The sequence below is a fragment of the Curtobacterium sp. MCSS17_011 genome (genome assembly GCF_003224275.1).
GTDB lineage: Bacteria > Actinomycetota > Actinomycetes > Actinomycetales > Microbacteriaceae > Curtobacterium.
Genome location: NZ_QKLE01000019.1, coordinates 1 through 55,608, shown reverse-complemented (window position 1 = coordinate 55,608; position 55,608 = coordinate 1). Strand labels below are relative to the sequence as shown.

At 71.9% G+C, this 55,608-nt stretch carries 54 protein-coding genes and 1 other RNA gene (1 of these 55 only partly in view); 21 read left to right on the top strand and 34 right to left on the bottom strand.

Annotation, left to right across the window (positions count from 1 at the left end; translation table 11 throughout):
• Positions 1-119, top strand: part of the annotated coding region (gene sucB / locus DEJ17_RS12845) for a 2-oxoglutarate dehydrogenase, E2 component, dihydrolipoamide succinyltransferase (RefSeq protein ID WP_110894452.1) (this coding region is incomplete at its 5' end). The annotated region extends 995 nt beyond the left edge of the window; 119 of its 1,114 annotated nt are in view.
• An 84-nt stretch (positions 120-203) separates the two neighbouring features.
• Here sucB and DEJ17_RS12840 read toward each other — a convergent pair.
• The gene (locus DEJ17_RS12840; RefSeq protein ID WP_146239715.1) at positions 204-1,040 is read right to left on the bottom strand and encodes a hypothetical protein; all 837 of its coding nucleotides are present in this window, start codon (positions 1,038-1,040) and stop codon (positions 204-206) included.
• A 128-nt stretch (positions 1,041-1,168) separates the two neighbouring features.
• On the opposite strand from DEJ17_RS12840, the gene DEJ17_RS12835 reads away from it, so the two are divergent.
• The gene (locus tag DEJ17_RS12835; protein ID WP_110894444.1) at positions 1,169-1,885 is read left to right on the top strand and encodes a DUF4191 domain-containing protein; all 717 of its coding nucleotides are present in this window, start codon (positions 1,169-1,171) and stop codon (positions 1,883-1,885) included.
• A gap of 102 nt (positions 1,886-1,987) precedes the next feature.
• Here DEJ17_RS12835 and DEJ17_RS12830 read toward each other — a convergent pair whose 3' ends face one another.
• A complete protein-coding gene (locus tag DEJ17_RS12830; protein ID WP_110894442.1) occupies positions 1,988-2,443 on the bottom strand; it encodes an RDD family protein in 456 nt (151 codons plus the stop codon).
• 141 nt (positions 2,444-2,584) lie between these two features.
• On the opposite strand from DEJ17_RS12830, the gene glnA (DEJ17_RS12825) reads away from it, so the two are divergent.
• Positions 2,585-4,009: a type I glutamate--ammonia ligase gene (glnA, locus tag DEJ17_RS12825; protein ID WP_017886082.1), complete on the top strand. Its 1,425-nt coding sequence runs from the start codon at positions 2,585-2,587 to the stop codon at positions 4,007-4,009.
• Between the two features lie 406 nt (positions 4,010-4,415).
• Here glnA (DEJ17_RS12825) and DEJ17_RS12820 read toward each other — a convergent pair whose 3' ends face one another.
• The 6 genes from DEJ17_RS12820 to DEJ17_RS12795 form a co-directional block, all read right to left on the bottom strand.
• Positions 4,416-5,843 (bottom strand): UDP-glucose/GDP-mannose dehydrogenase family protein, encoded by a 1,428-nt coding sequence (locus DEJ17_RS12820; protein WP_110894429.1) that lies wholly within the window; start codon positions 5,841-5,843, stop codon positions 4,416-4,418.
• The gene (locus DEJ17_RS12815) at positions 5,840-7,420 is read right to left on the bottom strand and encodes a glycosyl hydrolase (protein WP_110894427.1); all 1,581 of its coding nucleotides are present in this window, start codon (positions 7,418-7,420) and stop codon (positions 5,840-5,842) included. The genes DEJ17_RS12820 and DEJ17_RS12815 overlap by 4 nt, the downstream gene beginning before the upstream one ends.
• Positions 7,413-9,059, bottom strand: coding sequence for a glycosyltransferase family 2 protein (locus tag DEJ17_RS12810; RefSeq protein WP_110894425.1), 1,647 nt, complete (start codon positions 9,057-9,059; stop codon positions 7,413-7,415). The genes DEJ17_RS12815 and DEJ17_RS12810 overlap by 8 nt, the downstream gene beginning before the upstream one ends.
• A gap of 503 nt (positions 9,060-9,562) precedes the next feature.
• A complete protein-coding gene (locus DEJ17_RS12805) occupies positions 9,563-12,514 on the bottom strand; it encodes a bifunctional [glutamine synthetase] adenylyltransferase/[glutamine synthetase]-adenylyl-L-tyrosine phosphorylase (protein WP_110894423.1) in 2,952 nt (983 codons plus the stop codon).
• Between the two features lie 36 nt (positions 12,515-12,550).
• Complete coding sequence (gene glnA, locus DEJ17_RS12800; RefSeq protein ID WP_110894421.1) at positions 12,551-13,888, bottom strand: type I glutamate--ammonia ligase; 1,338 nt, start codon at positions 13,886-13,888, stop codon at positions 12,551-12,553.
• A gap of 136 nt (positions 13,889-14,024) precedes the next feature.
• A complete protein-coding gene (locus tag DEJ17_RS12795; RefSeq protein WP_027465448.1) occupies positions 14,025-14,204 on the bottom strand; it encodes an SPOR domain-containing protein in 180 nt (59 codons plus the stop codon).
• A gap of 256 nt (positions 14,205-14,460) precedes the next feature.
• On the opposite strand from DEJ17_RS12795, the gene map reads away from it, so the two are divergent.
• From map to rnpB, 3 genes are all read left to right on the top strand, one after another.
• Positions 14,461-15,324, top strand: coding sequence for a type I methionyl aminopeptidase (gene map / locus DEJ17_RS12790; RefSeq protein WP_110894450.1), 864 nt, complete (start codon positions 14,461-14,463; stop codon positions 15,322-15,324).
• A 41-nt stretch (positions 15,325-15,365) separates the two neighbouring features.
• Entirely contained in the window at positions 15,366-16,115 is a 750-nt protein-coding gene (gene ppgK / locus DEJ17_RS12785) for a polyphosphate--glucose phosphotransferase (protein WP_110894419.1), read from the top strand.
• A 142-nt stretch (positions 16,116-16,257) separates the two neighbouring features.
• An RNA gene (rnpB, locus tag DEJ17_RS12780) (RNase P RNA component class A) lies at positions 16,258-16,618 on the top strand.
• Between the two features lie 567 nt (positions 16,619-17,185).
• On the opposite strand, the gene DEJ17_RS12775 is transcribed toward rnpB, so the two are convergent.
• The 10 genes from DEJ17_RS12775 to DEJ17_RS12730 all read right to left on the bottom strand — a co-directional run bounded on the left by DEJ17_RS12775 (position 17,186) and on the right by DEJ17_RS12730 (position 27,733).
• A complete protein-coding gene (locus DEJ17_RS12775) occupies positions 17,186-17,920 on the bottom strand; it encodes a zinc ribbon domain-containing protein (protein ID WP_110894417.1) in 735 nt (244 codons plus the stop codon).
• Between the two features lie 2 nt (positions 17,921-17,922).
• Positions 17,923-18,768 (bottom strand): Nif3-like dinuclear metal center hexameric protein, encoded by an 846-nt coding sequence (locus DEJ17_RS12770; RefSeq protein ID WP_110894415.1) that lies wholly within the window; start codon positions 18,766-18,768, stop codon positions 17,923-17,925.
• Positions 18,769-18,857: 89 nt separating this feature from the next.
• The gene (locus tag DEJ17_RS12765; protein WP_110894413.1) at positions 18,858-19,925 is read right to left on the bottom strand and encodes a hypothetical protein; all 1,068 of its coding nucleotides are present in this window, start codon (positions 19,923-19,925) and stop codon (positions 18,858-18,860) included.
• A 107-nt stretch (positions 19,926-20,032) separates the two neighbouring features.
• Positions 20,033-20,650 (bottom strand): alpha/beta hydrolase, encoded by a 618-nt coding sequence (locus DEJ17_RS12760; protein ID WP_110894411.1) that lies wholly within the window; start codon positions 20,648-20,650, stop codon positions 20,033-20,035.
• Positions 20,651-20,700: 50 nt separating this feature from the next.
• Positions 20,701-21,684 (bottom strand): AraC family transcriptional regulator, encoded by a 984-nt coding sequence (locus DEJ17_RS12755; RefSeq protein ID WP_181421174.1) that lies wholly within the window; start codon positions 21,682-21,684, stop codon positions 20,701-20,703.
• Between the two features lie 157 nt (positions 21,685-21,841).
• The gene (locus DEJ17_RS12750) at positions 21,842-22,255 is read right to left on the bottom strand and encodes an ATP-binding protein (RefSeq protein ID WP_110862231.1); all 414 of its coding nucleotides are present in this window, start codon (positions 22,253-22,255) and stop codon (positions 21,842-21,844) included.
• Complete coding sequence (locus tag DEJ17_RS12745; protein ID WP_017886068.1) at positions 22,255-22,590, bottom strand: STAS domain-containing protein; 336 nt, start codon at positions 22,588-22,590, stop codon at positions 22,255-22,257. The genes DEJ17_RS12750 and DEJ17_RS12745 overlap by 1 nt, the downstream gene beginning before the upstream one ends.
• Before the next feature lie 59 nt (positions 22,591-22,649).
• Positions 22,650-23,858: a multidrug effflux MFS transporter gene (locus DEJ17_RS12740; protein WP_258366802.1), complete on the bottom strand. Its 1,209-nt coding sequence runs from the start codon at positions 23,856-23,858 to the stop codon at positions 22,650-22,652.
• Between the two features lie 345 nt (positions 23,859-24,203).
• Positions 24,204-26,861 carry a phosphoenolpyruvate carboxylase gene (locus DEJ17_RS12735; RefSeq protein ID WP_110894405.1) on the bottom strand — a complete coding sequence of 886 codons (2,658 nt, stop codon included), beginning with the start codon at positions 26,859-26,861 and terminating at the stop codon, positions 24,204-24,206.
• A gap of 176 nt (positions 26,862-27,037) precedes the next feature.
• On the bottom strand, positions 27,038-27,733 hold the full coding sequence (locus DEJ17_RS12730) for a heme oxygenase (biliverdin-producing) (RefSeq protein WP_110894403.1): 696 nt from the start codon (positions 27,731-27,733) through the stop codon (positions 27,038-27,040).
• Positions 27,734-27,817: 84 nt separating this feature from the next.
• On the opposite strand from DEJ17_RS12730, the gene DEJ17_RS12725 reads away from it, so the two are divergent.
• Positions 27,818-28,663, top strand: a complete 846-nt coding sequence (locus DEJ17_RS12725) for a siderophore-interacting protein (protein ID WP_110894401.1) — start codon at positions 27,818-27,820, stop codon at positions 28,661-28,663.
• Positions 28,664-29,170: 507 nt separating this feature from the next.
• Positions 29,171-29,737: a GIY-YIG nuclease family protein gene (locus DEJ17_RS12720; RefSeq protein WP_181421171.1), complete on the top strand. Its 567-nt coding sequence runs from the start codon at positions 29,171-29,173 to the stop codon at positions 29,735-29,737.
• Between the two features lie 49 nt (positions 29,738-29,786).
• On the opposite strand, the gene DEJ17_RS12715 is transcribed toward DEJ17_RS12720, so the two are convergent.
• The 4 genes from DEJ17_RS12715 to DEJ17_RS12700 all read right to left on the bottom strand — a co-directional run bounded on the left by DEJ17_RS12715 (position 29,787) and on the right by DEJ17_RS12700 (position 34,137).
• Complete coding sequence (locus tag DEJ17_RS12715; RefSeq protein WP_110894399.1) at positions 29,787-31,337, bottom strand: GMC family oxidoreductase; 1,551 nt, start codon at positions 31,335-31,337, stop codon at positions 29,787-29,789.
• Entirely contained in the window at positions 31,334-32,719 is a 1,386-nt protein-coding gene (locus DEJ17_RS12710) for an alpha/beta fold hydrolase (protein ID WP_181421169.1), read from the bottom strand. The genes DEJ17_RS12715 and DEJ17_RS12710 overlap by 4 nt, the downstream gene beginning before the upstream one ends.
• A gap of 82 nt (positions 32,720-32,801) precedes the next feature.
• Positions 32,802-33,791, bottom strand: coding sequence for a zinc-ribbon domain-containing protein (locus DEJ17_RS12705; RefSeq protein WP_110894395.1), 990 nt, complete (start codon positions 33,789-33,791; stop codon positions 32,802-32,804).
• Between the two features lie 94 nt (positions 33,792-33,885).
• Positions 33,886-34,137 (bottom strand): DUF4287 domain-containing protein, encoded by a 252-nt coding sequence (locus DEJ17_RS12700; RefSeq protein WP_110894393.1) that lies wholly within the window; start codon positions 34,135-34,137, stop codon positions 33,886-33,888.
• A 154-nt stretch (positions 34,138-34,291) separates the two neighbouring features.
• Here DEJ17_RS12700 and DEJ17_RS12695 point away from each other — a divergent pair, with 154 nt between their 5' ends.
• From DEJ17_RS12695 to DEJ17_RS12685, 3 genes are read left to right on the top strand one after another with little or no spacing between them, the layout of a single operon-like run.
• A complete protein-coding gene (locus DEJ17_RS12695) occupies positions 34,292-35,404 on the top strand; it encodes an amino acid ABC transporter permease (RefSeq protein WP_110894391.1) in 1,113 nt (370 codons plus the stop codon).
• Complete coding sequence (locus DEJ17_RS12690; protein WP_181421167.1) at positions 35,404-36,177, top strand: amino acid ABC transporter ATP-binding protein; 774 nt, start codon at positions 35,404-35,406, stop codon at positions 36,175-36,177. The genes DEJ17_RS12695 and DEJ17_RS12690 overlap by 1 nt, the downstream gene beginning before the upstream one ends.
• Positions 36,178-36,228: 51 nt before the next feature.
• Positions 36,229-37,245: a transporter substrate-binding domain-containing protein gene (locus DEJ17_RS12685; protein WP_110894387.1), complete on the top strand. Its 1,017-nt coding sequence runs from the start codon at positions 36,229-36,231 to the stop codon at positions 37,243-37,245.
• 140 nt (positions 37,246-37,385) lie between these two features.
• Here DEJ17_RS12685 and DEJ17_RS12680 read toward each other — a convergent pair whose 3' ends face one another.
• Genes DEJ17_RS12680 through DEJ17_RS12670 form a run of 3 tightly spaced genes read right to left on the bottom strand, consistent with a single transcriptional unit; the run spans position 37,386 to position 41,208 of the window.
• Entirely contained in the window at positions 37,386-38,528 is a 1,143-nt protein-coding gene (locus DEJ17_RS12680; protein WP_110894385.1) for an LLM class flavin-dependent oxidoreductase, read from the bottom strand.
• Positions 38,525-39,925: an NtaA/DmoA family FMN-dependent monooxygenase gene (locus DEJ17_RS12675; RefSeq protein ID WP_110894383.1), complete on the bottom strand. Its 1,401-nt coding sequence runs from the start codon at positions 39,923-39,925 to the stop codon at positions 38,525-38,527. Before DEJ17_RS12675 ends, DEJ17_RS12680 begins: the two co-directional genes overlap by 4 nt.
• Entirely contained in the window at positions 39,922-41,208 is a 1,287-nt protein-coding gene (locus DEJ17_RS12670) for an LLM class flavin-dependent oxidoreductase (protein ID WP_110894381.1), read from the bottom strand. The genes DEJ17_RS12675 and DEJ17_RS12670 overlap by 4 nt, the downstream gene beginning before the upstream one ends.
• A gap of 127 nt (positions 41,209-41,335) precedes the next feature.
• Between DEJ17_RS12670 and DEJ17_RS12665 the strand changes: the two genes are divergently transcribed.
• Positions 41,336-41,896 carry a histidine phosphatase family protein gene (locus DEJ17_RS12665; protein ID WP_110894379.1) on the top strand — a complete coding sequence of 187 codons (561 nt, stop codon included), beginning with the start codon at positions 41,336-41,338 and terminating at the stop codon, positions 41,894-41,896.
• Positions 41,897-41,965: 69 nt separating this feature from the next.
• On the opposite strand, the gene DEJ17_RS12660 is transcribed toward DEJ17_RS12665, so the two are convergent.
• Both DEJ17_RS12660 and DEJ17_RS12655 read right to left on the bottom strand, forming a co-directional pair.
• On the bottom strand, positions 41,966-42,988 hold the full coding sequence (locus tag DEJ17_RS12660; protein ID WP_110894377.1) for a transporter: 1,023 nt from the start codon (positions 42,986-42,988) through the stop codon (positions 41,966-41,968).
• Positions 42,989-43,056: 68 nt separating this feature from the next.
• The gene (locus DEJ17_RS12655; protein ID WP_110894375.1) at positions 43,057-43,893 is read right to left on the bottom strand and encodes a DUF1684 domain-containing protein; all 837 of its coding nucleotides are present in this window, start codon (positions 43,891-43,893) and stop codon (positions 43,057-43,059) included.
• Positions 43,894-44,044: 151 nt separating this feature from the next.
• On the opposite strand from DEJ17_RS12655, the gene DEJ17_RS12650 reads away from it, so the two are divergent.
• Entirely contained in the window at positions 44,045-45,271 is a 1,227-nt protein-coding gene (locus tag DEJ17_RS12650; protein ID WP_110894373.1) for a cobalamin-independent methionine synthase II family protein, read from the top strand.
• A gap of 218 nt (positions 45,272-45,489) precedes the next feature.
• Here DEJ17_RS12650 and DEJ17_RS12645 read toward each other — a convergent pair whose 3' ends face one another.
• Entirely contained in the window at positions 45,490-46,449 is a 960-nt protein-coding gene (locus DEJ17_RS12645; protein WP_181421166.1) for an SDR family oxidoreductase, read from the bottom strand.
• 75 nt (positions 46,450-46,524) lie between these two features.
• Between DEJ17_RS12645 and DEJ17_RS12640 the strand changes: the two genes are divergently transcribed.
• Both DEJ17_RS12640 and DEJ17_RS12635 read left to right on the top strand, forming a co-directional pair.
• Positions 46,525-46,785, top strand: a complete 261-nt coding sequence (locus tag DEJ17_RS12640; RefSeq protein WP_110894369.1) for a hypothetical protein — start codon at positions 46,525-46,527, stop codon at positions 46,783-46,785.
• A gap of 125 nt (positions 46,786-46,910) precedes the next feature.
• The gene (locus DEJ17_RS12635; RefSeq protein WP_110894367.1) at positions 46,911-47,768 is read left to right on the top strand and encodes a family 16 glycosylhydrolase; all 858 of its coding nucleotides are present in this window, start codon (positions 46,911-46,913) and stop codon (positions 47,766-47,768) included.
• Positions 47,769-47,823: 55 nt separating this feature from the next.
• On the opposite strand, the gene DEJ17_RS12630 is transcribed toward DEJ17_RS12635, so the two are convergent.
• Both DEJ17_RS12630 and DEJ17_RS12625 read right to left on the bottom strand, forming a co-directional pair.
• Complete coding sequence (locus DEJ17_RS12630) at positions 47,824-48,039, bottom strand: hypothetical protein (protein WP_139179681.1); 216 nt, start codon at positions 48,037-48,039, stop codon at positions 47,824-47,826.
• Positions 48,040-48,062: 23 nt separating this feature from the next.
• Positions 48,063-48,401 (bottom strand): DUF3140 domain-containing protein, encoded by a 339-nt coding sequence (locus DEJ17_RS12625; RefSeq protein WP_110894365.1) that lies wholly within the window; start codon positions 48,399-48,401, stop codon positions 48,063-48,065.
• Between the two features lie 123 nt (positions 48,402-48,524).
• On the opposite strand from DEJ17_RS12625, the gene DEJ17_RS12620 reads away from it, so the two are divergent.
• The 3 genes from DEJ17_RS12620 (at position 48,525) to DEJ17_RS12610 (ending at position 50,998) form a co-directional block, all read left to right on the top strand.
• Positions 48,525-49,745, top strand: a complete 1,221-nt coding sequence (locus DEJ17_RS12620) for an alcohol dehydrogenase catalytic domain-containing protein (protein WP_110894363.1) — start codon at positions 48,525-48,527, stop codon at positions 49,743-49,745.
• Between the two features lie 95 nt (positions 49,746-49,840).
• Positions 49,841-49,987 carry a hypothetical protein gene (locus DEJ17_RS17825; protein WP_181420139.1) on the top strand — a complete coding sequence of 49 codons (147 nt, stop codon included), beginning with the start codon at positions 49,841-49,843 and terminating at the stop codon, positions 49,985-49,987.
• Between the two features lie 63 nt (positions 49,988-50,050).
• Entirely contained in the window at positions 50,051-50,998 is a 948-nt protein-coding gene (locus DEJ17_RS12610) for an isoprenylcysteine carboxylmethyltransferase family protein (RefSeq protein WP_110894361.1), read from the top strand.
• Here the strand turns inward: DEJ17_RS12610 and DEJ17_RS12605 are convergent.
• From DEJ17_RS12605 to DEJ17_RS12595, 3 genes are all read right to left on the bottom strand, one after another.
• On the bottom strand, positions 50,979-51,395 hold the full coding sequence (locus DEJ17_RS12605) for a VOC family protein (RefSeq protein ID WP_110894359.1): 417 nt from the start codon (positions 51,393-51,395) through the stop codon (positions 50,979-50,981). The genes DEJ17_RS12610 and DEJ17_RS12605 overlap by 20 nt on opposite strands.
• Positions 51,396-51,637: 242 nt before the next feature.
• Positions 51,638-52,255, bottom strand: coding sequence for a DapH/DapD/GlmU-related protein (locus DEJ17_RS12600; protein WP_110894357.1), 618 nt, complete (start codon positions 52,253-52,255; stop codon positions 51,638-51,640).
• A gap of 119 nt (positions 52,256-52,374) precedes the next feature.
• Positions 52,375-53,331 (bottom strand): AraC family transcriptional regulator, encoded by a 957-nt coding sequence (locus DEJ17_RS12595; RefSeq protein WP_110894355.1) that lies wholly within the window; start codon positions 53,329-53,331, stop codon positions 52,375-52,377.
• A gap of 105 nt (positions 53,332-53,436) precedes the next feature.
• On the opposite strand from DEJ17_RS12595, the gene DEJ17_RS12590 reads away from it, so the two are divergent.
• The gene (locus DEJ17_RS12590) at positions 53,437-53,766 is read left to right on the top strand and encodes a hypothetical protein (protein WP_110862172.1); all 330 of its coding nucleotides are present in this window, start codon (positions 53,437-53,439) and stop codon (positions 53,764-53,766) included.
• A 35-nt stretch (positions 53,767-53,801) separates the two neighbouring features.
• Here DEJ17_RS12590 and DEJ17_RS12585 read toward each other — a convergent pair whose 3' ends face one another.
• Positions 53,802-54,116, bottom strand: a complete 315-nt coding sequence (locus tag DEJ17_RS12585; RefSeq protein ID WP_110894353.1) for a hypothetical protein — start codon at positions 54,114-54,116, stop codon at positions 53,802-53,804.
• 189 nt (positions 54,117-54,305) lie between these two features.
• Here DEJ17_RS12585 and DEJ17_RS12580 point away from each other — a divergent pair, with 189 nt between their 5' ends.
• Together DEJ17_RS12580 and DEJ17_RS12575 are read left to right on the top strand one after the other, a co-directional pair.
• Positions 54,306-55,139 (top strand): SDR family oxidoreductase, encoded by an 834-nt coding sequence (locus DEJ17_RS12580; RefSeq protein ID WP_110894351.1) that lies wholly within the window; start codon positions 54,306-54,308, stop codon positions 55,137-55,139.
• A gap of 137 nt (positions 55,140-55,276) precedes the next feature.
• Positions 55,277-55,608: hypothetical protein (locus DEJ17_RS12575; RefSeq protein ID WP_146239714.1), on the top strand; the 332-nt coding region annotated here is incomplete at its 3' end.

The following is a 55,608-nucleotide window of genomic DNA, read 5'->3' as shown; positions in this document are numbered from 1 at the left end:
TCTACCTGGCGCTGTCGTACGACCACCGGATCATCGACGGCGCGGACGCCTCGCGGTACCTCGTCGCGGTGAAGAACCGCCTCGAAGAGGGCAACTTCGCCCCGAACCTCGGGTACTGATCCCAGCAGCACGGCCGACGGCCCCGGTTCCCCTCGTGGGAGCCGGGGCCGTTCCCGTTCCCCGTGTGCGTCCTCGGTACGGCGTCACTCGCCGCTGAGCAGGGTCAGGGCGGCGACCACCGACCCGACGGTGACGACGAGCCCCACGAGCACACGGCGGAGCGGGAGTCGCCGTTCGGCTCCGAGTGGGACGCCGTGCTCGACCACGTCCCGCAGTCGCTCGAGCAGTCCGTCCTGCCCGTTCGGTGTCGGCGGTTCGGCGAACACGAGGTCGCTCGGCACGGGGGTCCACCGGAACGGCCGGGGCGCGGCGGTGGCACGGACGACGTCGAGTGCCGCTCGTGCGCTCGGCCCGTCGCCGTCGAGGGCGTCCTGCAGCGCTCCGAGCACCGGGGCCTGGGCGAGCTCGGCCGGGTCCACCCGGTCCCAGACGGTCCGGGCTGCGAACACGAGGGTCCGGGTCGCATCGGTCGCGTGCGCGGTGCGCGTCGGGTGCGCGGTGGGCGTCGGGGTCGTCGCGTTGGTTTGGTTCGTCGGGTTCGTCGTGCCCGTCGGGCGGTCGCAGAGGACGACGGCGCCGGAGTCGTCCACCAGCACGTCGTCGATGCCGGCGGTACCGAGCAGGACGGCGCCGTCGTGCGCGGCCACCAGGAGCTCCAGGAGTGGGACCGTCAGGGTGACCGCGACACCGGTGGTCGGGCTGCCGAGCCGATCGAGGGCCGCCACGAGCGGCGTGCCCGTGGGCCGGTCGAGTTGGACCACGAGATGCCCCGTCGGGGTCCGAGCGACCGCTGCCACCGGGACGAGGTGGCGCTCGGCGGCCGCGGAGCGGTCGGCGACCCAGGTGAGCACGTCGTGCTCGTCGGCCTCGTCACCGGTTGCGATCCAGCGGTCGGGGTGGTGGTCGGTGATCGTCTCCATGGCGACCAGCGTGGCGGTGGCGCGGTGGGCCTCCAGGTCGTCCCGCCCCACCTGTGGACAGGACGTGTTCGCGCACAGCCGGACACGCGACGGTCTCCCCCGGCGCACGGAGGCCGTATCCTGTTCGCATGGCACGCAGCTCTTCCACAGACAAGAAGGCGAAGGAGCCGGGGCGTCTCAAGCAGATGTTCCAGGTCTTCCAGATGACCCGAAAGGCCGACCCGTCGTCGGTCTGGTGGTTCGCCCTCGCCTTCGTCGGTCCGGTCGTCCTCGGTGTCCTGCTGGCGCTGCTCCTGCCGGGGCAGAACTGGCTCGCGATCGTCCTGTGGATCGTCGCCGGTGTGCTGCTCGGTGTGCTGCTCTTCCTCATCGTGCTCGGTCGTCTGGCCGAACGTGCCGCGTACTCGCAGATCGAGGGTCAGCCCGGTGCCGTCGGTGCCGTGCTGTCGAACTCGCTCCGTCGCCAGTGGCGCTCGAGCGAGATGCCGGTCGCGGTGCACGGTCGCTCGCAGGCAGCGGTCTACCGTGCCGTGGGTCGCCCGGGTGTCGTCCTGATCACCGAGGGCCAGCGCGGCAACCTCACCCGCCAGGTCGGCGAGGAGCGCCGCAAGGTCCAGCGCATCGTCCCGAACGTCGCCGTGCACGTGCTGCACGTGGGTGACGGGACCGGTGAGAGCCTGACGCTGCACAAGCTGCCCCGTGCCATGAACAAGCTCAAGAAGTCGCTCAACCGCAACGAGGTCCTGGCGGTCGCGAACCGTCTCGACTCGCTGACGCAGAGCCCCGCGGCCGCGATCCCGAAGGGCATGGACCCGATGCGGGCCCGCGCCGGGCGGCCGCGCTGACCGCCCCCCGCACGCACGAGAACGCCCCCGACCAGATCTGGTCGGGGGCGTTGTCGTGTGCGCGGGGGTGCGTGCCGAGCCGGCCAGCCGAACGACCCCGCCTCAGCGCCGGACGAGCACCGTCCCGGCGATGCGGTCGTGCGCGCCCCGGCTGTCGCGGTCGATGATCAGCGCCGGGACCACCAGGCAGAGCAGCACCGTGCGGAGGATCGGCCGCCACACCCCCACGTAGCCCCCGCGCATCGGGACGACCCGCAGCCCGACGCAGATGTGCCCGAAGGAGCCGGACAGCAGACAGATGAAGACGATCTGCAGCACCGCGAAGATGGCGATCTGCACCCACGAGTGCGCGATGTCGCCCGAACCGTTCACCGGCGACCAGACCCCGGTGACGTAGGCGACCAGGTCGGCCAGTGCGCCGTCGATCAGGAGCGCGACGACCCGCCGCCCGATCCGCCCGACACTCCGCGGCCCGGACTCGGGCAGTCCGAGGTCCTTGCCGGGCCAGCCGTCCGGGTGATCGGAGGGCGCGGACGGACTGGGAGTGCTGCGGGCCATGGTCCCCAGCGTAGGCGACGGCCCGGGCGTAACACGCCCGAAACAATCCAGTCATGTCCGGGAAACCCCGTGTCAATAGCCTCGTCGGAGGTGCCTTGACCGGTGCCTCCGACATCACCCAACCCATTGGAGATCGGCCCCATGTTCAGCGATTCCTCCGAGGTCCTGGCCTTCATCAAGGACACCGACGTCAAGTTCCTCGACATCCGCTTCACGGACCTGCCCGGTGTGCAGCAGCACTTCAACATCCCGGCGTCCACCGTCGACGAGGACTTCTTCTCGGTCGGCCAGCTGTTCGACGGCTCCTCGATCCGTGGCTTCGCGTCGATCCACGAGTCCGACATGCAGCTGATCCCCGATGTCACCACGGCGTACGTCGACCAGTTCCGCGCCGAGCGCACGCTCATCATGATCTTCGACATCTACAACCCGCGGAACGGCGAGATCTACGGCCGCGACCCGCGCCAGGTGGCGAAGAAGGCCGAGAAGTACCTCGCGTCGACGGGCATCGCGGACACCGCGTTCTTCGCCCCCGAGGCCGAGTTCTACATCTTCGACGACGTCCGCTACTCGGTCACGCAGAACGAGTCCTTCTACGCGGTCGACTCCGAAGAGGGTGCCTGGAACACCGGTCGCGACGAAGAGGGCGGCAACCTCGCCAACAAGACCCCGTACAAGGGCGGCTACTTCCCCGTGTCGCCGGTCGACAAGACCGCCGACCTGCGCGACGACATCACCCTCAAGCTGATCGACGCCGGCTTCGAGCTCGAGCGCTCGCACCACGAGGTCGGCACGGGCGGCCAGCAGGAGATCAACTACAAGTTCGACACGATGGTCCACGCTGCGGACGACATCCTCAAGTTCAAGTACATCGTCAAGAACACGGCTGACCAGTGGGGGAAGGTCGCCACGTTCATGCCGAAGCCGCTGTTCGGCGACAACGGCTCGGGCATGCACACCCACCAGTCGCTCTGGTCGGACGGCAAGCCGCTCTTCTACGACGAGAACGGCTACGGCGGCCTGTCCGACCTCGCCCGCTGGTACATCGGCGGCATCCTGAAGCACGCCCCGGCACTGCTCGCCTTCACCAACCCGTCGATCAACTCGTACCACCGTCTGGTCAAGGGCTTCGAGGCACCGGTCAACCTGGTCTACTCGGCCGGCAACCGCTCGGCGGCGATCCGCATCCCGATCACGGGCACCAACCCGAAGGCCAAGCGCATCGAGTTCCGCGCGCCCGACGCCTCCGGCAACCCGTACCTCGCCTTCGCCGCGCAGCTGATGGCGGGCCTCGACGGCATCCAGAACCGCATCGAGCCGCACGAGCCGGTCGACAAGGACCTCTACGAGCTCCCGCCCGAGGAAGCCAAGGGTATCCCCCAGGTCCCCGGCTCCCTCGACGAGGCGCTCGACGCGCTCGAGGCGGACCACGAGTTCCTCACGAAGGGCAACGTCTTCACCGAGGACCTCATCCAGACCTGGATCGACTACAAGCGCGAGAACGAGATCCTCCCGCTGGCCCAGCGCCCGCACCCGTTCGAGTACGAGCTGTACTTCGGCGTCTGAGTCTCGCTGACACCGCACGAAGGGCCCCGCACCGTCAGGTGCGGGGCCCTTCGCCGTACCGGCCACGTTCCGGGGTGGGCGACACCTCACGGGCAGCGCCGCCCGTGAGGTGTCGCTCAGCGCGTGATGACGCTGCCACCGTGCGCGCGGGGTGCGGACGCGACCGCCTGGAGGCCCGGTGACGGTCCGGCGGGCGGGCGCCGGGCCTCCAGGCGGTCGCGACGCACGTTCCTTCCCATTGCAGCTGGACTGGAAAGCGGAATCGGGCGTACCTGGTCAGAACTTCCGACCTGGTACGCCCGATTCGACCCGGTACGCCCGGAACCGCCCGAATCGACAAGGCACGCCGGGCGCACGGGAACGGGGCCCGCGCCGCCCGGCACGGACCCCGTCTCGCGAACGGTGACTAGCGGCTCGTGGCCAACGCGTCGTTCGTCCCCGCTGCGACGCTCACGGGTGCACCCGTGACCGGCGTGGGACGTCCCAGGGAACGGACGGTCCACCCCGCTTTCACCCAGTCGGAGACCGGGAGGCAGTTGCGCGCGTCGATGACGACGCGGCGCCCGACGAGGTCACCGAGGGCGACCGGGTCGGCGGTGATGATGTCGTCCCACTCGGTGAGCACGAGGACCACGTCGGCGCCCTCGATCGCGTCCGTCATCGACGGGGCGTAGCTCAGCGTGGGGAACGAGCGCTTCGCGGGCTCCATCGCCTCGGGGTCCCAGAGCGTCACCTGGGCGCCGCGGAGGTGCAGCGCAGCGGCGACGTTGAGTGCCGGGGAGTCCCGGACGTCGTCGGTCAGGGGCTTGAACGCGGCGCCGATGACGGCCACGCGACGGTTCAGCACCGATCCCCCGGCCGACTCGATCGCCATGTCGATGACCCGCTGGCGCTGGCCCATGTTGATCTCGTCGACCTGCTGCATGAGCCCGACGACCTGGCCCGCACCGATCTCGTTGGCGCGGTACATGAGGGCCCGGATGTCCTTCGGCAGGCAGCCGCCGCCGAAGCCGAGGCCGGCGTTCAGGAACTTCCGGCCGATGCGGGCGTCGTGGCCGAGGGCGTCGGCGAGCGTGGAGACGTCGGCACCGGTGATCGCGCACATCTCGGAGATCGCGTTGATGAACGAGATCTTCGTGGCCAGGAACGCGTTGGCACTCACCTTGACGAGCTCCGCGGTGGCGAGGTCGGTGGTGATGACCGGGGTGCCCTCGCTGATGGGTGCGGCGTAGACCTCGCGGATCACGGCGTCGGCGGCCTCGGAGGCGCCGCCCCAGACCAGACGGTCCGGGTGCAGGGTGTCCTCGACGGCCTTGCCCTCGCGCAGGAACTCGGGGTTCCAGATGAGTTCCGCATCGATGCCGGCGGGGGTGAACTCGCGGACGATGCCGCGGAGTCGCGATGCCGTTCCGACCGGGACCGTCGACTTGCCGACGATGAGGCCCGGGTGGGTGAGGTTCTCGGCGACGCCACGGGTGGCGCTCTCGACGTAGGCGAGGTTCGCGGCGTGCGACCCGGCCTTCTGCGGGGTGCCGACGCAGACGAAGTGGACGTCCGCAGCGGCGACGGCCGAGGCGATGTCCGCGGTGAAGCGGAGCTTGCCGCTGGCGACGTGCTTCGTGATGAGCTCGGGCAGCCCGGGCTCGAAGAACGGGACCTCACCGGCGGACAGTGCGGCGAGCTTCGACGGGTCGATGTCGACACCGATGGTCTCGAAGCCCATCTCGGCCATGGCGGCCGCGTGGGTGGCGCCGAGGTAGCCGGTGCCGATGACGCTGATGACGGGTGCGGGGCGGGTGTCGGCCGATGCGGTCGACTTCTTGGACTCGCTCATTGCGTGACCTCCTGCAGGTCGTAGTCGATGTCGTTGCGCTTGATGCCCTCGGCGAAGGCCTTGAGGGAATCGGCGCGGGAGTTGAGACGCCAGTCGTTCGTGGTGCGCTTGCCGTCGACGATGGTGGTCGCGGTCTCGCTGAAGTACGCGAAGCCGAGGATGTCCTCGTTGGCGGGGTCCGCCAGCGCATCGAAGAGCGAGTTGATCCACTGCGTCTTCTGCGGGTTCGAGACACTGGTGCCGGTCTCGGTCGCCCCGATCTCGTTGAGCATGATGCCCTTGCCCGGCGCGATCTGCCGGAGCTGCGTGAGCGTCGCTCCGAACGTCGTGGCGAACGTCGGCTGCTCGGTGGCGTCACGGTAGTAGCCGCTCATGCCGACCCAGTCCACGTAGTCCGTACCCGGGTAGTACTGCCGCATGTAGTCGAGCGTCTGGTACTTCGGGTTGCCGAGCTTGTCGATGCGGCTCGGGGACCAGTCCCAGATGACGTACTCGTTCGCGCCGTTCGCCTGGAAGACGTCGTGCACGTGCTGCCACATCTTCACGTAGGAGCCGGCAGGGTTCTGCTGGGCGTCACCCTCGGCCCAGTTGTACCAGGAGCCGTTCATCTCGTGGTCGAGACGGATGACCATCGGCTGTCCGTTGGCCGCCAGCGCCTTGGCGTACTTCGCCAGGTAGGCGTCGAACGATCCGCCGGAGATGTCCTCGTTGGTGTACCCCGGGACGTACTTCTGGTCGTTGCCGGTCTGCGCGGGCACCGTCTCCCACGTCATGAGGGGGACGCGGCCGTTGGCCCAGGAGCGCTGCACCGCGGTGGCGTTGAACTCCTGGTCGAAGCCCTGGAAGAAGCCGGTCATGTTCGACGCGGTGCCGACCTGCCGGGAGACGTCGTCGTACTCGGCCCAGTTGAACGGGGACTGCGCGGTGTACAGGCCGTACCAGCGCGACTGCTGGCCGAGGATCTCGGCCTTCGTCGGCGTGACGACCGGGGTGGCACCCGGGTCGGTCGACGGACCGGGGTTCGGCTTCGAGCCGCCACCGTTGCCGGAGCCGGACCCGGATCCGTTGCCGGAACCCGATCCGCTGCCGGACCCGTTGTCGGACGAGCCGGAGCCGGACCCGGACGCACCGGCCGAACCTGCACCGGCGCCGCCGGAACCCGACCCACCGTTGCCGGAACCCGCGGCCTTGACCTCGGACGAGCCTCCCGAGCCCTTCGCGGCACCGAGCTGGGACTGGAGCGACGCGATCTGCGCCTTGAGCTCCGAGATCTGGTCGCCGCGCGACCCGGCCTGGGCGGTGCGGGAGTCGAGCTTGCCCTCGAGCGACCAGATGCGCTCCTGGGCGGCGTCGAGCTGCGTCTGCAGCTCGGCGGCGGACACCTTCTTGGCCTTCGGCGCCTCGACGCCGAGCGCCTGGTGCACGGCGGTCGACACGGGGCCGGTGGGTGAGATCCACACCGACCAGGTGATGAGGCCGAGCGCCAGCACGATGGCCGTCGTGCCGATGGCCGTCCGGCGGGCGTGCTTGCTGGACTGCGCCCACCAAGCACTCGAGGAACGGATGATGTCAGACAATGAGGAACGCCTCCAGGGCGAAGATCGCGATGCCGATCACGTACGGGATCGCTGCGTACGGGTTGTACCGACGGGCCCGGGCGGGGGCCGGCGCGGCTGCTCGCTGGGCTTCCTGCTGCGCGACCGCGGCTGCGGCCTCGCGGCGGGTGGCGAGCACGGTGGTGGTGGAGTTGGTCGCCGCGTCAGCGCCGAAGAGCTCGTCGAACGCGCGGTCCACGGCCACCTGGTCGACGGTCTCGAGCGGGGCGGGCAAGCCTGCACCCGATCCCGAACCGACGCCGGTCTGCCCGGAAACGGTCGACCGGGCACGTTCGGCGTCGATCGGGCTGACCGGGACCTGCGCGGTGGAGGACAGCGGCTGGACGGCGTCCGCCGGGTCCTCCTGCATCGGCCCACCGGCGTAGGCGCCGGCTCGGGTCCCCCAGCCGGACGCGTGCGCCAGCCGGAAGAAGCCGATGAGGCGGATCGGCATCAGGAAGAACGTCGACACGATGATGAACATCGGCAGGCGGAAGAAGTCGCTCGGCTTCTCCGACAGGTGCCGCATCTGGCGGATCGCCATGCTCAGCACGCTCGAGATCACCATGAGCGCCGCGACGTAGACGAAGCCGGTCGAGAAGCCGTACTGCGACAGGATGCCCTGGTACAGGTTCTCGCCCTGGCCGGTGAAGGCGCGGTAGATCCAGCCTGCGATCACGCCGAAGAGCATGAACGGCAGGATGATGTCGGTGATGAAGAACGCCGCCAGGATCGGGGCGTGGCCGAGCATCCACGGCAGCATCCGCAGCGTGTTGTACTGCGAGCCGCGGGCCCAGCGGAGCTGCTGCTTGAACAGCTTCTTCACCTGCAGCGGGGCATCCGTGTAGACCAGCGACGTGTACTGGTAGACGGTCCGGTACCCCTCCTTGAGCGTGAGGTTCGTCAGCGTCCGGTCGTCGGAGACCTCGAGGAACACGCCCATGAACTTCTCGTGCATGAACCGGTCCATCACCCGCATGAGGATGCTCCGGCGGAACGCGATGGTGCGCCCGGGCAGGCAGCCGATCTGCCCGAGGACACTCTGTGCCGGCATCGAGTAGAGCGCCCGCGAGTTCTCGAGCCAGTCGGCCCAGCGGGTGATCCAGCTGCGCTCCGGCTCGAGGATGCGCTGCCGGGTCGTCACGCCACCGACGGACTCGTCGGCGAACGGCCTGAGGAGTTCCTCGAGCGCGCCGGGGGTCCAGACGGTGTCGGAGTCGACCAGCACGGTGATGTCGCCGTTGGACATCTCGGTGCCGACCTTGACGGCGTTGCGCTTGCCCGGGATGGGCGTGTGGGTCCAGCGGACGAGCGGGGCGAACTCGTCGCAGACCGCTTCGAGTGCCTCGTTGCGGGCACCGTTGATGACGACGATGATCTCGCCGGGCTGCTGCTCGACCATGCGGCCGATGACGTCGCGGAACAGGTCGAGCGGTTCGTCCACGACGGGGACGACGACGCTGGTGGTACCGACGAAGGTGCCGGTGAAGGGGCGGTAGCGGGCGGAGATGACGACCTTGAGCAACCAGAGCAACCAGATCACCGCGGAGTACACGGCGAACAGGTAGAACTCGGGGTGCCCTTCGACCATCTGCCTGATCTGCAGAATGAAGGTGAACACTGATCCCTGCTTCAACGTTCGAGGTGGAGATTCCGCTTCATCGGGGAATCAGGGCCGGTTCGGGTGATGCCATTGATGCAGAACCTGAACGCGCGCGCAACGCGGCCCCCGTCCGGGGGCGTTACGGGCGCGTTACGGGGTACACACTGGTCCCCCTCTCGGCCGGTCGAAGCGGTCCCCCGTCGTGCTGACAGCACTCCTGCGGACCAACCGTCACTCGACGGCAGCCCGGATGGGCGACAGGTGCGGCCTGGAGGCGCGGCTCGACTCCGACGGAAACACCCGGTCAGCAGGTAGTTACCTGGCGCGATAGGGGTCACCGGAAAAGGACCGCTGGCGGTCCGGTGGGAGTTCGGTCACGGTGCGGTAACGGCGCGGAGGACCCTTCGAACAGGGGTACGAAGGGTGGGACACCGGGGGACGCCGCGCGACGCGCAGAATTAACCTTCGAAGGCTGCTCAGGTCGGGCCCGACATGAGACCCCCGGGCGTGTCGCGGGCGGGTCAGGCGCCGTAGAACTCGCGCTCGAACACCTGTCGGGCGCGCCGTGTGACGCCGAGGTAGTCGTCCTCGAGGCGGCTCGCGGAGCCCGGCGGGTACTCCATCAGACGGGCGACCCCCTCGAGCTGGACGCGGTCGACGGGCAGGACGTCGGTGGTCTTCCCCGACCACAGCACGAGGGCACTGCGGGTGCGCGACGCGAAGCGCCAGGCGGCCCCGAGCCGCTCGCCGTCCTCGGCGCCGACCAGTCCGGCGTCGACCGCGGCGTCGAGCGCCTCGAGCGTCGACGTGGTCCGGAGCGACGGGATCTCGAGCGCGTGCTGCAGTTGCAGGAGCTGCACGAACCACTCGACGTCGCTGAGCGATCCACGGCCGAGCTTGAGGTGCCGGGCGGGGTCGGCGCCGCGGGGCAGCCGCTCCGACTCCACCCGGGCCTTGATGCGGCGGACCTCACGCACCTGGTGGTCGTCGATCCGCTCCGGGTACCGGGTGCGGTCGGCGAGGTGCTCGAAGTCGCGCAGGAGCTGTGCGTCGCCGACGGCCCCGCGGGCGCGGAGGAGCGCCTGCGCCTCCCACGTGAGCGACCAGCGGGCGTAGTAGGCGCCGTAGGACTCGAGCGTCCGCACGACGGGACCGTTCTTGCCCTCGGGGCGCAGGTCGATGTCGAGGTCGAGCGGGTGGATCGTGTCCTCGGTGAGCCGGTTGAGCTCGCGCACGATGGTCTGGGCGGTCCGGGACGCGACCTCGGCGGCCAGGTCGGGTGCGCGGTACACGTACAGCACGTCGGCGTCCGAGCCGAAGCCGAGCTCCCGCCCGCCGTACCGGCCCATCGCGATGATCCCGAACTCGAAACCCTCGGGGGCGTCGCGACGGGCGAGCGCGAGGGCACCGGCCAGGGTGGCCTCGGTGACGTCGCTCAGGGCCGGGCCCAGGCCGTCGACGTCGAGCGAGCCGAGCACGGCGGCCATGCCGAGCCGCAGGGTCTCCCGACGTCGAGCCGACCGGAGCAGGGCCGCGGAGCCGTCGACGTCGTTGCCGTGCCGGGCGGTGGTCGCGGTCATCTCGGCGAGCAGCGCGTCGATCGGCCGCGGACGCAGGAGCGCCTCGGGTTCGTCGAGCCAGGCGACCGCCTCGGGGAACCGCTCGAGCAGCCCGGACAGGAACGCCGACTCGGACAGCACCGTGGTGAGCGAGTGTGCGGCACCGGACGAGTCGCGCAGCATGCGGAGGAACCAGCTCGACTCCCCCAGGCCGTCGCTCAACCGGCGGAAGGCCAGCAGCGCACGGTCCGGTGCCGGCCCCTCGGCCATCCAGCGCAGGAGCACGGGGAGCAGGTTCCGCTGGATCGCCGCACGCCGGCTCGTGCCCTGCGTGAGGGCGCGGATGTGCCCGACGGCGCCGGTGGGGTCGACGAACCCGACACCGGCGAGCCGGTCGACGACCTGGTCGTTGGTCAGGACGATCTCGTCCTCGGTGGAGGCCACGGCGGACAGCAGCGGCCGGTAGAACAGGCGCTCGTGCAGCCCGCGGACCTCGAGCTTCACGGCACGCCAGCGGGCCTCGAGCGCCGGGGCCGACGCGGCGACACCGCTCGACCGGGCGAGCACCCGCAGCTCCTCCTCGTCGGAGGGCATCAGGTGCGTCCGCTGCAGACGCCGGAGCTGGATGCGGTGCTCGAGCACCCGGAGCAGGGCGTAGTCCGGCCCGAACCGAGCGGCCTCGGCACGGCCGACGTACCCGGCGTCGGTCAGGGCGTCCATCGCCTCGAGCGTCGACCGGACCCGCACGGACGGGTCGTCACGGCCGTGCACGAGCTGCAGGAGCTGCACGGTGAACTCGACGTCCCGCAGGCCTCCGGGGCCGAGCTTGAGCTGGCGGTCGACGTCGGCGTCGGGGATGTGCTCGGTCACCCGCTCGCGCATGCGCTGCACCGACTCGACGAACCCCGGCCGGGTGGAGGAGTTCCACACGAACGACGCGACGGCCTCGGCGTACCGGGCACCGAGGTCGGCGGACCCGGCGATCGGGCGGGCCTTGAGCAGCGCCTGGAACTCCCACCCCTTCGCCCAGCGCTCGTAGTACGCCACGTGCGAGTCGAGGGTGCGGACGAGTGCGCCGTCCTTGCCCTCGGGCCGGAGGTTCGCGTCGACCTCCCACAGGGCGGGCTCGGCGGCGAGGTCGGTGATCGCGTGCATGGCAGCGATCGCGATGCGGGTGGAGACGAGCACGGCCCGGTCGGTGGGGACCTCGTCGGTGGGCTCGGTGACGAAGATGACGTCGACGTCGCTGACGTAGTTGAGCTCGCGGGCACCGGCCTTGCCCATCGCGATCACCGCGAGCGGGGTCGCCGCGACGTCGGCCGCGGGGAACGGCACCTCGCGCCGGGCGATGTCGACCGCGGCGTCGAGGGTGGCTCCCGCCAGGTCGGCGAGGCCGGCAGCCACGGCCGGGAACGCATCCGTCGGCTCGGGGTGCAGCACGTCGAACAGGGCGATCTGGGCCAGGTGCCGGCGGTAGCGCACCCGCAGGCGCATCCGGGCGTCCTCGCCCGTGGCGCCGTCGACGGCCTCGGCCAGCGACGCCGTGTACCGCTCCTGCGACCACGGTTCGCCGACCGGTTCCAGCAGCAGGGCGAGCTCCGCCGGACGCCGGTGCAGGAACTCCCCGAGACCGATCGACGCGCCGAGCAGGCGGACCAGGCGCTCGGTCGCCGCGTCGTCCGTCAGGACGGGGCGGAGCTCGGCCGGCGCGCGCTCGAGCAGCCGCTCGAGCATCCGCAGGGCGCCGTCCGGATCAGCGGTGCCGCCCCAGAGCGCGGCAGACCCGGCGACCGGCAGCGGCACGTCGGGGCCGAACCGGACCTCCAGGTCGGCAGCCCGCTCGAGGCTCTCCGACAGCTCCGCGAACCCCAGACGGGCCAGCTCCGAACGTGACGTCGTCGTCCGACCGGTCATGTGGAACGTGCTCCCGAGGGGTCAGGGCGCTCGGCTCTAGAGCGCGCCGAGGTTGGTGTCGAGCTCGAACGGGGTGACCTGGTCGCGGTAGCGCTTCCACTCCTGCCGCTTGTTGAGCAGCACGAAGTTGAACACCTGTTCACCGAGGGTCTCGGCCACCAGCTCGGAGTCCTCCATGAGGCTCAGGGCGTGGTCGAGGCTCGCGGGCAACTGGCTGTAGCCCAGGGCTCGGCGCTCCGAGTCGCTGAGGCTCCACACGTTGTCCTCGGCCTCGGCGGGGAGCTCGTACTCTTCCTCGATGCCCTTGAGGCCAGCGGCGAGCAGCAACGAGTACGCCAGGTAGGGGTTCGCGGCGGAGTCGATGCCGCGGTACTCGATCCGCGACGACTGCCCCTTGTTCGGCTTGTAGAGCGGCACGCGCACCAGGGCCGAGCGGTTGTTGTGGCCCCAGGTCACGAAGGACGGGGCCTCGTCGCCGCCCCAGAGCCGCTTGTACGAGTTGACGAACTGGTTCGTCACCGCGGTGATCTCCGGCGCGTGCTTGAGCACACCGGCGATGAAGTGCTTGGCCGTCTGCGACAGCTGGTACTGGCCACCGGCCTCGAAGAAGGCGTTCTGGTCGCCCTCGAACAGCGAGACGTGGGTGTGCATGCCGGAACCGGGCTGGCCCGAGATCGGCTTCGGCATGAACGTCGCGTAGACGCCCTGCTCGATCGCCACTTCCTTCACCACGGTGCGGAAGGTCATGATGTTGTCCGCCATCGTCAGCGCATCGGCGTAGCGCAGGTCGATCTCGTTCTGCCCGGGGCCGGCCTCGTGGTGCGAGAACTCGACCGAGATGCCGAGGTCCTCGAGCATCCGGACCGAACGCCGACGGAAGTCGTGCGCGCTGCCGCCGGGGACGTTGTCGAAGTAGCCGGCCTGGTCGACGGGCTGCGGGCCGCCGTCCTTCCACTCGCGGCTCTTCAGCAGGTAGAACTCGATCTCGGGGTGCGTGTAGAACGTGAACCCGCGGTCGCTCGCCCGCGCCAGGGTGCGCTTCAGCACGTTGCGGGGATCGGCCACGGCGGGCTGCCCGTCCGGCGTCGTGATGTCGCAGAACATCCGCGCGGTGGGGTCGATCTCGCCGCGCCACGGGAGGATCTGGAAGGTCGAGGGGTCCGGGTGCGCCAGGACGTCGGCCTCGTACGAACGGGTGAGGCCCTCGATCGCGGAGCCGTCGAACCCGATGCCCTCGGCGAACGCGCCCTCGACCTCGGCCGGGGCGATCGCCACCGACTTCAGCGTCCCGATGACGTCCGTGAACCAGAGTCGGATGAACTTGATGCCGCGCTCCTCGATGGTGCGGAGCACGAAGTCCGTCTGCTTGTCCATGCACGACCTTTCCGTGTATCGGGTGGCCGCTGGCGGGCCTCGTCCCAGGCTAGTGGTCCGGCGGCGTGCACGGGGCCGTGCGACGCGCCGTCACCCGGGCACCGGCCGGGCGTCGGCGGGGAGCCGGCCGCGGTGTTCAGCGGTCCTCGGCGTCCCACTTCTCGTTGTTCGCGGCGATGCGGTCGAGCGCGTGCTGCGCCTCTTCTCGCGTCGCGAACGGGCCGATCCGGTCACGCTGCGGGGACTGCGGGCCCTGCTCGACCTGGCCGGTCTTGTCGTTGAACCACCACTGGGACTCGATGCGGTCTTCGCTCATGCCGCCCACCGTACCCACGTCGCGGACCCGACGGACCGACCGTGGGTCGGTTCCGCGCCGAGACTCGGCCCTCCGGACGTCTTCCGGGTCGCGCCGTCCGGAATCTGTCCGCCGGTCCGAGACTCGGCTCGCCCTGGAGGGCCGGTGCCGGTCCGACGGGCCGGCACCGGGCCTCCAGGCAGTCGCGCCCACCCCGTCGGGCCGCACCGTGGGGCGGTTGCGGTCGGCGCGTCGCGCCGCGGCTAGAGTGGTCCGCATGCCCCGGGACGAACACGGACACCTGACCGCCGGCCGCATCTCCCCGCACCGCGCCGTCCCGAAGGACATCGAGCGTCCGGAGTACGTCGGGAAGGTCGAGCCCCACGAGCACGGTCTCGGTGACACCTACACGCCGGACGAGGTCGAGCGCATCCGGGTCGCCGGGCGCATCGCGTCGCAGGCCATCGACGCCGTCGGCGAGGCCATCCGCCCCGGCGTGACCACCGACGAGCTGGACCGCATCGGGCACGAGTTCGTCGTCGCGCACGGCGCCTACCCCTCCACGCTCGGGTACCGCGGCTACCCGAAGTCGCTCTGCTCGAGCCTGAACGAGGTCATCTGCCACGGCATCCCCGACGACACCGTCCTGCAGGAGGGCGACCTCGTCAACATCGACATCACGGCCTACAAGGACGGCATGCACGGCGACACGAACCGCACGTTCGTCGTCGGACAGGCATCCCCCGAGGTGTCCGACCTGGTCACCCGCACCGAAGAGGCACTGCGTCGCGGCATCCGCGCCGTTGCCCCCGGCCGCCAGGTGAACGTCATCGGCCGCGCCATCGAGGCGTACGCGAAGCGCTTCGGCTACGGCGTCGTCCGCGACTACACCGGACACGGCGTCGGTCGGGCGTTCCACTCCGGCCTGATCATCCCCCACTACGACGCACCGCAGTACGACACGGTGATCGAACCGGGCATGGTGTTCACCATCGAACCCATGCTCACGCTCGGTGGCATCGAGGCCGACATCTGGTCCGACGACTGGACGGTCTCGACCCGTGACAAGTCGTGGACCGCGCAGTTCGAGCACACCCTCGTCGTCACCGAGCGCGGCGCGGAGCTCCTCACCGTCTCCTGACCGGACACCTCCGGCAGGCAACCGAAAGGCACGACAACCTCATGACCTCCCTCGCAGTCGGCGTCGACATCGGTGGTACGGGCATCAAGGGCGCGATCGTCGACGTCGCGTCCGGCGCCCTCACCACGGACCGCATCAAGAAGGCCACGCCCGAGGGCGGGAAGCCCCAGGACATCACGGCGGTGGTCAAGGAGATCATCGGCGAGCTCGCCCCCGGTGACGACGTGCCCGTCGGGGTCTGCTTCCCGGCCATCGTGCGGGACGGCAAGACGATGTCGGCCGCGAACGTGTCGAAGAAGTGGATCGGCTTCGAGGCCGAGGCGCTGTTCGAGAAGGAACTCGGCCGCTCCATCCACTTCGTCAACGACGCCGACGCCGCCGGGTTCGCCGAGCAGCAGTTCGGGGCGGCCAAGGGCAAGGACGGTCTGGTCATCGTGACGACGCTCGGCACCGGCATCGGGACCGCGCTCATCAACGACGGCGTGCTCATCGTCAACTCCGAGTTCGGGCACCTGGAGATCGAGGGGCACGACGCCGAGTCGCGGGCCTCGTTCGCCGCCAAGGAGCGCGACGACCTGTCCTGGAAGCACTGGGCGAAGCGTCTGCAGAAGTACTACTCGACGCTCGAGGCGCTGCTCTCCCCCGAGCTGTTCGTCGTCGGCGGCGGGGTCTCGAAGCAGCACGAGGAGTTCCTCCCGCTGCTCGACCTGCAGGCCGACATCATCCCCGCGACGCTCCGCAACAACGCCGGGATCATCGGCGCCGCGACCCTGGCCGCGCGCAGCGTCTAGCCCTGGTCGAACCGGGCGTACCTGGTCGAACCGGGCGTACCTGGTCGAACCTTGCGACCAGGTACGCCCGTTCTCATCAGGCATCGCGTCCGTCCTGGGAAAGAACAGGCACCGCGGCGCCGGGTAGACTCGCAGCAGCGAATGGGTCGGTGAGACGGTCGCGTCGCTCCCCCGGGAGCGCCGAGGAACGTCCGGGCTCCACAGAGCAGGGCGGTGGGTAACACCCACCCGGAGCAATCCGCGAGACAGTGCCACAGAAAGCAGACCGCCGGCGGCGACGTCGGTAAGGGTGAAACGGTGGTGTAAGAGACCACCAGGGGTCCGGGTGACCGGATCCGCTCGGTAAACCTCGCCCGGAGCAAGGTCAGACAGAGGACGTTGAGGCTGCTCGCCGAGTCCTCGGGTAGACCGCTGGAGGCCGACGGCAACGTCGGTCCGAGAGAGATGGCCGTCACCGCCGTGCAAGCGGCGGGACAGAACCCGGCGTACGGCCGGCCCATTCGCCCCTTCTCCGTGCCGTCTCGGCCGGCGCGGGCGGCGCGCGCGGTCACGACTCCCCGCTCAGGTTCGCCGAGTGGTCGGCAGCTGTCGACCGGCACGGCCGCAGCCGACGGTTCGTGACCTCTCGGCGGCACGCACCCGACGTGTTGCGACCAGCCCACGACAGACAGGAGGCGCGGTGCGGCGCCACCACGGGCCTCCCCTCGGGCGGCGCGCGCGGTCACGACTCCCCGCACAACTTCGCCGAGTGGTCGGCAGCTGTCGACCGGCACGGCCGCAGCCGACGGTTCGTGACCTCTCGGCGGCACGCACCCGACGTGTTGCGACCAGCCCACGACAGACAGGAGGCGCGGTGCGGCGCCACCACGGGCCTCCCCTCGGGCGGCGCGCGCGGTCACGACTCCCCGCACAACTTCGCCGAGTGGTCGGCAGCTGTCGACCGGCACGGCCGCAGCCGACGGTTCGTGACCTCTCGGCGGCACGCACCCGACGTGTTGCGACCAACTCACGACGGGCCGGAGGCGCGGTGCCGGCTGGCACCGCGCCTCCTGTCCGGGCGTGGCTCGCGACTACAGCCCGGACTCGGCCGTCCGCACCAGGATCGCGTCGCTGTCGGGGCACAGCACCACGTCGTCGGGCGCAGCCCGACGAATGGTCTGCAGGTCGGAGTTGTTCAGCGCCACGCCCGAGGCCGTCGACACACCACCCTGGAGCAGCGAGGCACCGAAGCCGTAGCGCGCACGCTGCCGGTCGTACAGGGCGAGGAGCTCGGCCGGCACCTTGGCGGCGACGTCGGCGCGGGCCTGTTCGGCGGACTCGCGGTCGGCGGTCAGCCGAGCGATCTCGGCGTCGCGCTCGGCGACCAGCCCGCCGCGAGCGGCCTCCACCTCGGCGAGCTTGGCCTCGATGTCGCCGACCCGGGCTCGGAGCCCGTCGAGGTTCTCCATGATCTCGAGCTCGGCGGTCTCGAGGCCGCCGATGCGCCGCTGCAGTGAGTCCAGCTCGCTCTGCAGTCCGGCGGCGTCCTTCGCGTTCGCGACGTTCTGCAGCATCGTGGTGTCGCGCTCGACACGGGCCTGTGCAACTGCGGTGTCGGACTCCAGGCGGGCGAGGTCGCGCTCGGCGTCCTCGACCTCGCCGGTGGCGGCGACGAGCTCGCTCCGGAGCGCCGCGGCCTGCTTGCTCAACTCGGTCAGCCCGTCGCCCTTCTGCAACGACGTGATGCGGTGCGCGATGCGGGTGACGTCGTTGTCGAGACGCTGGACGTCGAGGAGGATGACCTGGTCCTCGGGTGCTGCCTTCATGGTCAGGCTCCTTCTGTGGGGGTGGTGGGTTCAGCTGCCGGCAGGACGGCGAAGTCCCACGGGTCGGTGCGGAGGTCGCTCACGGTGACTCGGACCCCGGCCCGGGTGCGCAGCTGCTCTGCGGCGACGTCGAGCCACAGCCACTCGGTGGCCCAGTGCGAGGTGTCGATGAGCGCCGGGCCGCCGCCGAGCAGCGCCTGTTCGCGGAACTCGGAGGCCGGGTGGTGCCGCAGGTCGCTCGTGATGTAGACGTCGGCATCGAGCACGGCCGGGTGCCCGAGCAGCGAGTCGCCGGCACCGGCGCACAGGGCCACGGTGCGGACGGGCTGGTCGAAGTCGCCGGAAACGCGGACCCCGGTCGCGGTGGGCGGCAGCAGGTCGACGAGCTTCCGGGCGAGAGCACCGAGCGTGGTCCCCTCGGGCAGCACCCCGACGCGACCGATGCCCGTGACCGGGTCGGCTCCGGCGTCGAGCGGTCGCTGACCGGTCAGCCCGAGGCGGTCGGCGAGGACCGCCGATGTACCGGTCGTCACGACGTCGGCGTTGGTGTGCGCCGCGACCAGGGCGCTGCCGCCGCGCACCAGGGTCGCGAGGACGCTGCCCTTGTAGGTCGACTCGGCGATCGTCGTCACCCCGCGGAGCAGCAGCGGGTGGTGCGTGAGCAGGAGCCCGGCGCCGAGATCGACGGCTTCACGGGCGGTGGCGGGGACCGCGTCGACGGCGAGGTGCACGTGCTCGACGGTGGCGGTCGGGTCACCCGCGACGAGCCCGACGGCGTCCCACGACTCGGCACCGGCGGCGGGCCACAGGTCCTCGATCACGGCCTGGAGTTCGCGGAGCGTCGGCATCCCGTCAGTCTACCGAGGCGACCGCCCCACACGGGGCAGCCAGCCAGTGTGGGGTGATCCGGGCCGCCAGGCGGTGCAGCCGGAGGCCGTCAGCGGCGACCGAGCAGCCCGAGCAGACGGTCGACGAGTCGCGACCACCAGCCGGCCGGGGCCGACGTCGTCGCCTCGGACGCCTCGGGGGCGTCCGCGGCGGGCGCCGGGACGACGGGTGCGGCGACGGCGTCCGGCAGGACGACCGGCGTGCTGGCAGTGGCGCCCTGGTGCGCGGTGAGCGCGGCGGCGAACGCCGCGCGGTCGATGACCGTCGGCCCGGTCGCGGGCAGGACGAGCGGGGTCGGTCGCGTGGCCGCGGACACCGGGGTCACGGCCGGGAGGCCCAGCACCGGTCGGACGGGTTCGTCGCGTTCCGGGGTGACGAGTTCCACGACCGGCGCGGCTTCCGGTGCGGGCCCTGCGGCGGTCGAGCGCCGTGCGACGGGCGCCTGCCGCGGTTCCGGCACGCTCTGCGCTACGGGCGCCGGGATGCGCGCGGGCCGGATGACGAGCGGCACGGGGGTGGTCGCTGCGCGACGGGCGGCGACGCGGTCGCGGCGGTCCGCCTCGGCGGCAGCGTCGGTGAGCAGGTCCGCGAAGACGGTGTGGGCGAAGGCGCGGGCGGCCGTCACCTCAGGGTCGTCGGAGCCGGCGACCGTGGCCTCCCACGCGGCGAGGCGGGCCAGGTCTTCATCACGGCGGCGGACCTCGTCCTCGAGCAGGACGATGCGGTCGATGGTGCTGCGGCCCGTGGACGACGAGACCTGGACGGCCAGGTCCTCGATGCGCAGGGCAAGACGCTCCGGCGGCTCGGGGAACGAGGGGGCGCAGACCGCGGCGTGGCGGGCCCGGTCGCGGCGGAACGCGGGGGCGGCGACGGGAGCCGGCGCGGCGGTCTCGTCGACCGGTGCCACGGCAGCGACGGGTGCCGGCGCGGCCGTCTCGTCGGCGGCGGAGGTGGTGTCCGCGGCGTGGCCGGGGCGCTGCACGGGGCCGGTGACCGGCAGGACGACGAGGTCCGGCACGTACGGGGCACGGGTCGCCGGAGCGTCGCGGAGCCACGCCTCGAGCTCGCGGCCGAACGGGTCCACGAGCGGGGTGCGTGCGCCGGACTGGGTCTCCATGTCCGAAGGATAAATATCGCGCGGGTCGAAACGCGGGACATCCGCGGTGTGTCGCTGCGCCCCCTGCCATATCGGAGCGGAGTTGAGCGGCGTGTCGCGCGCCGTGGTCACCGAGCCGGGCGCAGGCCGTCCTCGAACACCCGGAGGAGTTCCCGCCCCGCCGCCCAGGCACCGACACCGCTGGCGACGTTGACGTGTCCGAGGGCGCCGACGCGCACGACGTCCGCGCCCATAGCGTCGGCGAACGCGACGGCGCGGTCCGCGCTGCAGTAGGGGTCGTCGTCGCTCACGACGAGGCGGGTCGGGACCTGCTGCGCCGGGGGCACCGGGCGCGGCGCCACGAAGCCCGATGCCGCGGCCGGGAACGCCTCGCCGAGCGGGTCGGGCGGGGCGACGAGGAAGGCACCGGCGACGAGGGCGTGAGCGTCCGTCGTGGTGCCGAGCCAGTCGGCGACGGCCAGGACGCCGAGGCTGTGGGCGATGAGGACCGGGGGTTCCGTGCACGAGGCCACGGCGGCCGAGACGGCGGTGCGCCAGTCGTCCGGGTCCGGGTCGCTCCACGATGTGGGGGCGATGCGGGCCACTGCGCGCTGCGGGTCGCGCCGGTCGTGCCCGTCGTGCTGTTCGTGCCCGTCCTGCTGCTGCCGCTCCCAGACGGACTGCCAGTGGTCCGGGTCCGAGTTCCAGATGCCGGGGACGATCACCCACGGTCGCGGTCTGCTCACCCGGGCAGCGTAGCGAACCGGCGTCGCAACGGTCCCGCGTGTGACCTGCGTCAGGGCTGCGGGACCACGCCGCGGGGCTGCTGCAGCGTGTCGCGCGGGTACTGCCCGAAGCGCGAGGCGTAGGCCGCCGAGAACCGGCCGAGGTGCGCGAAGCCCCAGCGCAGCGCCACGCTCGCGACGGTGAGGTCACCCGCCGACGCGCGCCGGAGTTCCTCGTGCACGCGGTCCAGGCGGATCCCTCGGAGCAACGCGTTCGGTGCCGTACCGACCTGCCGCTGGAACGCCTGCTGCAGTCCCCGGACGCTCAGGCCGACGTGTTCGGCGACGTCGGTCGTCGTCACGGGCGTGTGGGCGAAGGCGTGCATGAACTCCAGGGCCTCGCGGACGCGCCCCGTCGCGCCCTGCGGCAGCGCGACGTCCGGGGCGATGGTCTCGTGCGGGAACGCCCCGAGGAAGGCCAGTGCGGTCTCCCGCACGGTCTCGGCCAGGGCCAGCCCGGTGAGCGGCGCCGGACCGAGCACGATCGCCGCAGCACGCTGCACCTGGGCGTTCCAGGCGCGGAGGTCCTCCGGCCGCGGCGCCGCGGTGTGGTCGAACACGAGGGGCCCGGGCCGGGTGCCGTGCACCTCGGCGGCGACGCCCTCGAGGTAGCCGCGGTCGAACTGCACGAGGCTCTGACGGATGTCCTGCAGGTCGAACACGAAGGGGCGCCGCGTCGGGAACACCCGGGGCGTCCCCGGGGCGAAGTCGACCTCCTGTCGGCCGACGTCAACGCGGCCCCCGCCGTCCGAGGTCCACATCACGACGTACTCGTCGGGGACCTCGACCTCGCCCTGCATCCGTCCGTCGAAGCGGGTGGAGCGGAAGGTCATCGTGTCGTCGCCCACGACCTGGAACCGGTACGCGAACGGACGATCGGTCCGGGACGCCGAGAACCCGGTGCTCTCGTAGGCCTCTTCGTACAGTTGCACGGCCGCGTCGAGTCCGGCGCCGGACGTCTCGAACCGGATCCGGGGATCGGGCTCGACAGTCATCGCGCGAATCGTGACACGGTGTCCGGCAAGCGCGACAATCGCCGGTACGTCATTGCGGTTTGCGGCCCACCCAGTGCGCTGAGTGGACGAGCGGCACATCTCCACCGCCGCCGCGCGGCACGGATCCATCGTCGCCGAGCGACGGTCCTGATCCTGTTCAGTGCCGGGACCGCAGCACCGTCCAGCGGTTCCGGTCGGCGACGCGTTCGTACCGCAGGTCGTCGACGACCATCCGGACGAGGGCGAGCCCGCGACCGCCTTCGGCGAAGTCATCGGGCAGCACGGCGGCGTCGGGATCCACCGTCGCCGCGACCCCGTCGTCGGAGAGCAGCGCCTGGAAGCGCTCGTCGCCGATCTCGAGCCGGAGCTCGCACGAGACGCCGTCCGCACGCGCGCCGTGCTCGATGACGTTCGAGGTGAGTTCGACGAGCGCGAGTTCGAGCGCCATCCGGTCCTCGGTCGCGACCGACGGCTCGTGCTGCCACACGCCCGCGAGGAAGTCGTGCACGGCGGACACGTCGTCCGGGGGGCACGCCAGTGCGAGCATGTGCTCGGCGACGGGGGCGGTCATCACCAGTCGGTCACCGCGGCGTCCCCGTCGGGGTACGTCCGCAGGATCTTGTCGATGTTGGAGAGCTTGAGCACCATCTGGACCTGTTCCGACGGTGCCGCGATGCGGAGGTCACCGCCGGCCTGCCGCGCGGTCTTCAGGCTGCCGACCAGCGCGCCGAGGCCGGACGAGTCCATGAACTCGACCCCGGAGAGCTCGACCACGAGCCGCGAACGCCCGTTGCCGACGATCTGTGCGACGGTCTCGCGGAACGTGGGCGCGGAGACCATGTTGAGCCGGCCGCTGCACTCCAGGACGGCGGTGTCGGTCTCCGCCTCGTGTACGACGATGTCCATCTCGGTGGGTCTCCTCAGATCGGTGCGCCTTGCAACCAGCAACCTACCGGCTCCGACCGTCAGTTGTGGGACCGGTTTCGCCGCGTCGCCGTCACCTGGACCACGACGGCCGCGGCCATCAGCGCCGCCATCACCCCGCCCATCGCCAGTGCGGTGCCACCGAGGGCGCCCGCGAGCGGAGTACCGAGGCCGCCGATGCCGAAGGTGAGCCCGCCCTGGAGCGCGGCCGCGGTGCCCGGGTGCGCCGCGCCGACGTGCTGCGTGCGGGTCATCGCCGCCGGCAGGACGAAGCCCCACGCGGCCGTCACGACCGCGAGCGAGCACCACACCGGCACCGGCCCGAGCCCGAGGAGTGCCGACGCCAGCACGGCCGTGGCTCCGAGGGTCCCGACCGCGAGGCCCAGGCTCAGCAGGGCGTCCTCGCTGAACCGTCCGACGAGCCGCCCGAACAGCAGCGTCGTGACGATCATCATCGACGCGTTCGTGGCGAAGACGAGCGTGTACAGGCCTTCGGAGAACCCGAACTCCGACTGGAACACGAACGAGCTCGTCGCGATGTACGCGAAGAACCCCACCGTCGACAGCACCCCGCTCAGCACGTAGGCCCGGAACCGCGGGATCGCCAGGAGTGCGCGGATGCGCCGCCCGTTGGCCGCGAACCCGACGCCACCACGACGCTCCGGCGGCAGGGTCTCGCGGAACCGCAGCACCACGGCCACGAAGAACACGGCACCGAGCACGGCCAGCACGACGAACATGAGCCGCCACGTGCCGACCGTCAGGACCGCTCCCCCGGCCAGCGGGGCCACCACGGGTCCGATCGCGTTGATGGCCGCGAGCGTGCCGAACACCTTCGCCATCCGGGTGCCGCTCGTCACGTCGGACACCATCGCCCGGCCGGCCACCGCGCCGGCAGCACCGGCGAGTCCCTGGGCGACGCGGGCCACCACCAGCGTCACGACGTCGGGGGCGAGCGCGCACCCGACCGACGCCAGGGCGAACAGGGCGGTCCCGACGACGAGCATCGGCCGACGCCCGACCCCGTCGCTGACCGGTCCGACGAGCAGCTGGCCGACGGCGAAGGCCACGAGGAACGCCGTGAGCGACAGCTGCACCGCGCCGGGCGTGGTGCCGAGGTCGCGGGCGATGGCCGGGAGTGCGGGGATGTACATGTCCGTGGCGAACGGCGACACGCCGACGATGAGCGCCAGCGGCACGATCGGGGGCAGCACGGTCGTCGTCGGTCCCAGCCTGCGCTCCGTCGTCACCTCGGACACGCTACGCGCCCCCGAATCGATTCGACAGGCACTTCGTGAGCAGCAACGGTCGGGTCGCGGTGCCGGACGCGACCGTTGCTGCTCACGAAACGCGGCCTGCGACGTGCGCACGGGCGGACGGGAGGCCCGGGACGGCCCCGCCACGGGCCTCCCGTCCGGCGCGCGAGCGGTCACGACACCCCGCTCACGTCCGCCGAGTGGTCGCGTTCCGTCGCTTGGCGACGGCGCAGCCGACGGTTCGTGACCACTCGGAGGTGCGGCCCGGGACATGCGCACGGACGGACAGGAGGCCCGGTGCCAGCTGGCACCGGGCCTCCTGTCCGTCGGGTGGGGGCGTCAGCCCGTGTTCTGCAGGCCGGCGGCGATCCCGTTCACCGTGAGCAGCAGGAGCCGGTGGTCGGCATCCGTCGGGTCGGTGCTGCCGGACGTGCGGATGGCACGCAGCGCACGGAGCTGCAGGTGCGACAGGGCGTCGACGTACGGGCTCCGGAGGCGTACGGCCCGGGCGAGGACGGGCCGGTCCTCGAGCACGTCACTGCCACCGGAGACGCGCAGCACCCAGTCGCGGGTGCGCACCATCTCGTCGAGCACCTTCGCGGCCAGGTCGTCGCGGTCGGCGAGCTCGAGGTACCGGCGGGCGATGTGCTCGTCGGTCTTCGCGAGCGACATCTCGACGTTCTTGATCATCGCGGCGAAGAGCGGCCACTCGGCGTAGGCGGCGCGGAGCACGTCGACGTCGCCGACGGCCTCGAGCGCGGAGCCGAGCCCGTACCAGCCGGCGAGGTTGATGCGCGCCTGCGTCCACGAGAACACCCACGGGATGGCCCGGAGGTCCTCCAGCGACTCCACCGACAGGCCACGACGGGCCGGGCGGGAGCCGAGGGGCAGCAGGCCGATCTCCTCCATCGGGGTGACCCGGGCGAACCACGGCGCGAAGCCGTCGGCCTTGACCAGGTCGTAGAAGGCGACGCGCGAGACGTCGTCGAGCTGCTGGGCCAGATCGGCGAAGCGGGCGGCCGCCGCGGCGGTGCGCGCCTCGTTCGACGGCGACGACGCGAACAGCGTCGCCGACGCCATCTGCTCGAGGTGTCGCGCGGCGATGTCCTGGTCGCCGTACTGGGCGAAGATGACCTCGCCCTGCTCGGTGAGCTTGAGCCGACCGTCGATCGATCCCGGCGGCTGCGCGAGGACGGCCTCGTTCGCGGGACCGCCACCGCGGCCGAGCGAACCGCCCCGGCCGTGGAACAGGGTCAGCTCGATGTCGTTGTCGCGGGCCCAGTCGGCGATGCGGGCCTGGGCGTCGTACAGCGCCAGGTTCGCGGACACCGGGCCGACGTCCTTCGACGAGTCCGAGTAGCCGAGCATGACCTCGAGCCGACGGCCGGTCGCGGCGAGGCGTCGCTGGAACGCTTCGGTGCGGACGGCCTCGTCGAGGATGTCGACGCTGGCGTGCAGGTCGGCGAAGGTCTCGAACAGCGGGATGACGTCGAGCACCGGTGCAGCCTCGGCGGAACCGAGCGCGGCGACCGCGAGCTCGTGCACGTTCGCGAGGTCCGCCGGCGACTGTGTGAACGACACGATGTACCGGTTCGCCGCACGCACGCCGTAGCGGGACTGCAGCCCGGCGATCGTGCGGAAGACGGCGAGGACCTCTTCGGTGGTCTCGCTCAGTTCGCCGCCGGCGCGGATCTCGGCGAGGGCCGTGCGGTGCACCTGGGAGTGCTGGCGGACCTCGAGCTCGGCCAGGTGGAAGCCGAAGGTCTCGACCTGCCAGACGAGGTTCTGCAACTCGCCGTTCGCCGGCCGGATCGCGCCGGCGGCGATGAGTGACGCCTGGATCGTACGGAGGTCGGCCAGCAGCGCCTCGGGGCCGTCGTAGGCCAACGGCGTGGTGCCGGTCCGGGTGGCGTCGATGCGCGCGGCGACGAACAGGAGCGCACGCCGGTGCGTCTCGTTCGGTGCGCGGACGCCGATGCGCTCGGCGATGCCCGGGTCGAGGGACTCCTGCGCGGCGACGAGGGCGGTGAGCCCGGCGTCGGCGGGGGTGTCGCTCGCGTCGAGGGTCAGGGCGCTGCCGATGCGGGTGGTCGCGCGGGCGAGGCCGAGCAGGATGTGCTCCGCCGCAATCTCGGCGGCCTGGCGGGTGACGTCGGCCGTGACGTGCGGGTTGCCGTCGCGGTCGCCGCCGATCCAGGTGCCGAAGCGCACGAACGCGGGCGCGATCACCGGTGCGCGTCCGGCATCGTCGCCCTGCAGCCGGTCGTCGAGCAGGCGGTAGACCTGCGGGACGATCTCGAACAGGGTCTGGTCGAACACGCTCATCGCGGTGCGGACCTCGTCGAGCGGGGTCGGCCGGGTGGTGCGGAGCGGCGAGGTGCGCAGGAGGGTCGTGATCTCCTCGAGCAGGCGGCGCTCGTTCTCGGCGCGGGCCGTGGCGTTCCGGGCGCGGTCGCGCTCGTCGATGAGGTCCGTGATGCGGCGGACGCCCGTCGTGACCGCGCGGCGGCGGGCCTCGGTCGGGTGGGCCGTCAGCACCGGGTGGAACCGCAGGGTGCGGAGGCGCTCGGCGGCCTCGGCCTCGCCGACCTCGGCGACGAGCTCGGCGTAGGTGGCGGGGAACGAGTCCCCGGCCACGCCGCCGTCGTCGCCGCGCTGCCGGAGGACCCGCACGCGGTGGTGTTCCTCGGCCAGGTTGGTGAGGTGGAAGTAGGTGGTGAACGCCTGTGCCACGGCCTCGGCGCGTTCGGCCGACATGCCCGAGACGATCGCCTGGGCACGCGCTGCGCCCTCGGCGTGGTCGCCCTCGTAGGCGTCGATCACGGCGGCGCGCAACGACTCCACGTCGTGGAGCAGTTCGTCGCCCCCGTTCTCCCGCAGCACCCGGCCGAGGAGGTTGCCGAGGTACCGCACGTCGGCGCGCAGGTCACTGTCGACCGCACCGCTGACGTCGTCCCGCGCGCGCTCGTGGCGTGCAGATCCGTCGATCGCCGTCATGGAGTCCTTTCCGGGTCGTCCGGGAGGCTGGTCCCGGGTCCCAGCAGCGTATCGGCACCCGGGGGCGGATGACGTCGACCGTCCGGACGGACGCGGGGCGGGTGCCGGGGCCAGGGCCGGACGGGCCCCGGCCGGGGCCAGGGCCGGACGGGCCCGCGGGGACCGCCGCTGTGGGGTCAGGCCGTGACGGCGTGCGGCGTCAGGGCAGCACCCGGCTCCTGACGGAACGGAGCTCGACGCGCGTCGAGGCCCGCGAGCAGCCCCTGGTTCAGCTCGTAGGCGAGCTCGACCTCGGCGATCACCCGCTCCTGCTCCTCGGCCGTCCAGGGCGCGGCGTCGAGCTGGGCCCGGTACGTGTGCTCGAAGTCGCTCGGGTCGGCGACCTGGTCGAAGATGTAGAAGAGGACACCGTTCGTGTCGAACCCGAACCGCTCGGCCAGCACCTGCCCGATCACGTGCCCGCCGGACACGTCGCCGAGGTACCGCGTGTAGTGGTGCGCCACGAAGCCACCGGGCCACTCGGCCGCCACCTCGTTGAGCCGTCGCACGTACGCGGTCGTCGCGGGCAACGGGCACACCAGCTCGGACCAGTCCGGGCCGATCAGGTACTCGAGGTCGGCGCGGATCGCCGGCATCCGGGTGAGCTGCGCGGTGACGAACGGCGCCGCCACGGGGTGGTCGGCCATGCGTTCCGCCGCGCGTTCGAGCGCGTCGTACACGAACGCGTACTGTCCGAGCAGGTCCGCGTAGTCGGCGACGTCGCAGTCGCCGCCGAGCAGGTCCTGCATGAAGCCGCTCGTGGCCGAGGCACCGTGCGAGCGCCGCGTGCGACGCCGCAGCAGCTCGGAGAACGGGATGACGGTCGAGTCCATGAGGTAAGGCTAACCTTAGTGCTGCGCGCGTCAAGCAGGGATCACCCAGGTGGCGCCGAACCCGTGAGAGGAAGCTCCCCCCCGATGAGCTCGAAACCCAAACGCCCCCAGCACGTCTTCGTCGTCGACCGGACCGAACGACTCTCGCCACACATGGTGCGCGTGCACCTGGGCGGCTCGGCCTTCGAGGACTTCGTCGCCCAGGCCGACCCCGACCGGCTCGGCTCGACCGACAAGTACGTCAAGCTCCTGCTCGCGAAGCCGTCGCTCGGACTCGTACCGCCCTACGACCTCGAGGCCCTGCGCGAGACCCTGCCGAAGCAGGACCGCCCCGCCCGCCGCACCTACACGGTGCGCGCGGTCGACCACACCACGCGGACCATCGCGATCGACTTCGTCGTGCACGGCGACGAGGGCCTCGCCGGTCCCTGGGCAGCGTCCGCGCGGCCGGGCGATCGACTCGCCCTGTCCGGGCCCGGTGGTGGCTACGCGCCGACCACTGACCCGGCGGTCACGCACGTGCTGCTCGGCGACGACAGCGCCCTGCCCGCGATCGGCGCCGCACTCGAGTCGATGCCCGACTCCGCCACCGGGGTCGCCCTGGTCGAGGTGGCCGGCCCCGCCGACGAGCAGGACCTCCGGCACCCGGCCGGGGTCGACCTGCGGTGGCTGCACCGGGACGCCACCGGCGCCCAGCCGGGCACGCTCCTGCTGGAGACGGCCCGCGGGCTGCCGCGTACCTCCCGGCCGGTCCAGGTCTTCGCGCACGGCGAGCGGACAGCGATGAAGGCGATCCGTCGGCTGCTGCAGGACGACTGGGGGCTGGAGAAGCGCGAGATGTCCCTGTCGGCGTACTGGGCGCTCGGTCGTGGTGAGGACCAGTTCCAGGAGGAGAAGCGCGAGCCCGTCGGCGTGATCTTCACCGACTGACTGCGGCCTGCGTGCCCGTTCCTTCCCAGGGCGGGCGCGACGGCTGTTCTTGGTCGGTACGCCCGTCCTTGGTCGGTACGCCCGGTTCCCGCAGGTACGCCCGGTGTTACCCAGAGCGGGTGCGATGACTGGTGGGATCGGGCGTACCTGGTCGAAAGAACCGATTCGGTACGCCCGATTCGACCAGGTACGCCCGGTTCCCCAGGCGCGCCCGGTTCCCCCAGGCGCCCCCGGTTCACGCAGGTACGCCCGCTCTTTCCCAGAACGCATGCGATCGCTGGTGGGAACGGGCGTACCTGGTCGAAAGAACGGACCAGGTACGCCCGTTCTTGGCAGGTACACCCGGTGGCGGCCAGAGCGGGTGCGATGACTGGTGGGATCGGGCGTACCTGGTCGAAAGAACGGACCAGGTACGCCCGATTCGACCAGGTACGCCCGGTTCAACCGGGTACGCGCAGCGGCCGGGAGGCCCGGGGCACGTCGGTGGGTCGGGCTAGCGTTCCGCGCATGGTCACCTCGTCGTGCTGCGTGCCGGGTTGCGCGGGCGTGCTCGCGGACGGGCTCGCGGGCGTCCCCCTCTGCCGCACGCACGTCGCGTTGGTCGCCGACCTCGCCGCCGAACACCCCGGCATCGAGGACGCCCTGCCCGGACCGTGCCCGGCGTGCGGTTCGCGGATCGGGGTGCGGTACCCCTCTGGTGTGGTGTGCGCCCGGTGCGAGTGGCGGTGGGGTGACGTGCCGGACGGTGACCTCGCTCCGCCTCGGGTCGACGTCGTCTACTACCTGCGGATGCGCGACGACTTCGGTGACCGCATCAAGATCGGCACGACGATGAACCCCCGGCAGCGGCTCGCGGCGATCCCGCACCAGGACCTGCTGGCGTTCGAGCGCGGTGACCGGACGCTCGAACGCCGACGGCACGCCGCCTTCGCCGCCAGCCGGTACCCGGGTACCGAGTGGTTCCGGGTGACGCCGGAGCTCCTGGCCCACGTGGACGCCGTCGCCGCCGGGGTCGACGACCCGTGGGACCTGCACGCCCGGTGGACGAGCGAGGCGCTCGCGCTGCGGGGCTGAGCCGCGACCGACCGGTCGGGGCGCGTGCTCAGCCGGTCGGGGTGCCTGCTCAGGCGGCCTGCAGCATGCGGTCGGCGGTGCGGAGCGAGAGCGCCATGATCGTCAGCGCCGGGTTCGCGATGACCGCGCTCGGGAACACCGAGTTGTCGGCGATCCACAGGTTCGGGACGTCCCACGAGCGGCCGTCGCGGTCGACGACGGAGGTCTCGCGGTCCGTGCCCATCCGCGCGGTGCCGATGGTGTGCGCCGTGCGTTCGAGCACCCGGAGGTCCTGGCCACCGGCAGCCTCGACGATGGTCGTCATCGTGCGGACCGCGTGGCGGCGGATCGCTTCCTCGTTCGAGCCCGGGGTGAACGAGACCCGGGCACGCGGGACACCGTGCTCGTCGAGTTCGTCGGTCAGCTCGAGGCGGTTGTCGTCGTACGGCAGGCACTCGGCGTTGATGCCGACGCCGGCCGAGAACGGGTAGTCCTGCAGCGCCCGGACGAGCTCGGTGCCGCGGAGTCCGCCACCCCGGACCAGCGAGGTCGCGAAGGTCTGCGGCTGCACGCCCAGGCTCTGGATGAGGTAACCGCCCGCGAAGTCGGCGTCCGGCGGTCGGACGAAGTCCTCGGTGATGATCGACGACGGGTACCCGCGGTACGAGCGCATCGACTCGTCGAAGCGCGCCCACACCTGGGTGGCTCCGTGCGCGGTGAAGTTCCGCCCGACCTGTCCGCTGCCGTTCGCGACGCCGGTGTGCAGCAGCAGCCGCGGCGTCTCGACACCGCCCGCGGCGAGGACGAGGGTCCGGCAGCGCTGGCGGTGCTCGCGCCCGTCGACGGTGTACAGGACCGCCTCAACCCGTCCCGCCGTGTCGAGCTCGATGCCGTGCACGAAGGACTCCGGACGGATCTCGGCACCGAACGCCACGGCGGCGGGCAGGTAGGTCGTGTCCATCGACACCTTCGAGCCGTTGCGGCAGCCCTGGTGGCACGAGCCGCAGGACACGCAGGCCTGGCGCAGCCCGTGGTGCTCCTGGTGCCGGTCCTCGGTGGTCAGGCCGACGGGGGCGTCGGTCGCGGTGATCCCGGCGGCCGCGGTTCCGCGCATCATCATGTCCGACGAGGCGTTCCGGGCCGGCGGGCGCATCCGGTAACGGCGGGACGGGTCCCACGGGTAGTACTCGGGGCCGGCGACGCCGACGTCGTGCTCGACCTGCTCGATCCAGCCGGTGAGTTCGGCGTGGCTGATCGGCCAGTCCTGCCCCGCGCCGCTCTCGGTCCGCAGCCGCAGGTCGTGCTCGCTCGGCCGCGGGGTGAACGCGCCCCAGTGCAGCGTCGAACCGCCGACGCCCGTGCCGCTGTTGTTCGGGCCGAACGCCGTGGGGGTTCCACCGCCGCTCAGCCGCTCGTCCATCCAGTTGATGGCACCGGGGGCGGCGACCTCGTCCGGCACGTGGTCGCCCGGCTCGGTGTTGCGACCGGCTTCGAGCGCGACGACCGTCAGGCCACGGCGGGCCAGCGATGCGAGGAGCGGTGCTCCCCCGGCCCCGGTGCCGACCACCACCACGTCGACGACGTCGTCCGTGCCGTACGTGCGTTGTCCGTCGAGTCTCATCGTGCAGCTCCGGTCGTCGGTGCGGTGTCCATCGTGCCGGCGGTACCGGGGCCGGCGGGGGCCTCGGGTTCCCAGGCCTCGCGCTCGCCCGCCGCGAGCAGCTGGAAGCCCTGCTTGCGGACGCCGTCCCCGCCGTTCGCGTAGCCGTCGAAGTCGATGGCGGCCATGGTGGCGGGATGTGCGAGCCAGTGCTTCACGAGGTCGACGCTGGCGTCCTCGAACCACGCGCGCAGCTGCTCGGCGTCGAGATCGCCGTCAGCACGGTACCGCCCGGCAGCCACGGACTCGAGGGCCTGGTCGAGCACGCCGTCGCGGGCGGGTGCGGCGAGCACGTCGAGCGCGGCACGGTAGGCCTCGGCGTCCACCGGCAGGCCGTCCGGCCGCCAGCCGTCGCCGAGCCCGGCGGCCAGCTGCGCGTCGACCCGCAGTGCCAGGTCGACCTGGTCGGTGCCGGGCTGCGGGACGACGATCCGCGCGACCGCACGCAGGGTGTCCAACTGCGTCGGCGTCAGGGCGCGGGGTGCGGCCGCCGGGTCGTCGGGCAGTGCCCGCTGGGCGAGCAGGCCTCGCGCCCGGGCGCTGACCCGCGGTGAGGCGATCACGCGGGCGTGCTCCACGGGGACGACCGGCGACCCCGTGACCCGGCGCTGCCAGAAGTCGCGGATGCGCTCGGCCACGGCCTCGGGCTGTTCCCAGGGCAGCAGGTGGGCGGCGCCGTCGACGACGTGGAGCTCGCTGTTCGGCCAGTGCGGCAGGGTCAGGCGGCGCTGGGCGTCGGCATCGAGGTCGCCGTCCTCGGCGCCGGCGAGCACGAGGGCGGGCACGGGGTTCGGTGCGGCGTCGGACCAGTCCTCGCGGCTGCCGCGGGACAGCCAGTCCGTCCAGGCTGCGGGGTCGGTCCGCTCGACGTCCTGCACCGCCGCGCTGTGGCGCGCGGGCGCCAGGGGTGCCGCGGTGTTGGCGGCGACGAACTCCTCGGCGTCCTCGGCGCCGATCGGGCCACCGGCCGCCCACGACAGCATCGTCCAGCGGCGGTCGTCGTCCATCGGCTCCGGGGCGAGCGGGGACGCGGCGAGGAGCACCACGGCTCGCAGCCCGAACAGGCCGTTCACGCCGGAGATCGTGCGGTCGGCCACCACCGTGGCGACCTTGCCGCCCATCGAGTGCCCGAGGAGCATCCACTCCGTCGAGCCGCTCGCCCCGATCGCGCGCTCCACCAGGACGGCCATCTCCTCGACGGTGGTGCCGGACGACGCCGGGCTGCGACCGAAGCCGGGCAGGTCGATGCCGATCAGGTCGAGGTCGCCGACGAGTTGGGCGCGCAGCAGCGCGAACTCCTCGGAACTCGCGCCGAGGGCGTGGAGACAGAAGACGGTGGTCACCATGTATACCTACCGGCCGCTCGCGACCGCTCCCAGCCGGGTCGTACCCCGTCGCGCCGCGTGTGTACCCCGATCCGCGGTGTCACCTGGCGTACGCGTCGACGAACAGCGCGCCCCGGAGATCGCGCAGAGTGTCCGCCAGCCGGTCGACGGTCCGGCCGGAGATGCCGGAGACCTGGAGGTCGTACGGGCCGAGCACCGGCAGCCGACCGGTCCGGATGCGGACGACCTCCCATCCCACGGCGCGGACGGCGCGGTCCTTCCTGCGGTCGGTCTCCTGGCGCGGGCCGACGTGCTCGAGCCCGTGCCGGCCGGTGGAGTCGTACTCGATGGCGACGCGGAGCTCAGGCAGGATGATGTCCGGCCAGGCCTCGACGTGGTCGAAGAACGGGCGGTCGAGCCGGATCGCGGAGTGGTCGTAGGTGAACGCGAACCGCTCGGACAGCATGCCCCGGAGCTCGGCCTCGACCGCCGAGGCCGTCGCCGGGGCGCAGACGCTCGTGAACGACTCACCCGACGGCAGCCGCGGGGTCTTCGGGCAGATCGTGCGGGGAACGGACCGGGGGGCCCGCCGGGGTGCATCACCGGCCGACCCGGCGGACCCGGCGACGGGCCGACGGGGCCGGGAACGGCTCGACGCGACGGCTCCGGCCGGGACCCCGCGGACCGGAGCGGCGGGGAGCGTCTGCCGTCCGGCACTCCGGACCACCCGCTGCGGCATCGGCACGGTCTCCGGCCAGTCCGACGGCAGCACCGGCCACCGTTGCGGCTGCGCCTGCACCGCGCACTCGGGGCACCAGACGGAGCGGCGGCGCTCACGGCCCGGGCGGGACCGCTGTTCGGCCGGAGTCGCGACGAAGACGTGCCCGACGTCGCACTCCCAGGTGAGCAGGACCTCGGCCGCCGGGGGGACCTGGGTCAGGACGACGCCGTGGTTCCGGTCGGGGTGGTACTGCCGGATGAGCACCGGGTACGGCGCCCAGTCGGCGCGGAACTGTCCGACGGCGTACGGCACCGCTTCGCCGCGCGACCACTGTCGACGGCGCCACCACGCATCGACGGGTTCGGCCACCCCACCACGCTAGGAACGACCACCGACACCCGCCGCACCGGGCGGCGAGCAGCGCGACCGACACCCACCGCGGCACCCCGGCACACGCGACGGCTCAGGAGGCCAGCGCGTGCTTCGCGTAGGCGACCAGGGCGTTCGCGTGCCCGTGCCCGAGGCCGTGCTCGGACTTGAGCCACCCGACGACCTCCATGTGCTGGTGGTCGTCGAGCCGGTCGGCGACCAGGTCGAGCCACTCCTGCACCGGACGGCCGTACGTCGTCTCGATGCTCGGGAAGTACGACGCCGGACCCTTCACCTTCGTGCCGTTCGCCGGAGGCGCCGGGGCGGTCACACGATGCGCTGTCATGGCGCAACGGTAGCGCTCCGCCGGTCGTCACGGAACGTGACCGGGGACACGGTTCTGTGACGCTGCATTGCGCCGGATGGCGGGGTGTTGCGCCGCGTGGCGGGGTGTTGCGCGACCCGTTGTCGGCGCCGCCCAGGCCTCCTACGGTCGCGACATGACCGACACCACCAGGGCCCCGCAGTGGGACGCGACCAGCGTCGACGACGGGGGTCGACCGCCCGAGGCGGGACGCGCCTCCAGGCCGACGTCCGCGACCATCGACGCGGCCGGCCGCGCCGCACTCGACCGACCCGTCGTGCCGCTGCGGCACCCGGTGCGGTGGATCGCCGCCGCGCTCGTGCTCGTCGTGCTGCTGAACTTCGGCGAGACGCTGTTCACGAACGAGCAGTGGGGCTGGCCCGCCGTCGGCAAATGGCTGTTCAGTCCCGCCGTCCTGACCGGCCTGCAACTCACGCTCACCGCCACCGCGCTGAGCGCCGTCATCAGCTTCGCCGGCGGGATCCTCGTCGCGATCGCACGGCTGTCGCGGAACCCGGTGCTGTCCGGGTCGGCGTGGGGCTACGTCTGGCTGTTCCGGTCGGTGCCGCTCATCCTGGTGCTCGTCTTCCTGTACAACCTCGGTTCGCTCTACCCGACGATCGGCATCGGGATCCCCTTCGGGCCGCAGTTCCAGGTGCCGACCGCCAACGTCCTCGGCGACCTGGCGATCGGCGTGATCGGGCTGAGCCTCAGCGAGATCGCCTACGCGTCCGAGATCGTCCGCGCCGGGGTCCTCGCCGTCGACCACGGGCAGCTCGAGGCCGCGCAGGCACTCGGACTCCCCCGCCGCCGACAGTTCCTGCGGGTCGTCATGCCGCAGGCGCTGCGGTCGATCGTGCCGGCGTTCGTCAACCAGGTCGTCGGACTGCTGAAGGCGTCGTCGCTGCTGTTCTACGTCTCGCTGCTCGACCTGTTCGGCGTGGTGCAGAACCTGTCGAGCACCTACCCGACGGACATCATCCCGCTGCTCGTCGTCGCCACGATCTGGTACCTCGTGCTCACCAGCGCGGTCTCGATCGTGCAGTACTACGTCGAGCGGTGGACCGCCCGAGGCTCGGTCCGGGCGTTGCCGCCCACGCCGTTCCAGCGTGTGCGGGCCGCCGTGCGTCGCGGTTCCGGACGTGGGTCGGGACGGCCTGAAGGCCCGGATCGCGCCCGGCAGGCCCCCTCCGCAGCGCGCGTGGTCGCATCCGGCCCCGGTTCCACCATCGACGACAGGACCATCTGATGAGCGCAGCGATCAGCATCCACGGAGCCGTCAAGGCATTCGGTGACACGGTCGTCGTCGACGGCGTCGACCTGTCGTTGCCGTCCGGGAGCGTCACCGTGGTGCTCGGGCCGTCGGGTTCCGGCAAGTCCACGCTGCTGCGCGCGATCAACCACCTCGAACCGCTCGACCGCGGCGTCGTCACGGTCGGCGGCGAGACGATCGGCGTCCGGCTCCGGACCGGGCGCGACGGGGTTCCGCGCTACAAGGAACTGCCCGAACGCCTGATCCTGCGACAGCGCGGCCGGATCGGCTTCGTGTTCCAGCACTTCAACCTGTTCCCGCACCTGACCGCACTCGAGAACGTGGCCGAGGGGCCGATCGCCGCCGGGGTGCCCCGTGCCGAGGCGCGTGCCCGTGCGGCGGCCCTGCTCGAGCGCGTCGGACTCGGTGACCGTGGTGAGACCCGGCCACGGCTGCTCTCCGGCGGGCAGCAGCAGCGCGTGGCCATCGCGCGGGCACTGGCGCTCGAGCCGTCGGTCGTCCTGCTCGACGAACCGACCTCGGCGCTCGACCCGGAGCTCGTCGGCGAGGTGCTCGGGGTCATCCGGGGGTTGGCGGACACGGGCACCACGCTCGTCATCGTCACGCACGAGATCGCCTTCGCCCGCGAGGTCGCCGACCACGTCGTGTTCCTCGACCACGGGCGGGTCGTCGAGCAGGGGCCGCCGGCCCAGGTGCTCGACCACCCGCAGCACACCCGCACGCGCGACTTCCTGTCCCGCGTCCGCTGACCACCGCCGCCCGATCCCCACCGCACCCCCACACGCACCCCAAGGAGAACCATGTCCACGATCACCCCCGCCCGCTGGCGCAACCGCGCCGGCTTCCTCGTCCTCGCAGCCGGCGTCGTCGTCGCCCTCGCCGGGTGCTCCGCGGGCGCTTCCGCCGACACGAGCGGCGCACCCGACGGCTCCGTCACCATCGGCGCCGCCTCGAACGGTGCGGCGAAGAAAACGACCCTCGAGGTCACCGAGGACACGAAACTGCACGACGCGCTCCCCGCCGCCGTCCGGAAGTCCGGCACGTTGACGATCGGCGTGGGTGCCCTGCCCGCCGGGTTCCCGCCGCTCGCCTTCACCGGCGACGACCAGAAGACGATCACCGGCTCGGAGCCCGACCTCGGACGGCTCGTCGCCGCGAAGCTCGGGCTGCGCGCGGACGTGCAGAACGCCACGTGGGACAACCTGTTCGTCGGCATCGACAGCGGCAAGTACGACGCCGGCTTCTCGAACGTCACGGTCACCGAGCAGCGCAAGGAGAAGTACGACTTCGCCTCGTACCGGCAGGACAACCTGGCCTTCCAGGTGCTGGCCTCGAGCTCGCTGCGCTTCGACGGCGACCCGTCCGTGCTCGCCGGGAAGACCCTGTCCGTCAGTTCCGGCACGAACCAGGAGAACATCCTGCTCGAGTGGCAGAAGGAGCTCCGGTCCAAGGGCAAGGACTTCACGATCAAGTACTACCCGGACGGCAACGCGGTCAGGCTCGCGCTCGACTCGGGCAAGATCGACTCCTACTTCGGTCCGAACCCGACGATCGCCTACCAGAACACGCAGAGCAAGAGCACCGCGAAGCCGACGAAGACCGCGGGCACGTACTCCGGCGCCGGCTCGTCACTGCAGGGGCTCATCGCAGCGACGACGAAGCGGGACAGCGGCATCGCGACGCCCGTCGCGGCCGCGATCAACGAGCTCATCGAGGACGGCACCTACGCGAAGTGGCTCGCGGCCTACAACCTGTCGAACGAGGCCGTGAAGACCTCCGAGGTGAACCCCGAGGGTCTGCCGCTCGACAACAGCTGAGGTGTGCCGCGACACCCCCGTGACCGTCGTGGTCGCGGGGGGGGGGTCGTGCGTGCGGGGCGCACTCGATGTGTGCGCAACGAACGACATCCCACCCGTCGAACGACAGGTGGGATGTCGGAGCATGCACACGCAGCGACCTACCCCGCAGCCAGAGCGGACTCCCCCTCGACGACACGCGCAGCCCACTCCGCAGCGAGCAGCTCGTAGGAGCGCACCCGGGCGTCGTGGTCGTGCGCGATCGTCGTGACGAGCAACTCGTCCGCGCCCGTGACCCGCCGGAGCGTCTCGAGCCGTTCCGCGACGTGTGCCGGGTCGCCGACGAACCTTGTCGCGAGCCGGTCCGCCACCGACGCGGCGGCCTCGTCCGGCAGCCGCGCCGCTCGAGCCTGGTCCGGGGTGGGGTACTCGATCGCCCCGACGCCGGAGCGGATCGAGTGCACCCACTGGGCGTACCCGAGCCCGAGCTGGTCCGCCTCGGCCGCGGTCGGCGCCACGAGCACGTCGGCCGACACGATGACGTGCGGGGCGTCGAGCACACCCGGGCGGAACGCGTCGCGGTAGGCCTGCACCGACGCCAGGACCGTGCCGGGCGACGTGTGGTAGTTCGCGCCGTAGGGCAGGCCGAGCGCGCCGGCGATCCGGGCACTCTCGCCGCCGGTGGAGCCGTGGATCCACAGCTCGACGGCGGCGCCCGCGGACGGCGGGGCCTCGATCACCGCACCGTCCCGCGACCACGTGCCCGCGAACAGGCCGCGGATCAGGTCGAGTTCGCCCGCGAACCGGTCGACGTCGCCCGGCACCCGGCCGAGCAGCTCCCCCTGCAGGGCGAACCGGCTGCCCGGCGCGATGCGGAACTCGAACGGCGCGGGGACGAGCAGGCCGTCGACGATCTGGTCGGTCCGCGGGGCGAGCGACGGCGGCTTCGGGGTGCCGGGAGCCGGGGCGCCGGACCGGCCGAGCCCGAGGTCGATCCGGGCACCGTACAGCGCGGCGAGCGTGCCGAAGGTCTCGGCGACCTGCAGCCCGCGGGTGTTGACGACCAGGGTCGCGGCGCTGCCGACCCGGATGGTCGAGGTGGCTGCGGCGACCGCACCGATGACGACGGTCGGTGCGCTGCCGGCGACCCCGGGGTTCAGGTGGTGCTCGGCGAGCCAGTAGCGCGCGTACCCGGCACGTTCCGCGGCGACAGCCAGGTCGACCGTGTTCGCCAGGGCCTGGGCCGGGGTCGACCCGCTGCTCACCGGCACGAGGTCGAGGACGGAGAGCGGGACCGGGCTCATGCCAGCACCCGCTGCCGGTCGAGGACCCGTCCGGGCAGGTCGAGCGTCTGCCGGAGCGTCGCGCCCTCGTCGTACGACTGCCGGTAGACGCCGCGCTCCTGCAGCAGCGGGACGACCCGGTCGACGAACTCGTCCAGTCCGTACGGGTTGGTGTGCGGCACCACCACGAACCCGTCGGTGGCGCGCTCCTGCACGTACCGGTCGATCTCGGCGGCGATGTGCGCGGGCGTCCCGACGAACCCGCCGCGGGTCGACACCCGGATGACCAGGTCGCGGATCGACAGGTGCTCGGCCGCCGCCAGGTCGCGCCACGACTGCACGAGCGCCGGCACGTCATGGGCGTGGCGGACACGGCCACGGGTGATGGCCGCGCTCTCGAGGTCCGGTTCGACCGAGGGCAACGGTCCGTCGACGTCGTACGACGACAGGTCGCGGTTCCACACCTGCTCGAGGAACGCGATCGCGGTCGCCGGGCTGACCTGGGCGCGGCGGATCGCCCGGGAACGTTCCTCGGCCTCGTCGGCCGTGTCGCCGAGCACGAAGGTCGCGCCGGGCAGGATCAGCAGCTCGTCCTTCGACCGCCCCACTCGCTCCAGCCGCTCGGTGACGTCGCCGTAGAAGCTCCGCGCGTCGTCGAACTCGGTGTGCAGCGAGAAGACCACCTCGGCGTGCCCGGCGGCGAGGTCGCGGCCCTCGTCGGAGTCGCCGGCCTGCACGATCACGGGGTGGCGCTGGGGGCTGCGCGGCACCGGGAACGTGCCGGTCACGTCGAACTGCGGGCCGTGGTGGTCGACGTCCTGGATGCGGGAGCGGTCGGCGAAGACGCCGGCGTCCAGCTCCCCGGCGGCACCCGACCCGGCGGCGCCCGACCCGTTCGCCACGATCGCGTCCGACTCCCACGAGTCCCAGAGTTCGCGGGACAGCTCCACGAACTCCGCCGCCCGCGTGTACCGGTCGGCGTGGTCGAGGAACCCGCCACGGCGGAAGTTCGCACCGTGGAACGCGTCCGAGCTCGTCACGACGTTCCAGCCGGCGCGGCCGTTGGTCAGGTGGTCGAGCGTGGCGAGTTGCTTCGCGAGTTCGAGGGGCTCGTTGAAGGTGGTCTGCAGGGTGCCGACGAGTCCGATGTGGTCGGTGACGCCGGCCAGCGCCGCGAGGATCGCGAGCGTGTTCGGGCGCCCGACGACGTCGAGGTCGTGGATGCGTCCCTTCTGCTCGCGCAACCGCAGCCCCTCGGCGAGGAACAGGAAGTCGAAGAACCCCCGCTCGGCGTTCCTGGCGAAGTGCTCGAACGACGAGAACGCGATCTGGCTCTCGGCGCGGTCGTCGCTCCAGAGCGTGGTGTTGTTGACGCCCGGGAAGTGGGCGGCGAGGTGGACCTGACGCTTGGCGCTCATGCTGAGACCCCCGAGGAGACGGAACCGACACCGGCACCGGTGGAGGACCGACGCGCGTACCGGCTGACCGCCGGCGCGATGCCGAGCCGCGTGCGCAGGTCGGCGGTGGGACGGGACGCCACGTCGGCGCGGAGCCCCGCTGTGACGAGCGCCGGGACGAGCTGCCGCGCGATCGCGGTCGAGTCGATCGGGATGCGCAGCGGGCGGAGCCGGACCCCGGCGAACCCGAGGGCTCGCAGGTCCCCGATCCGCGACACGAGTTCCGACACGGTCGTCGCGAGGACGGACGTGTCCGATCCGGAGCCGACGGTGTACGGGGTTCCGGCGGCCGCGTCCAACGCGGCGAGTTCGTCGGCGGCGGCTGCCGGCGACGACCCGATGAGCACCGCGAGATCCGCGAGGACGGGACGACGGAAGTCGGACCCGGCCGCCTGCTCGGCGTCACGGACGAGTGCCAGCGCACCCCGCGCCTCTCCCCACCAGCTCGGCCCGCCCGCCGCTTCGCGACGGTCGGGTACCGGCTGGCGTGGGCCCAGACCGTCGAAGCCGGGCGTGACCAGCACGACGTCCGCGGCGTCCACGGCGAACGCGGCCGCGTCGGCGCGGTGTGCCAGCGCGAAGACCGGCGGCCGCCCCTGCGGCGACCGCGGCACGATCGACGCGCCGTGCACCGAGACGAACGAACCGGAGAACGCCGCGTTGTGGAAGCGGTCACGGTCGATGAAGCGGCCGGTCGTGACGTCGCGGATGACCGCGTCGTCGTCCCAGCTGTCCCAGAGGCGCGACACGACCTCGGCGGCCTCGCGCGCCTCGGCGAACAGGGCGGCCACGTCGTCGCCGCCGGGGCGGCGGCCGAAGAGCGCTGCTTCGCGAGTCGTCGGGCTCACCTGGATCCGCCATCCGGCCCGCCCCAGCGAGACGTGGTCGAGGGTCTGGAGGCCCGTGGCGACGTGGAACGGTTCGGTGTGCGTGACCGAGACGGTCGGCACCAGACCGATCGCGCGGGTCGCGGGGGCGACCGCGTTCGCGACCAGGAGGGCGTCCAGGCGGCCGACGACGGTCGACGTGTCGAGGTCGCCGTCGGGGTCGGTGGGGCCGGCGGTGAACGAGTCCTCGAGGGTGACGGCGTCGACTCCGAGCCGGTCCTGCTCGACGACGACGTCCCGCCAGTGCCGGAGGCTCGTGAGGCGCTGCGCTGCCGGGCCGGCGGCTCGCCAGGCGGCGGGATGCCAGCCGGCTCCCTGCAGCGCGGTGACGAGGGTGATGCGGTCGGACACGGTCATGGCGGCGACGCTAGGACGGTTCGGCCGGGCTGCGAAGCGGTGTTGCGGAACGTGACCGACGGTGTCGCCGTGTGACGCGCGGCGGGGCGGGCCGCACGGCGGCATCGCCCGGTGCGAGGATCACCCGATGGTCTCGTCGTTCCTGACCCACGCTGAAGTGGTCGTCGACCCCGCGGTCCCGATCGAGTCGTGGGGGCTGTCGCCTGTTGGCCGCGTCCGGGCCGCCGCCGCACACCGGCTCGCATGGACACCGGGCTCCCGGCGGATCGTCTCGAGCACCGAGCGCAAGGCCGCCGAGACCGCCGACCTGCTCGCCAGCGCCGTCGGGCTGTCGGTCGAGCACGACCCCCTGCTGGGCGAGATCGACCGGAGCGCGACCGGCTACCTGCCGCCGTCCGAGTTCGAGGCCGTCGTCGACGCGTTCTTCGCCGAGCCCGAGCAGTCGGTCCGCGGCTGGGAGCGGGCGATCGACGCCCAGGAGCGCATCGTCGCGGCCGTCCGCCGGCACTGCGCCACCGGCGACGTCACGATCGTTTCGCACGGTGCGGTCGGCGCGCTGCTCCTGGCCCACCTGCGCGGCGTCCCGATCACGCGCGCCCTCGACCAGCCCGGCATGGGCAGCGTCTTCCGCTTCGACGCGCCCGCCTGGCGGGCGACCAGCGGCTGGAGACGCGTCCCCGCGGCCTGACGGGAGGCGCGGGGCGGGGCCGCCACGGGCCTCCCGTCCGTCGCCTGCGCGGCCCGACCGCCCCGATCGTCAGACCACGCGCGTCGCGCCCGTCACGGGGCCGGGGGCGGCGTCCTCGTCGTCGGCGTCGTGCAGGGTCCGCTCGGCCTGTCCGAGCAGGTGGTGCACGGCGAGGCCGATCGAACGGGCACCGACGACCGCGACGAGCACGCTCAGCAGCGCCAACAACACGGCGGTGGGGATCCAGGCGGACGGCAGCCCGAGTGCCCGGAACCACTCCACCGAAGCGGTGGCGACCGCGGCGGCCGGGAACACGAACGACCAGAACCCGAGCGAGAACGCCAGGCGGACGTACCGCGGCAGCAGGGCCAGCTGCACGAGGACCATCAGGACGCCGAGCCCCGCGATGGCCTGCACGGGCAGGGTGACCGCTCCGTCGGTGAGGGCGAACACCGACAGGGTGGCGACCGCCGGCGGCGCGACCAGGATCGCCATCGTCGGCACGAGCGGCCCCGGCAGCGCCGGTCGGAACGCCAGCCGGATGAGCAGCAGGCCGGTCATGACGCCCCAGAAGAACACACCGACGCCGAGGGCGGGCCAGGAGAGCCAACCGACGCCGACCTCGTGCGTGGCGACCGAGGCGACCAGGGCCGCGGCGACGGTCGGCAGCAGGTAGCCGCCGTGCACGGACTCCAGGGCGAGCCGGCCCTCGAACCAGGTGCTCAGCAGCCAGGCGGCGAACCCGGCCGCGGTGGCCACGGCGGCGAGCACGACGACCTGCCCGGCGACGGGGGCGAACCGCGACAGGTCGACGCCGAGCAGCATCGCGGTCGCGGGCACGAGCGCGGCGATCGGCCCCTGCGCCGGGTGCCGGAGCTGGTCGACGAGTCGTTCCCCGACGCGTGCGCCCCGGACGGCGTGCGCCCCGAGCAGCCACGCCCACGCGACGGCGGCGATCGCCCAGAACACCTGCGGCACCACGGCGGGCAGGTGCAGCACGGGGGCGGCGTACGACCATGTCTCGGCGAAGCCGGCGAGGCCGAACGGGACGGCGAGGGTGTTGAGCGGGATGCGGGAGGTGGGTCGTGGCATGGCTCCCCCATTCTTCCGGACGGGTCGGCTGCGTCGGTGCGCGCCCGGGGGCCGTGCGTGCTCCGCGGTCAGGCTGCGGGCAGTTGCTCGCCCGCCTCGATCGCCACGTCGAGCCGGTTCTCGGCGGGCGGCAGCGGGCAGGTCGCGTGCGGGGTGTAGGCGCACGGCAGGTTCGTGGACCGGTTGAAGTCGATGCGGGTGGCACCCTCGGCATCCGGTGCGGCGATGTCGAGACTCCGGTTCGCGGCGTACGTCGTGACCCCGCTCGTGTGGTCGGTGAAGAGCACGTGCAGGCCACCGGCGTGCCCGTTGAACGCCAGGAGCGACCGTGGCCCGTCGAGGTCGAACGTCAGGACGCCTGGGGCTTCGTAGACGTGCAGCAGGCCGTCGACGACGCTGCCGACCGTGACCTCGCGCGGGGTGTCGAACGGCTCGAAGTGCGCGTCCACGACGAAGTGCTCAGCGGGGGCGTACGCCGGGGTGCCGCGGTAGCCGACGCGGGTCGGGTTCGACGGGTGCCGCGGGCGCAGCAGGTCACTGCCGCCGCGCCGGGCGACCTCGATCACCACGGTCTCGTCGCCGTCGTGCCACACCACGTTGGTGCTCGAGCGCTCCGGCAGCGGGCCGAACCGGTGCGTCCCGGTGACCGGCTGCCCGTCGACCTCGATGGTCTCGCCGTGGGCCAGTGCGACCACCGGGCCGTCCTCGTCCGTCGACCAGCTGCCGGGGGCGTCGTCGAAACGCTCCGGTGTGGCGGTGAGCCAGCGGATGCTCGTGATCGCGAGGAACCCGTGCTCGCTCGCCCGGGCCTGCTCGTGGTCGTCGTGCCAGGCGGTCCACGCTCCGGCGAAGGTCGGGGTCGTGGTGGTCGGGGTCGTCGCGTTCGCCGGGGTCGTCGTGCTCATGGGTCGACCGTACGACGCGTGGCCCGGCGGCGCGACGCGGAACGTAACGGGCCCGTCCCCTCGTGGCAGAGTGGCACCGCAGCGCACCGCGAAGCCTCGCGCGCGGCTCCCGACTCCCGACAGTCCAGTTCCATCGAGAGGAAGGCAGCGCATGCCCTTCGAGAACACCGACCGCATCCAGGCCACCACGGCCGGATCGCTCCCCCGCACCCCGGAGCTCATCGCCGCGAACGCCGCACGGCCCGTGGGCGCCGACGGCTTCACGCTCGAGACCACCGACGAGGTCCGATCCCTGACGAGCGCGGCCGTGGACGACGTCGTGGCCCGGCAGACCGCGCTCGGCATCACCCAGCCCGGCGACGGCGAGTTCGGCAAGGCGATGTCGAACAGCGTCGACTACGGCGCCTGGTGGGGCTACTCGTTCCAGCGCGTCAGCGGCCTGAGCCTGACCGACGAGAACGTCTTCTCGCAGCAGCCGGTCCGCTCCACGCCGGGGAACATCCGGCTCACGAGCTTCCCGGACCGCCGCGACTGGACGATCTTCCACGACGCCTACACCGACCCCGAGTCGGGCATCGGCACCGGCAAGAACGCCACCGCGTTCCCGACCACGACCGGCCCGATCACCTACACCGGCCACGAGGCCGCAGCCACCGACGCCGCCAACCTCAAGCACGCGGTCGAGGCAGCCGGCGCCGACAACGGCTTCATCACGGCGCTCTCCCCCGGTTCCGCCGCCCGCATCGCGAACGAGTACTACGCGACCGAGGAAGAGCACATCTGGGCGTGGGCCGACGCCCTGCGCGAGGAGTACACGACGATCCTCGACGCCGGCCTCGTGCTGCAGATCGACGACCCCTCGATCGCCGAGAACTGGGACCAGATCAACCCCGAGCCGAGCATCGAGGACTACCGCGCCTTCACCCGCATCCGCGTCGAGGCGCTCAACCACGCGCTCAGGGGCCTCGACACCAGCCGCGTGCGCTTCCACCTGTGCTGGGGCTCCTGGCACGGCCCGCACACCACCGACATCGAGCTCCGCCACATCGTCGACCTGATGCTCGAGATCGACGCGGGCGCGTACTCCTTCGAGGCCGCGAACGCCCGCCACGAGCACGAGTGGACCGTCTGGCAGGACGTCACCCTGCCGGAGGGCAAGGTCATCGTCCCCGGAGTCGTCGGCCACGCCACGAACGTCGTCGAGCATCCCGACCTCGTCGCACAGCGCATCGAGCGGTTCGCCTCGGTGGTCGGGCGTGAGCGCGTCATCGCCGGCACCGACTGCGGCCTCGGCGGTCGGGTGCACCCGCAGATCGCCGCGGCGAAGCTCGAGTCCCTCGGTGAGGGTGCGCGGCGCGCGAGCGCGAAGCTGTTCTAGCCGCCCGTTCCTTCCCAGAACGGCTGCGATACCTGGCGAGACCGGGCGTACCTGCCACGAACAACACGGCAGGTACGCCCGTTTCCGCCAGGTACGCCCGGTTTGGCCAGGTACGCCCGTTTCGTGCAGGTAGACCCGGCTCGGGGAGGTACGCGTGGTTCCGGAACGCACGGACGGACGGGAGGCGCGGTGCGGGCCCGCCCCGCGCCTCCAGGCGGTCAGCGGCGTCGGCCGAGGGCGACGGCCGCGACCGCGACGAGCGCTCCGGCCCACAGCACGGGGCGCGTGACGCGCCGTCGCTTCGCGACCCAGCCGCCGTTCGTCGCGTTCGCGGCGTCGGCCGGAGCGTAGAGGTTGCCGTCGGTCGGGGCGCCCTTGCCACGGAGCGCGAACGTCTCCACCATCGGCTTCGTGATCTTGTGGAACAGGCCCGGGAACACGTACTGCAGCGGCACGAGCGAGGCCTGGATCCGTCCGACGAAGCGGTAGCGCTTCGGGTGCGTGGCGGCCTGCACCACGGCACGGCCGGCCCGCTCGACGGAGACGGTGGGCGGCAGTGGGTGCGAGGTCTTGCCGGTGTAGTTGGCACCGTTCTGGTAGATCGGGGTGTCGATCGTGGACGGCAGCAGCGCGGTGAACCGGATGCCGGTGCCCGCGAACTCGTCGCCGAGCACGTCGACCAGGCCGAGCGCCGCGTGCTTGCTCGTCACGTACGCCGACTGGTAGGGCGCCGAGAGCAGCGACTGGATCGAGCCGACGAGCACGTAGGTGCCCGTCCCGCGCTGCTTCCAGTGCGGCAGCAGGTGCGTGATGGCGTTGAGGTGCCCGTACAGGTTCGTGTCGACGACGCGCTTGAACGCCTCGGTGGGGGTCTGCTCGAACAGGCCGTAGACGAACAGGGCCGCGTTGCCGACGAAGACGTCAATGCGACCGAAGCGGGTCGTCACCGTGCCGATGAGGTCCTTGACCTGGTGCTCGTCGGCGACGTCCGTCGGGATCGCGATCGCCTCGGCGCCGAGCTTCCGGCACTCGGCGGCTGCGGCCTCCAGCGAGTCGTGCCCGCGTGCGGCGAGCACGAGTGTCGCGCCCTGCCGGGCGAACTCGTGTGCGGCGGCCCTCCCGATGCCGCTCGATGCTCCGGTGATGACGACGATCTTCCCGCGGTACCGATGTCCCATGCGTCCTTGGTACCCGGCCGTGGTCCGTTCCCGCACAGCCGGGTCGTACCCCTCCATGCGGTGCGAAGATGGAGCATGCGCAAGGACGACCTGACCGTCGACGAAGCCGCGGTCATCGCCGAGCACGCCCGTGCCGGTGTCCTCGACGTCGACGACCCCGAGGTGCGGAAGGTCGTCGAGCAGGCGAACCGGGTGCTGGTCCGGGCGCAGATGTGGGGCGAGGAGCGGAGCCCGAAGCTGCGGCGTCGCCGACGGTTCATCGCGGTCGGGGCCCTCGTGATGGTGCTCGTCTGGGTCGCGGGACTGCTCGTGCCGCTGGCGATGCGCTTCGGCTGACGGGTGCGTCAGCGCCGGCTGCGGTGTGCGCGGGGCGGATCAACCACGGTGCGGCCCTGGTCAGGCGCTCCCGGGTGGTGCATGATCCGACGACCACACCACCATCGCGCTGCAGGGAGCACGACATGGACCAGCACATCGATCGACGGCGCTTCATGACGCTCGGACTCGCCGGAGCCGCGACCACCGCGCTCGGCGCGACGGCGATCGGCCCGGACGGCTCGGCACAGGCGGCGACCGGGACCACGGCGCCGGCCGCTGCCCCCGTGCTGCTCGCCGCCGACGAGTTCGACGGCCCGGTCGGCAGCGCGCCGAACCCCGGGATCTGGCGGTACGACCTGGGCGCCGGCGGCTGGGGCAACGCCGAGTTGCAGACCTACACGGACTCGCGGCGGAACGCGGCGCTCGACGGTGCCGGCAACCTCGTGATCACCGCACACCGCGAGGCCGACGGGTCGTACTCCTCGGCCCGGCTGAAGTCCGAGAGCACCTACACCGCGCACTACGGCCGCATCGAGGCGCGGATCCGCATCCCCCGTGGCCAGGGCGTCTGGCCGGCGTTCTGGATGCTCGGTGCCGACATCGGGCAGGTCGGCTGGCCGGCGTGCGGGGAGATCGACGTCATGGAGAACGTCGGGTACGAGCCGGGGATCGTGCACGGCACGGTGCACGGGCCCGGGTACTCAGGAGCACAGGGCATCTCGGCGGCGTACACGGCTCCGTCCGGAGCAGCGTTCGCCGACGACTTCCACGTGTACGGGGTCGACTGGCGCCCCGGCTCCATCACCTGGACGGTCGACGGTGTCGCGTACCGGACGGTCACCCGGGCCGACGTCGGCTCCGCCCCGTGGGTGTTCGACAAGCCGTTCTTCGTGATCCTCAACGTCGCGGTCGGCGGGAACTGGCCGGGTTCGCCCGACGCCTCGTCGCGGTTCCCGCAGCAGATGACCGTCGACTGGCTGCGGGTCCACCAGAACGCCTAGCCGGGTCGCCCACGCCGTGACCGGGCTCGTCCCCGTCAGGCTGCGCTCGTCCGCGTCAGGGACGGCGGTTCGCGCGGGCGACGAGCCACAGGTAGGTGCTGTGCCCGACCAGGGCGAGTCCGAAGAACACCGCGGCGACCGCGTAGACCCGGTCGAGCTTGCCCTGCCCGATCACGAGCATCACGACGCAGAACACGACGGCAATCGCGAGGACACCGACCTGCACGGTCGACCAGATACGTCGGAAGCGCGGCATGCCCGTCTCGTTCACGCCACCCATTCTGCCCGATGCCGTCAGTGCTTCTCCGGGTCGTGGCCCCAGTTCATGAGCGAGTACCGCCAGGGGGTGTCGTGCACGTCGCCCTCGGGCCGCTGCTCCGAGTGCCGGGCGACGTAGCCGACGACCTTCCGCATGTGCGCCAGGTCGTCGTCGGTGCGGTCGGCCCGGTGCTTCTCGAGTATCCGGATGATGTGCCGACCGCTCTCGTGCCCGGTCGATTCGCCCCCGCCGGACGGCTTCTGCCCGACGGACTTCGACTCGTCGGTGTCGAGCCACTTCCGCAGCTCGGTGGCGGTCATGTTCACCGCGTCGTCGAAGTCGGCCCGGGTCTGCTCGTCGTCGTGCTCGCTCATGCGGTCGAGCCAACCCGGCGGTGCTGGACGACTGCGCAGGACGGATGCGGCTCCGACCGTGCCCAGCCCCTCACGCGTTTCCTGATCCTGCGAACCCCGCACCCGAACAGGAAGAGGCATCACATGCGCGCAGTCGTGTGGCACGGCATCGGCGACATCCGGCTCGACGAGGTCCCGAACCCGACGATCCAGGACCCGGAGGACGCGATCGTCCGGATCACCCGCAGTGCGATCTGCGGCACCGATCTGCACTTCGTCCGCGGCACCATGGCACCGATGGTCGAGGGCACGATCCTCGGCCACGAAGCCGTCGGCGTCGTCACCGAGGTCGGGGACGCGGTGCGCGGCTTCAGCCCCGGCGACCGCGTCGTGATCAACTCCACCGTGTCCTGCGGTGCCTGCCGGTACTGCCGGATGGGCAGGACCGCCCAGTGCGACCGCTCGAACAGCAACGGACCGCAGGCGGGCACCGCGTTCTTCGGCGGCCCCGCCTCGACCGGACCGGTCGACGGCATGCAGGCGGAGTACGTCCGCGTCCCGTGGGCCCGCAACACCATGCACCCGCTCCCGGACACCGTCTCCGACGAGCAGGCGATCCTGCTGTCCGACATCTTCCCCACGGGGTGGTTCGGCGCGGAGCTCGCGGGCGTCACGCGCGGTGACGTCGTGGTGGTGTTCGGCGCCGGGATCGTCGGACAGTTCGCGGCAGCCTCGGCGTACAAGCAGGGCGCGGCCCGCGTCATCGTCGTCGACGGCGAGGAGACCCGGCTCGCCGCCGCGCTCGCCCAGCACTGCGAGGTCGTCGACTACAACGCCGAAGACCCGGTCGAGACGATCATGTCGCTGACCGACGGCATCGGCGCGGACTGCGTGATCGACGCAGTCGGCGTGGACGCCGAGCGCCCGAAGCGCGGCCCGGCGGCGGTCGACCAGGACCAGGCGGAGGCGTTCGACGCCGAGGTCGCCGCGGTCGCGCCCGATGCCGCACCCGACGGCGTCGGTGAGCAGCAGCAGTGGAAGCCCGGTGACGGCCCCTCGCAGGTGGCTCGCTGGGCGGTGTCGAGCGTGGCGAAGTACGGCCGCATCGGGATCATCGGGGTGTACGGACCCACGGCCGAGCACTACCCGATCGGCGAGGCGATGCTCAAGAACCTGACCGTGCGGATGGGGAACTGCGACCACCACTCCGTCACCCCGCCGCTGATCGACATGGTGGCCGCCGGACAGTTCGACCCGACGGCCCTGATCACCGAGCACGAGCCGATCACCGACGCGATCGGTGCCTACGAGGCGTTCGACCGGCGCGAACCCGGCTGGATCAAGGTCGAGCTCGGCACCTCCTGACCGGAACGCGCTGCACCGGACCGCGACGACACCGGGTGGGAATGGAACGTCCCCGCCCGGTGTCGAACTCTGCACCGACCACGAAGGAGCCCACCATGAGCCTCGACCTCCACAAGAGCACCGGCGCCGGAACCGTCACCGACGAGCGCGCCTGCCTGCCGAAGCCCGTCCTGCCCAGCCTGCACGACGAGCGCACCCCGTCCTTCGGCCGCTGGCTCGGCCAGATCAACCACACCGACTGACCCACCAGCGGAGCGAGGGCACCCGCCGCCCGGACCCTCGCCGCGCACTGCTACCGTGCACCCATGTCCTGGGGCCGGCGGTACTACGCGCTGCAAGCCGTCGGCGGAGCGGCCTGGTGGATCGCCGTCGCGACGCTGCCGTGGATCCGCACGGCGACGCTCGGCTCGCTCGACCCGGTGCTGGTCGCCGTGTTCGACGTCCCGCTGTTCGTCGTCGCCTCGGCCCTCGCCGCCGCGGGAGTCCGGACCGCCGCGGTGGTCACGACGGCGTGGACCGCGCTGGTGCTCGTTGCCCTGAGCGTCTGGGCCACCGCGATCGGCGATGCCGGCTGGGGCGTGCTGGTCATGCTCGCCGCCACGATCGGATCGACCCTCGCCCTCGCCCTCGTCCTGCTCGGACGGGTCCCGACGGAGTGGGTGACGAGCGGTCCGCTGCGGATCCGGACCGCTGACGCCGCGGCCCCGCGCTCCCGGCACGTCACCGCGACCGTGCTGCAGATCGTCGTCTTCTGGGGCCTGTTCCTCGGGGTGTTCCCCCTGCTCATCGCGTTCGCCGAGCACCGCTGGGGCCTGCACCTGCGCCTGCCGACACCCTCCGTCACCGCCCTCACCGTCGTCGGTGTGGTCGTGCTCCTGCTGGCGAGTGCGCTCGGCATCGCGTCGGCAGCGGCGATGTCGACGAAGGGCGAGGGCACGCCGCTGCCCTCGGCCACCGCGAACCGCCTGGTGGTCGCCGGGCCGTACCGGTCGGTGCGGAACCCGATGGCACTGGCCGGCATCACCCAGGGCGTCGCGGTCGGCCTGCTGCTGTCGTCGTGGCTGGTCGTCGTCTACGCTATCGCCGGCTCCGTCGTCTGGAACTGCATCGTCCGCCCGCTCGAGGAATCCGACCTGGCGGAACGGTTCGGCGACGACTTCCGCCGGTACGCCGAGCAGGTCCGGTGCTGGGTGCCGCGGTGGCCGGTGCCGGCGCGGGTGGGTTCGGTGCCGCTCAGCTCGTCGCGCCGCTGATGTTCACCAGCCACGACACCCCGTGGCGGTCGGTGAGCATGCCGAAGGTGTCGCCCCAGGGTGCCGTGGTGAGCGGTTCGACGATCGTCGCGCCCTGGGCGAGGCCGTTCCACCACCCCGTCAGCAGCTCGTGGTCGTCACCGCTGAGCGAGAGCGAGATGCTGCTCTCCACCGGCGTCGGCATGCCGGAGGGCGCGTCCGAGGCCATCAGCAGCAGGCCCTGGTCGCCGTCGAGCTGCCCGTGCATCACCTTGTCGGCGTCGGCGGGGTCCTGGCTCATGCCGGCCTCGCCGAACGTGCCGATCGTGAGCGTGCCGCCGAAGACCGAGTGGTAGAACTCGAGCGCTTCGCGGGCGCCGCTCCGGAACCCGACGTAGGGGTTGAGGCGAACGGTCATGACGGTCTCCCTCGTCCTGCGCGGGCGCCGTCGCCCGCGTCGTGATCATCGTGGCAGAGCGCGCGTCCCCGCGGAAGGAGACGCCGTCGTCTTCCTTCGGCGCCGCCAGGTCGTCGAGACGCCTCCACATTCGGCGGCGTCTCGACGACGGCACGGCGTCGCAGCAACACGCCGGCGTGTTCGAAGCAGCACCAACGCCGGACGGGAGGCGCGTGGCGGCACCGCCACGGGCCTCCCGTCCGTCATACGGTGGGGTCCACCACCGGCGGCCGCGCTGTCGGAGCCAGCTCACGGATCCGCTTGGCGGGGACGCCGGCGTACACGCCGTGCGCCGCCAGGCGGCCGACGACCACGGCGCCGGCGGCGACCACGACATCGTGCTCGATGTGGGCACCCGGCAGGATCGTGGCGCGGCCGCCGACCCAGACGTGCTCCTCGACGACCACCGGACGACCCGTCGCGACGCCGCTCCACCGGCCCTGGGCGTCGATGTCGTGGTGGCTCGTCATGATGAGCACCTGCATCCCGATCGCGGTGTTCGCACCGATGGTCACGGGTGCCACCGCCTCGACGGTCACGTTCCGGTTGAAGAAGACGCCCCGGCCGATGGTCAGGTGCTTCGGGTCGCCCGTCAACGAGAACCCGGCGCCCACACTGGACTCGGCGCGTGCCCCGGCCGCACGGAGCAGCAGCCGACGGAGGATCCGGGGCAGCAGCGCCGACCCGAGCAGGGCGGTGAACAGCACGTGCTCCCGGGCGTACGAGGCGTCCTCGACGAGCCGGCGGCCGAACGTGGACGGGGCAGGTGCCGACGGGACGGGCGCCGAGGTCGGGACGGGTGGTGCTGCTGAGCCGGCCATGGGGTCTCCAGTCGTCGTGGCTGCGTGTCCGTGCAGCGCAAACGTAGGACGACGATCGACTGCGATCGGCAGGACGACCGCCGGTTGCGGGATTCTTGCGGGGCCACGCGGCTGCTCGCCTACGCGCGTGCCCCGTCGCGCGCCGTGGACGCCGTCTGCCGGGGCAGCTCGCCGAACTCCTCGCGGTAGCTCCCCGCGAACCGGCCGAGGTGGGCGAACCCGGTGGCCCGGGCGATCTCGGCGATGCTCCGCCCGTCGCCCGACTCGAGCTGTTCACGGGCGAGCAGCAGCCGGATGCGGCGCAGGTACATGGTCGGGGTGATGCCGTGGTGTCGCTGGAACGCAGCCTGCACGCCGCGCACGCTCAGGCCGGCGGCCTCGGCGACGTCGTCGACGGTGATCGGCTCGGTGGCGTGCTCGAGCAGGAAGGTCTCGGCACGGGCGAACCGCGCGGTGGCGGCCATGGCCGGCTCGTGCTGCCCGACGGGCCAGTGCGGGATCGCGGTGAGGAGACCACCGGCGGCGAAACGGGCGAGCTCCCGCTCACGTTCGATCGGCACGGCGTCGGGCCCGGCCAGCACCTCTTGTGCGACGGACCGCACCATGAGCCACCAGGCAGCGAGCGGCGCGCCCTCGGGCACGTGCCGCGGACGGAACTCGATGGGACCGGGGGCCCAGTCGCCGCGCTCGGCCGCGACCTGTTCGACGATCGAGCGGTCGATGCGCAGGACGTCCTTGTTGCAGGCGATCCAGCGGAAGCGCTGGGGCCCCTGGCGGAAGAGCGTCGGGCGGCCGATCTTCACGGGGTTCTCGTCGAGCTGGGCGACGCCGGACTTCATCCAGAAGATCATCACCGCGCTGCCCGGCTCGATCGCGCCGCTCAGGACCCCGGTGCAGCGTGTCGACTCGAGCGACAGCAGCGCCGTCCCGCGCACGCGCTCCTCGAACACGAACTCGGTGTCCGTCGGTTCGACCGACAGCCCGTGGGTGATGTGCGTCCGAGCCATCGCCTCGGCCGCGATCGACGGCTCGGCGGTCTGGATCTCCCGCAGCATGCGGTGCATCGTCTCGGGCACGTGATGATCCTCCCGACAAGTCGGCGTCTGCGCAACGCGCGACGCGCCGCGTTCCTGTACGGCGACCAGCGAGCGCGCTGTTGGCTGTGCAGCAGGAGGTCGAACATGAAGTACATCCAGTACGACCGCTCGACGATCCTGACGAGCGACGACGTGGCCGACGCCGTGATCGAGTACGCCGCCGCTCTGGCCGGGGGCAGCCGTGCGGACACCGTGGCGATCCCCGCCGTGGCCGCCGACGGCACCATGACGACGACCAAGGTGCTCATCGGTCCGTCGAGCCAGCTCGTCGTCGAGGACGCCGAGGAGGACGAACTCGAAGGTGAGGACACCGTGTTCGTGGCACGGCTGCGCGCCGCCGCGCTGACGTTCGACCACGACGAGGTGATCCACGCGGACACCCGGTCGGACCTGACCGAGGGGCCGGTGGCGTAGGGAGCGTCCCTGCGGAGCGCCTGCGCAGCGCCGGCTCAGCGCCCGAAGTCCGGCGGCGACGCGTTGGTGTCGACGGCGAGCACGGCCTCGGTGCGCCGGCCGAGTTCGAGCAGGAAGGCCTCGCCCTCGGGTTCGAGGACGTCGTCCGGCGCCGGCTCCACGGCGACCGGGATCGCCGGGGCCAGCAGCACCTCGACGGTGCTCGCCACCCCGAAGTCGTCCGCGGTCGGGATCGACACGACGTCGCTCAGCCGGCTCTGGTGCAGTGCGGCCGCGTACCGGATCACCGCGTCGGCGATCGTGTCGCTCGTCAGGACACGGACCGTGCCCGCGTAGTTCACGTACTTCACACTTGCTCCCTGGTGAAGAGGAGCATCCGTCGCGGTGACGGTTCCCTGATCTGACTCGACGGTAGGCCGTCGTCGCGCGCGGCACACATCTTCGGTTTGCGGATGGGGTACGCCCGGAGCCTGAGCCGGTGCCCAGTGGGGGTCGCAGACGATCGGGGACGTCCACGGAAACCGACCACAGGGAGAGACATGACCGAGCAGCAGCAGCCCCCGGGGAGCGACCAGGAACTCACGCCGAAGGCCGACCACGGCGAGGAGTCGTACCGAGGCTCCGGCAAGCTCACCGGCAAGCGTGCCGTCATCACCGGCGGGGACAGCGGGATCGGGAAGGCCGTCGCGATCGCGTTCGCCCGCGAGGGTGCGGACGTCCTGATCAGCTACCTGCCGCAAGAAGAGGACGACGCGCAGGACACGAAGCGCTGGATCGAGCAGGCCGGTCGGAAGGCCGTGCTGTTCCCGGGCGACGTGAGCGATCCCGCGTACTGCCGATCGGTCATCGACCAGGCGGTCTCGGAGCTCGGCGGGCTCGACGTCCTCGTGAACAACGCCGCCTACCAGATGACCCACGAGACGATCGAGGAGATCAGCGACGAGGAGTGGGACCACACCCTCGCAACGAACCTCAGCGCCTACTTCCACCTCGTCAAGGCTGCACTGCCGCACCTGGGCCCGGGGTCGTCGATCATCGGGTCGAGCTCGGTGAACTCCGACAACCCGAAGCCGAACCTCGCCCCCTACGACGTCACGAAGGCCGGCGTCGCGAACCTGTCGGCAGCGCTCGCGCAGCTGCTCGGGGACCGCGGGATCCGCGTGAACAGCGTCGCCCCCGGGCCGATCTGGACGCCGCTGATCCCGTCGACGATGCCGCCGGAGGAGGTCGAGCAGTTCGGCAAGCAGTCGCCGCTCGGCCGTCCCGGCCAGCCGGCCGAACTCGCACCCGTCTACGTGCTGCTCGCCAGTGACGACGGAAGCTACGTCTCCGGCGCGCGGGTCGCCGTCACCGGCGGCACCCCGATCCTGTAGCGGCACGCGGTTCCGGCGACGCGACCAGGTGACGGACGGGAGGCCCGGGGCACGACGTGCGCCGGGCCTCCCGTCCGTCGTCGGGGGACGCTCCTGGCTGAATCGCCGTCCACCGCGATCGGCCTACGTTCAGGGCCATGTCCACGCGAGCGAAGACCGTCACGGCGCTGTTCGGCGCCGCCACCGTAGCCCTGCTGCTCACCGCCTGCGACCCCGGCGGAGCGCAGAACATCAACCCCGTCGGCAAGGTCCCCGGCTCCGAGGAGAAGTCCCAGTCGGCCCAGTGCGACGTGGCCGCCAGTGCCGCCGTCGACATGATCGACAAGGCGGTCGGGTCGCACGACACCACCGAGTTCGCGAACATCCAGAAGGGTGACGGCGGCTGGTACCTCGGCGCCGCGATCGTCCCCGCGGACAGCAACGACTCCAACGACGACGAGGTCACCATCTGGGCGACCACCGCCGATCC

Coding starts and splice junctions, on each gene's coding strand:
- DEJ17_RS12600 (WP_110894357.1), bottom strand. CDS start 52,255: ATGGCCGGCTCAGCAGCACCACCCGTCCCGACCTCGGCGCCCGTCCCG.
- DEJ17_RS12580 (WP_110894351.1), top strand. CDS start 54,306: ATGACCGAGCAGCAGCAGCCCCCGGGGAGCGACCAGGAACTCACGCCG.
- ppgK (WP_110894419.1), top strand. CDS start 15,366: ATGACCTCCCTCGCAGTCGGCGTCGACATCGGTGGTACGGGCATCAAG.
- glnA (WP_110894421.1), bottom strand. CDS start 13,888: ATGGACAAGCAGACGGACTTCGTGCTCCGCACCATCGAGGAGCGCGGC.
- DEJ17_RS12620 (WP_110894363.1), top strand. CDS start 48,525: ATGCGCGCAGTCGTGTGGCACGGCATCGGCGACATCCGGCTCGACGAG.
- DEJ17_RS12590 (WP_110862172.1), top strand. CDS start 53,437: ATGAAGTACATCCAGTACGACCGCTCGACGATCCTGACGAGCGACGAC.
- DEJ17_RS12675 (WP_110894383.1), bottom strand. CDS start 39,925: ATGAGCGCCAAGCGTCAGGTCCACCTCGCCGCCCACTTCCCGGGCGTC.
- DEJ17_RS12655 (WP_110894375.1), bottom strand. CDS start 43,893: ATGAGCACGACGACCCCGGCGAACGCGACGACCCCGACCACCACGACC.
- DEJ17_RS12750 (WP_110862231.1), bottom strand. CDS start 22,255: ATGACCGCCCCCGTCGCCGAGCACATGCTCGCACTGGCGTGCCCCCCG.
- DEJ17_RS12660 (WP_110894377.1), bottom strand. CDS start 42,988: ATGCCACGACCCACCTCCCGCATCCCGCTCAACACCCTCGCCGTCCCG.
- DEJ17_RS12650 (WP_110894373.1), top strand. CDS start 44,045: ATGCCCTTCGAGAACACCGACCGCATCCAGGCCACCACGGCCGGATCG.
- DEJ17_RS12610 (WP_110894361.1), top strand. CDS start 50,051: ATGTCCTGGGGCCGGCGGTACTACGCGCTGCAAGCCGTCGGCGGAGCG.
- DEJ17_RS12625 (WP_110894365.1), bottom strand. CDS start 48,401: ATGAGCGAGCACGACGACGAGCAGACCCGGGCCGACTTCGACGACGCG.
- DEJ17_RS12715 (WP_110894399.1), bottom strand. CDS start 31,337: ATGAGACTCGACGGACAACGCACGTACGGCACGGACGACGTCGTCGAC.
- DEJ17_RS12665 (WP_110894379.1), top strand. CDS start 41,336: ATGGTCTCGTCGTTCCTGACCCACGCTGAAGTGGTCGTCGACCCCGCG.
- DEJ17_RS12755 (WP_181421174.1), bottom strand. CDS start 21,684: ATGACTGTCGAGCCCGATCCCCGGATCCGGTTCGAGACGTCCGGCGCC.
- DEJ17_RS12735 (WP_110894405.1), bottom strand. CDS start 26,861: ATGACGGCGATCGACGGATCTGCACGCCACGAGCGCGCGCGGGACGAC.
- DEJ17_RS12685 (WP_110894387.1), top strand. CDS start 36,229: ATGTCCACGATCACCCCCGCCCGCTGGCGCAACCGCGCCGGCTTCCTC.
- DEJ17_RS12775 (WP_110894417.1), bottom strand. CDS start 17,920: ATGAAGGCAGCACCCGAGGACCAGGTCATCCTCCTCGACGTCCAGCGT.
- glnA (WP_017886082.1), top strand. CDS start 2,585: ATGTTCAGCGATTCCTCCGAGGTCCTGGCCTTCATCAAGGACACCGAC.
- DEJ17_RS12725 (WP_110894401.1), top strand. CDS start 27,818: ATGAGCTCGAAACCCAAACGCCCCCAGCACGTCTTCGTCGTCGACCGG.
- DEJ17_RS12605 (WP_110894359.1), bottom strand. CDS start 51,395: ATGACCGTTCGCCTCAACCCCTACGTCGGGTTCCGGAGCGGCGCCCGC.
- DEJ17_RS12730 (WP_110894403.1), bottom strand. CDS start 27,733: ATGGACTCGACCGTCATCCCGTTCTCCGAGCTGCTGCGGCGTCGCACG.
- DEJ17_RS12680 (WP_110894385.1), bottom strand. CDS start 38,528: ATGAGCCCGGTCCCGCTCTCCGTCCTCGACCTCGTGCCGGTGAGCAGC.
- DEJ17_RS12795 (WP_027465448.1), bottom strand. CDS start 14,204: ATGAGCGAAGACCGCATCGAGTCCCAGTGGTGGTTCAACGACAAGACC.
- DEJ17_RS12720 (WP_181421171.1), top strand. CDS start 29,171: ATGGTCACCTCGTCGTGCTGCGTGCCGGGTTGCGCGGGCGTGCTCGCG.
- map (WP_110894450.1), top strand. CDS start 14,461: ATGCCCCGGGACGAACACGGACACCTGACCGCCGGCCGCATCTCCCCG.
- DEJ17_RS12745 (WP_017886068.1), bottom strand. CDS start 22,590: ATGGACATCGTCGTACACGAGGCGGAGACCGACACCGCCGTCCTGGAG.
- DEJ17_RS12770 (WP_110894415.1), bottom strand. CDS start 18,768: ATGCCGACGCTCCGCGAACTCCAGGCCGTGATCGAGGACCTGTGGCCC.
- DEJ17_RS12805 (WP_110894423.1), bottom strand. CDS start 12,514: ATGACCGGTCGGACGACGACGTCACGTTCGGAGCTGGCCCGTCTGGGG.
- DEJ17_RS12695 (WP_110894391.1), top strand. CDS start 34,292: ATGACCGACACCACCAGGGCCCCGCAGTGGGACGCGACCAGCGTCGAC.
- DEJ17_RS12645 (WP_181421166.1), bottom strand. CDS start 46,449: ATGGGACATCGGTACCGCGGGAAGATCGTCGTCATCACCGGAGCATCG.
- DEJ17_RS12840 (WP_146239715.1), bottom strand. CDS start 1,040: ATGGAGACGATCACCGACCACCACCCCGACCGCTGGATCGCAACCGGT.
- DEJ17_RS12835 (WP_110894444.1), top strand. CDS start 1,169: ATGGCACGCAGCTCTTCCACAGACAAGAAGGCGAAGGAGCCGGGGCGT.
- DEJ17_RS12635 (WP_110894367.1), top strand. CDS start 46,911: ATGGACCAGCACATCGATCGACGGCGCTTCATGACGCTCGGACTCGCC.
- DEJ17_RS12830 (WP_110894442.1), bottom strand. CDS start 2,443: ATGGCCCGCAGCACTCCCAGTCCGTCCGCGCCCTCCGATCACCCGGAC.
- DEJ17_RS12670 (WP_110894381.1), bottom strand. CDS start 41,208: ATGACCGTGTCCGACCGCATCACCCTCGTCACCGCGCTGCAGGGAGCC.
- DEJ17_RS12700 (WP_110894393.1), bottom strand. CDS start 34,137: ATGACAGCGCATCGTGTGACCGCCCCGGCGCCTCCGGCGAACGGCACG.
- DEJ17_RS12690 (WP_181421167.1), top strand. CDS start 35,404: ATGAGCGCAGCGATCAGCATCCACGGAGCCGTCAAGGCATTCGGTGAC.
- DEJ17_RS17825 (WP_181420139.1), top strand. CDS start 49,841: ATGAGCCTCGACCTCCACAAGAGCACCGGCGCCGGAACCGTCACCGAC.
- DEJ17_RS12640 (WP_110894369.1), top strand. CDS start 46,525: ATGCGCAAGGACGACCTGACCGTCGACGAAGCCGCGGTCATCGCCGAG.
- DEJ17_RS12765 (WP_110894413.1), bottom strand. CDS start 19,925: ATGGAGACCCAGTCCGGCGCACGCACCCCGCTCGTGGACCCGTTCGGC.
- DEJ17_RS12820 (WP_110894429.1), bottom strand. CDS start 5,843: ATGAGCGAGTCCAAGAAGTCGACCGCATCGGCCGACACCCGCCCCGCA.